Source organism: Vibrio sp. T9 (assembly GCF_003123985.1).
In the GTDB taxonomy this organism is placed as follows: Bacteria; Pseudomonadota; Gammaproteobacteria; order Enterobacterales; family Vibrionaceae; genus Vibrio; species Vibrio diabolicus.
This window is the reverse complement of the sequence record NZ_NIGY01000001.1, coordinates 745,151-802,821: the sequence shown is the minus strand read 5'-3', so window position 1 is coordinate 802,821 and position 57,671 is coordinate 745,151. Positions and strand designations below refer to the sequence as shown.

49 protein-coding genes, 3 tRNA genes and 1 pseudogene (2 of these 53 running past the window's edge) are annotated in these 57,671 nt (G+C 45.0%); 35 read left to right on the top strand and 18 right to left on the bottom strand.

What is annotated here, in order from left to right:
* Positions 1–420, bottom strand: partial view of a lysophospholipid acyltransferase family protein gene (locus tag CBX98_RS03660; RefSeq protein WP_172605919.1) — the 5' portion only. It extends 348 nt beyond the left edge of the window; only the first 420 of its 768 coding nucleotides appear in the window; the start codon lies at positions 418–420; its stop codon lies beyond the left edge, outside the window.
* The gene (locus CBX98_RS03655; protein WP_109168596.1) at positions 417–1,145 is read right to left on the bottom strand and encodes a beta-ketoacyl synthase chain length factor; all 729 of its coding nucleotides are present in this window, start codon (positions 1,143–1,145) and stop codon (positions 417–419) included. Before CBX98_RS03655 ends, CBX98_RS03660 begins: the two co-directional genes overlap by 4 nt.
* 77 nt (positions 1,146–1,222) lie before the next feature.
* Between CBX98_RS03655 and CBX98_RS03650 the strand changes: the two genes are divergently transcribed.
* The 4 genes from CBX98_RS03650 to CBX98_RS03635 all read left to right on the top strand — a co-directional run bounded on the left by CBX98_RS03650 (position 1,223) and on the right by CBX98_RS03635 (position 4,929).
* Positions 1,223–1,621 carry a hypothetical protein gene (locus CBX98_RS03650; protein ID WP_005390458.1) on the top strand — a complete coding sequence of 133 codons (399 nt, stop codon included), beginning with the start codon at positions 1,223–1,225 and terminating at the stop codon, positions 1,619–1,621.
* Between the two features lie 27 nt (positions 1,622–1,648).
* A complete protein-coding gene (locus CBX98_RS03645; RefSeq protein ID WP_172605917.1) occupies positions 1,649–2,716 on the top strand; it encodes a methyltransferase in 1,068 nt (355 codons plus the stop codon).
* 7 nt (positions 2,717–2,723) lie between these two features.
* Positions 2,724–3,968 carry an NAD(P)/FAD-dependent oxidoreductase gene (locus CBX98_RS03640; protein WP_109168594.1) on the top strand — a complete coding sequence of 415 codons (1,245 nt, stop codon included), beginning with the start codon at positions 2,724–2,726 and terminating at the stop codon, positions 3,966–3,968.
* Positions 3,969–4,188: 220 nt separating this feature from the next.
* Positions 4,189–4,929: a transglycosylase SLT domain-containing protein gene (locus tag CBX98_RS03635; protein WP_109168593.1), complete on the top strand. Its 741-nt coding sequence runs from the start codon at positions 4,189–4,191 to the stop codon at positions 4,927–4,929.
* A gap of 9 nt (positions 4,930–4,938) precedes the next feature.
* On the opposite strand, the gene CBX98_RS03630 is transcribed toward CBX98_RS03635, so the two are convergent.
* Complete coding sequence (locus CBX98_RS03630) at positions 4,939–6,243, bottom strand: hemolysin family protein (protein WP_172605916.1); 1,305 nt, start codon at positions 6,241–6,243, stop codon at positions 4,939–4,941.
* A 176-nt stretch (positions 6,244–6,419) separates the two neighbouring features.
* Between CBX98_RS03630 and CBX98_RS03625 the strand changes: the two genes are divergently transcribed.
* The 9 genes from CBX98_RS03625 to CBX98_RS03585 all read left to right on the top strand — a co-directional run bounded on the left by CBX98_RS03625 (position 6,420) and on the right by CBX98_RS03585 (position 19,202).
* Entirely contained in the window at positions 6,420–7,628 is a 1,209-nt protein-coding gene (locus CBX98_RS03625; RefSeq protein WP_046874220.1) for a DEAD/DEAH box helicase, read from the top strand.
* Between the two features lie 253 nt (positions 7,629–7,881).
* A complete protein-coding gene (locus CBX98_RS03620; RefSeq protein WP_109168592.1) occupies positions 7,882–8,544 on the top strand; it encodes a TrkA family potassium uptake protein in 663 nt (220 codons plus the stop codon).
* Positions 8,541–9,908 (top strand): TrkH family potassium uptake protein, encoded by a 1,368-nt coding sequence (locus CBX98_RS03615; protein ID WP_109168591.1) that lies wholly within the window; start codon positions 8,541–8,543, stop codon positions 9,906–9,908. The genes CBX98_RS03620 and CBX98_RS03615 overlap by 4 nt, the downstream gene beginning before the upstream one ends.
* Before the next feature lie 356 nt (positions 9,909–10,264).
* A complete protein-coding gene (locus CBX98_RS03610) occupies positions 10,265–13,249 on the top strand; it encodes a M6 family metalloprotease domain-containing protein (RefSeq protein WP_172605915.1) in 2,985 nt (994 codons plus the stop codon).
* A gap of 173 nt (positions 13,250–13,422) precedes the next feature.
* The gene (locus CBX98_RS03605; RefSeq protein ID WP_109168590.1) at positions 13,423–14,235 is read left to right on the top strand and encodes a sugar transporter; all 813 of its coding nucleotides are present in this window, start codon (positions 13,423–13,425) and stop codon (positions 14,233–14,235) included.
* A gap of 176 nt (positions 14,236–14,411) precedes the next feature.
* A complete protein-coding gene (locus CBX98_RS03600) occupies positions 14,412–15,881 on the top strand; it encodes a protein adenylyltransferase SelO (RefSeq protein WP_109168589.1) in 1,470 nt (489 codons plus the stop codon).
* Between the two features lie 212 nt (positions 15,882–16,093).
* Positions 16,094–17,092: a TRAP transporter substrate-binding protein gene (locus CBX98_RS03595; protein WP_005390503.1), complete on the top strand. Its 999-nt coding sequence runs from the start codon at positions 16,094–16,096 to the stop codon at positions 17,090–17,092.
* Between the two features lie 70 nt (positions 17,093–17,162).
* Positions 17,163–17,837, top strand: a complete 675-nt coding sequence (locus CBX98_RS03590; RefSeq protein ID WP_005390505.1) for a TRAP transporter small permease — start codon at positions 17,163–17,165, stop codon at positions 17,835–17,837.
* A 3-nt stretch (positions 17,838–17,840) separates the two neighbouring features.
* Complete coding sequence (locus CBX98_RS03585; protein ID WP_005390510.1) at positions 17,841–19,202, top strand: TRAP transporter large permease; 1,362 nt, start codon at positions 17,841–17,843, stop codon at positions 19,200–19,202.
* Positions 19,203–19,244: 42 nt separating this feature from the next.
* Here the strand turns inward: CBX98_RS03585 and CBX98_RS26550 are convergent, their stop codons facing one another.
* The 3 genes from CBX98_RS26550 to CBX98_RS03570 all read right to left on the bottom strand — a co-directional run bounded on the left by CBX98_RS26550 (position 19,245) and on the right by CBX98_RS03570 (position 22,653).
* Positions 19,245–19,427 carry a hypothetical protein gene (locus CBX98_RS26550; protein ID WP_031780150.1) on the bottom strand — a complete coding sequence of 61 codons (183 nt, stop codon included), beginning with the start codon at positions 19,425–19,427 and terminating at the stop codon, positions 19,245–19,247.
* Between the two features lie 78 nt (positions 19,428–19,505).
* Positions 19,506–20,843: a sigma-54 dependent transcriptional regulator gene (locus tag CBX98_RS03575; protein WP_005390512.1), complete on the bottom strand. Its 1,338-nt coding sequence runs from the start codon at positions 20,841–20,843 to the stop codon at positions 19,506–19,508.
* Between the two features lie 4 nt (positions 20,844–20,847).
* Positions 20,848–22,653, bottom strand: coding sequence for an ATP-binding protein (locus CBX98_RS03570; RefSeq protein WP_109168588.1), 1,806 nt, complete (start codon positions 22,651–22,653; stop codon positions 20,848–20,850).
* 40 nt (positions 22,654–22,693) lie between these two features.
* On the opposite strand from CBX98_RS03570, the pseudogene CBX98_RS26545 reads away from it, so the two are divergent.
* The 8 genes and pseudogenes from CBX98_RS26545 (at position 22,694) to CBX98_RS03530 (ending at position 32,086) form a co-directional block, all read left to right on the top strand.
* Positions 22,694–22,906, top strand: a pseudogene (locus CBX98_RS26545) (hypothetical protein).
* 273 nt (positions 22,907–23,179) lie between these two features.
* Positions 23,180–24,487, top strand: a complete 1,308-nt coding sequence (tig, locus tag CBX98_RS03560; protein WP_109168587.1) for a trigger factor — start codon at positions 23,180–23,182, stop codon at positions 24,485–24,487.
* Positions 24,488–24,592: 105 nt separating this feature from the next.
* Positions 24,593–25,219 carry an ATP-dependent Clp endopeptidase proteolytic subunit ClpP gene (clpP, locus tag CBX98_RS03555; protein WP_005382347.1) on the top strand — a complete coding sequence of 209 codons (627 nt, stop codon included), beginning with the start codon at positions 24,593–24,595 and terminating at the stop codon, positions 25,217–25,219.
* 70 nt (positions 25,220–25,289) lie between these two features.
* A complete protein-coding gene (gene clpX / locus CBX98_RS03550; protein ID WP_005390528.1) occupies positions 25,290–26,570 on the top strand; it encodes an ATP-dependent protease ATP-binding subunit ClpX in 1,281 nt (426 codons plus the stop codon).
* A 129-nt stretch (positions 26,571–26,699) separates the two neighbouring features.
* On the top strand, positions 26,700–29,051 hold the full coding sequence (gene lon / locus CBX98_RS03545; protein WP_005390529.1) for an endopeptidase La: 2,352 nt from the start codon (positions 26,700–26,702) through the stop codon (positions 29,049–29,051).
* A gap of 191 nt (positions 29,052–29,242) precedes the next feature.
* On the top strand, positions 29,243–29,515 hold the full coding sequence (locus CBX98_RS03540) for an HU family DNA-binding protein (RefSeq protein ID WP_005382341.1): 273 nt from the start codon (positions 29,243–29,245) through the stop codon (positions 29,513–29,515).
* 201 nt (positions 29,516–29,716) lie between these two features.
* Positions 29,717–31,576, top strand: coding sequence for a peptidylprolyl isomerase (gene ppiD, locus CBX98_RS03535; RefSeq protein WP_109168586.1), 1,860 nt, complete (start codon positions 29,717–29,719; stop codon positions 31,574–31,576).
* 225 nt (positions 31,577–31,801) lie between these two features.
* Positions 31,802–32,086 carry a ComEA family DNA-binding protein gene (locus CBX98_RS03530; RefSeq protein WP_031780151.1) on the top strand — a complete coding sequence of 95 codons (285 nt, stop codon included), beginning with the start codon at positions 31,802–31,804 and terminating at the stop codon, positions 32,084–32,086.
* A gap of 98 nt (positions 32,087–32,184) precedes the next feature.
* Here the strand turns inward: CBX98_RS03530 and rrtA are convergent, their stop codons facing one another.
* Positions 32,185–32,736: a rhombosortase gene (rrtA, locus tag CBX98_RS03525; RefSeq protein ID WP_172605914.1), complete on the bottom strand. Its 552-nt coding sequence runs from the start codon at positions 32,734–32,736 to the stop codon at positions 32,185–32,187.
* A gap of 3 nt (positions 32,737–32,739) precedes the next feature.
* On the opposite strand from rrtA, the gene CBX98_RS03520 reads away from it, so the two are divergent.
* The gene (locus tag CBX98_RS03520; RefSeq protein WP_005390535.1) at positions 32,740–33,354 is read left to right on the top strand and encodes a DTW domain-containing protein; all 615 of its coding nucleotides are present in this window, start codon (positions 32,740–32,742) and stop codon (positions 33,352–33,354) included.
* A 6-nt stretch (positions 33,355–33,360) separates the two neighbouring features.
* Here the strand turns inward: CBX98_RS03520 and CBX98_RS03515 are convergent, their stop codons facing one another.
* The 3 genes from CBX98_RS03515 to CBX98_RS03505 form a co-directional block, all read right to left on the bottom strand.
* Complete coding sequence (locus tag CBX98_RS03515) at positions 33,361–34,683, bottom strand: anti-phage deoxyguanosine triphosphatase (RefSeq protein ID WP_048626158.1); 1,323 nt, start codon at positions 34,681–34,683, stop codon at positions 33,361–33,363.
* A 15-nt stretch (positions 34,684–34,698) separates the two neighbouring features.
* Positions 34,699–35,283 (bottom strand): 5'-deoxynucleotidase, encoded by a 585-nt coding sequence (gene yfbR, locus CBX98_RS03510; protein WP_170892960.1) that lies wholly within the window; start codon positions 35,281–35,283, stop codon positions 34,699–34,701.
* A 90-nt stretch (positions 35,284–35,373) separates the two neighbouring features.
* On the bottom strand, positions 35,374–36,588 hold the full coding sequence (locus CBX98_RS03505) for a pyridoxal phosphate-dependent aminotransferase (protein WP_005390543.1): 1,215 nt from the start codon (positions 36,586–36,588) through the stop codon (positions 35,374–35,376).
* Between the two features lie 217 nt (positions 36,589–36,805).
* Between CBX98_RS03505 and CBX98_RS03500 the strand changes: the two genes are divergently transcribed.
* The 7 genes from CBX98_RS03500 to CBX98_RS03470 all read left to right on the top strand — a co-directional run bounded on the left by CBX98_RS03500 (position 36,806) and on the right by CBX98_RS03470 (position 44,318).
* Positions 36,806–38,113, top strand: coding sequence for an isochorismate synthase (locus CBX98_RS03500; protein WP_047009476.1), 1,308 nt, complete (start codon positions 36,806–36,808; stop codon positions 38,111–38,113).
* Positions 38,110–39,828 carry a 2-succinyl-5-enolpyruvyl-6-hydroxy-3-cyclohexene-1-carboxylic-acid synthase gene (gene menD / locus CBX98_RS03495; RefSeq protein ID WP_109168585.1) on the top strand — a complete coding sequence of 573 codons (1,719 nt, stop codon included), beginning with the start codon at positions 38,110–38,112 and terminating at the stop codon, positions 39,826–39,828. Before CBX98_RS03500 ends, menD begins: the two co-directional genes overlap by 4 nt.
* Complete coding sequence (gene menH / locus CBX98_RS03490; RefSeq protein ID WP_109168584.1) at positions 39,815–40,642, top strand: 2-succinyl-6-hydroxy-2,4-cyclohexadiene-1-carboxylate synthase; 828 nt, start codon at positions 39,815–39,817, stop codon at positions 40,640–40,642. The genes menD and menH overlap by 14 nt, the downstream gene beginning before the upstream one ends.
* Positions 40,635–41,501: a 1,4-dihydroxy-2-naphthoyl-CoA synthase gene (menB, locus tag CBX98_RS03485; protein ID WP_109168583.1), complete on the top strand. Its 867-nt coding sequence runs from the start codon at positions 40,635–40,637 to the stop codon at positions 41,499–41,501. The genes menH and menB overlap by 8 nt, the downstream gene beginning before the upstream one ends.
* Before the next feature lie 126 nt (positions 41,502–41,627).
* A complete protein-coding gene (gene menC, locus CBX98_RS03480) occupies positions 41,628–42,617 on the top strand; it encodes an o-succinylbenzoate synthase (RefSeq protein ID WP_109168582.1) in 990 nt (329 codons plus the stop codon).
* The gene (gene menE, locus CBX98_RS03475) at positions 42,602–44,029 is read left to right on the top strand and encodes an o-succinylbenzoate--CoA ligase (RefSeq protein ID WP_109168581.1); all 1,428 of its coding nucleotides are present in this window, start codon (positions 42,602–42,604) and stop codon (positions 44,027–44,029) included. Before menC ends, menE begins: the two co-directional genes overlap by 16 nt.
* Positions 44,030–44,129: 100 nt before the next feature.
* Positions 44,130–44,318 carry a hypothetical protein gene (locus tag CBX98_RS03470; protein WP_005390556.1) on the top strand — a complete coding sequence of 63 codons (189 nt, stop codon included), beginning with the start codon at positions 44,130–44,132 and terminating at the stop codon, positions 44,316–44,318.
* Here CBX98_RS03470 and CBX98_RS03465 read toward each other — a convergent pair.
* The 3 genes from CBX98_RS03465 to CBX98_RS03455 form a co-directional block, all read right to left on the bottom strand.
* Positions 44,308–45,243: a putative sulfate exporter family transporter gene (locus CBX98_RS03465; protein ID WP_104971434.1), complete on the bottom strand. Its 936-nt coding sequence runs from the start codon at positions 45,241–45,243 to the stop codon at positions 44,308–44,310. The two genes, CBX98_RS03470 and CBX98_RS03465, sit on opposite strands and share 11 nt — an antisense overlap.
* Positions 45,244–45,359: 116 nt before the next feature.
* Positions 45,360–47,234 carry an MFS transporter gene (locus tag CBX98_RS03460; protein WP_109168580.1) on the bottom strand — a complete coding sequence of 625 codons (1,875 nt, stop codon included), beginning with the start codon at positions 47,232–47,234 and terminating at the stop codon, positions 45,360–45,362.
* Positions 47,235–47,247: 13 nt separating this feature from the next.
* Complete coding sequence (locus tag CBX98_RS03455; RefSeq protein WP_006743255.1) at positions 47,248–47,838, bottom strand: TetR-like C-terminal domain-containing protein; 591 nt, start codon at positions 47,836–47,838, stop codon at positions 47,248–47,250.
* A gap of 378 nt (positions 47,839–48,216) precedes the next feature.
* Here CBX98_RS03455 and CBX98_RS03450 point away from each other — a divergent pair, with 378 nt between their 5' ends.
* Positions 48,217–49,089 carry a Tim44 domain-containing protein gene (locus tag CBX98_RS03450; RefSeq protein WP_046874203.1) on the top strand — a complete coding sequence of 291 codons (873 nt, stop codon included), beginning with the start codon at positions 48,217–48,219 and terminating at the stop codon, positions 49,087–49,089.
* Between the two features lie 431 nt (positions 49,090–49,520).
* On the opposite strand, the gene CBX98_RS03445 is transcribed toward CBX98_RS03450, so the two are convergent.
* The 3 genes from CBX98_RS03445 to CBX98_RS03435 all read right to left on the bottom strand — a co-directional run bounded on the left by CBX98_RS03445 (position 49,521) and on the right by CBX98_RS03435 (position 49,943).
* Positions 49,521–49,605, bottom strand: a tRNA-Tyr gene (locus CBX98_RS03445).
* A gap of 84 nt (positions 49,606–49,689) precedes the next feature.
* Positions 49,690–49,774: transfer RNA gene (locus CBX98_RS03440), tRNA-Tyr, on the bottom strand.
* Positions 49,775–49,858: 84 nt separating this feature from the next.
* Positions 49,859–49,943 (bottom strand) — tRNA-Tyr (locus tag CBX98_RS03435).
* A 284-nt stretch (positions 49,944–50,227) separates the two neighbouring features.
* Between CBX98_RS03435 and CBX98_RS03430 the strand changes: the two genes are divergently transcribed.
* From CBX98_RS03430 to CBX98_RS03420, 3 genes are all read left to right on the top strand, one after another.
* A complete protein-coding gene (locus CBX98_RS03430; protein WP_012842013.1) occupies positions 50,228–51,337 on the top strand; it encodes an efflux RND transporter periplasmic adaptor subunit in 1,110 nt (369 codons plus the stop codon).
* Entirely contained in the window at positions 51,337–54,450 is a 3,114-nt protein-coding gene (gene vmeF / locus CBX98_RS03425) for a multidrug efflux RND transporter permease subunit VmeF (protein WP_109168579.1), read from the top strand. Before CBX98_RS03430 ends, vmeF begins: the two co-directional genes overlap by 1 nt.
* 219 nt (positions 54,451–54,669) lie before the next feature.
* Positions 54,670–54,867, top strand: a complete 198-nt coding sequence (locus CBX98_RS03420; RefSeq protein ID WP_005390570.1) for a type II secretion system protein — start codon at positions 54,670–54,672, stop codon at positions 54,865–54,867.
* 90 nt (positions 54,868–54,957) lie between these two features.
* Here the strand turns inward: CBX98_RS03420 and CBX98_RS03415 are convergent, their stop codons facing one another.
* On the bottom strand, positions 54,958–55,533 hold the full coding sequence (locus CBX98_RS03415) for a porin family protein (protein WP_005390572.1): 576 nt from the start codon (positions 55,531–55,533) through the stop codon (positions 54,958–54,960).
* A gap of 208 nt (positions 55,534–55,741) precedes the next feature.
* On the opposite strand from CBX98_RS03415, the gene CBX98_RS03410 reads away from it, so the two are divergent.
* Entirely contained in the window at positions 55,742–56,059 is a 318-nt protein-coding gene (locus tag CBX98_RS03410; protein ID WP_021449582.1) for a DUF1244 domain-containing protein, read from the top strand.
* 63 nt (positions 56,060–56,122) lie between these two features.
* On the opposite strand, the gene CBX98_RS03405 is transcribed toward CBX98_RS03410, so the two are convergent.
* The gene (locus CBX98_RS03405; protein ID WP_109168578.1) at positions 56,123–57,217 is read right to left on the bottom strand and encodes a PLP-dependent cysteine synthase family protein; all 1,095 of its coding nucleotides are present in this window, start codon (positions 57,215–57,217) and stop codon (positions 56,123–56,125) included.
* Positions 57,218–57,355: 138 nt separating this feature from the next.
* On the opposite strand from CBX98_RS03405, the gene CBX98_RS03400 reads away from it, so the two are divergent.
* Positions 57,356–57,671: the 5' portion of an Lrp/AsnC family transcriptional regulator gene (locus CBX98_RS03400; protein ID WP_005390577.1), read on the top strand. Its footprint extends 149 nt past the window's final position; only the first 316 of its 465 coding nucleotides appear in the window; its start codon is at positions 57,356–57,358; its stop codon lies off the right edge, out of view.

Sequence of the window (57,671 nt, the reverse complement as noted above, 5' to 3'; positions counted from 1 at the left end):
TAAATCATCCGGCGCTTCATTGGGAATATATCCGGCTGCTTTTACGATGTGCTTCATAAAAGGATTCGACCATATTGCCGATTTTACTAAACAGTCGCAGCGATTTAATTGTGAAGCAATGAGAACGTAATCGATCAAACTAGGATGGTTGGCAACAATTAAACAATTACGATCTTGTTGAAGAATATCGGCACCAATAATTTCGTAATCGATTGCTCCACTTAACTTCATCAATTTACAAAAGGTGTTGAATGAATATCGAATGGCACCTTGAACTTTATATTCACGTTCCGTTTGATCCGAAACGAAAATACGAATGGTCGGAATAACAATGAAGCTCAGTGTTAAACCACCTAACCCAAATACTGAAAAACAAAAGCCGGTTGCTAGCACACGCCAATACTGATTTAAGCGACTCATTGCTTGTGCCATTCCCAAATTTGTTGCGGAGCGTGAATAGTCCACTGATTTTCATCTAACAAGTAGTGTTGCAAAAATGCTAGGCCTTGTGGCAACGGATGGTTTGAGCATTTTGTACTGATGCCGCTTTGCACCGTGAAGCCATCTCCATGAGAAAGTATCAAGCCAAGTCCAAACCCTTGGTATTGTTGGTTTTCATACTCTAAATAAGAGTCAGGCATAGGCTCATCAAAATCAACAAGCAGGACTTTTTTGTCAGGATTGTCGGACAAAAACAGCCATGCTTCTAATATTGCACTTTGGAATGTGTTTTCTGCCGCAGCGATAGAAGTGAGAGGGATGGGCTGTTTGGTTGCAATAGTGGCAAGCCCTGCGGCGGTATTATGCACTGACTGAGAAAAAGCCATCGGAGACGCTTCTTCACCGTTAATAATATCTTTAACTAACGCAACACTGCGATGCAATTCGCCATGACGACTCGAAAATACGAGGTAATCAACCTGATGTTGATTAAGCAGTTCGATTGCCGTTTGCACTGCCAGTTTGCTAAGTGGACTCATTCTTCTGCGCATCATCGCAGGAATATCTGCAACATTGATTTTGCCATCTTCTGGCCATGTTATCTCTGTTGCCCATTGTTTCCATTCATTGGATTCGGATAAACCGAATGAATTCGCTGTCCACGCATCAATATTGAACGAAATGTTGATCTTCGAGTTTGGCATATTGGGTTAAATTGTTTATTTTACAGCTCGATACAAACTGGGCTTTACCCAAAGTCATAATAAAAAAGGAAATTATCATGTCGCGTTTTAAGCTGTATGTCTCGTTATTATTAACTTTGCTTCTTGTCGGTTGTGGACGAGTACAACCTGTAATGAATGTGGAGGATACTCCAGTTGCTTATGATCTTCAAAATAAACAAGTAAAAATGGCCATTGTGCAATCGGCAACCAACCGAGGTTGGACGATTGAAGAAGTAAGCCCAGGTGTTCTTATTGCAAAAATTCACGTTCGTAAACACTTTGCAGAAGTAAAAATTCCATATAACAACAAATATTACTCAATTATTTATCTCAACTCAGTAAATCTAAAAGCCAGTGATGGCAAAATCCATCGCAATTACAATCGTTGGATAAACAACTTGAATGTTGATATTCAACGAGCTATTGCATTGTTAGGCTCTCAGTCTAAACAATAAAAATATTAATTGCAGTTAGGTTTTTCCGTGTTAAATCAAAATAATGACCCTTTTAATGCTTTTGAAGCAAAAACAGAAGCTCAGAAGTTATCTTTTGCACCAATCGTGTTCCAGACCGCCAGAACGCTCCGAGATTTAGGTATTTTAGCCGCGCTAGACAGCGCCGGTTCACAAGGCATGAGTGCCACGGACATTGCCGAGAAAACGGGCGTGTCAGAATATGGTGTCAAAGTATTGTTGGATATGGCGATTAGCGCACATATTGTTTTATGGGAAAGACCTAACTATTCGCTTGCGAACCTTGGTTTTTACCTTCTTCACGATGGTATGACGAACGCAAACATGGACTTTACGGCTGATGTCTGTTACGCCGCGATGATGCATCTGACGGAAGCGATTCAAGAAGGTAAGCCTTCTGGTTTGAAAGAGTTGGGCAATTGGGAGACGATTTATCAAGGTCTGTCGACGCTGCCAGACCAAGCCAAACAGAGTTGGTTTAAGTTCGATCACTTCTATTCGGATCGCTCGTTTCCATTACTGCTTAAAGACGTGTTTGCAAGCAAGCCAAAGCACCTCGTGGATATTGGCGGAAATACCGGGAAATGGGCTATTCAGTGTTGTAAGCATGATCCTGATGTTGAAGTTACCATTGTCGATTTGCCGCAGCAATTAGAAGTGGCGATGTCAAATGTCTCTGAAAACCAGTTCGCCGAGCGTGTACGTCCATACCCTGCCAACATGCTTGATAAAGCACAAACATTGCCTGAGCATGCTGACGTATGGTGGATGAGCCAGTTCTTGGATTGCTTTTCACCAATTGAGATCCTAAATATCCTTAAAAAAGTCAAAGCCCAGTTAACGAAGGGAGATACTATTTACGTATTGGAGCTATTTTGGGATGCCCAAAAATACGCGGGTGCTTCTTATAGCCTTAATGCAACCTCTCTCTACTTTACCTGTTTAGCCAACGGCAATAGTCGTTTTTATCGCAGTGATGATTTCTTAGAAATTGTCGAAGCGGCAGGTTTATCTGTCGTCGAAAGAACCGACAACATTGGCCTTGGTCACACCTTATTAAAACTACAAGCAAACTAAATTCAGAATGAAAACAGAGCTCAAGCAAGTTGTCGTCGTAGGAGCGGGCCCATCTGGCTCCACCGTTTCTGCGTTATTAAAATCGCGTGGCATAGATGTCGTTGTCATAGAAAAAGCCACCTTTCCACGTTTCTCTATCGGAGAAAGCCTGCTTCCTGCATGTATGGAAGTTGTCGAGCAAGCCGGAATGACAAATGCGGTAAAGCAGTTTGGCTTCCAATATAAAGATGGCGCTGCATTTCGTCGCAATGGTGTTTACACCCAGTTCGATTTTACGGACAAATATACCCCAGGGCCGGGTACGACGTTTCAGGTGCAACGTGCCAGTTTTGATAAAGTGCTCGCCGACAGTGCCGCAGAGCAGGGCGTCGATATTCGTTATCAACATGAGCTAGTTAGCTTGGCGTTTGAAGGCAAAAAATCTCGCTTAGAAGTTGTTGGGCCGGATAAACAGACCTATCAAATCGAAGCTGATTTTGTTTTGGATGCGAGTGGTTTTGGCCGTGTTTTGCCACGCTTGTTGGATCTTGAAGAGCCTTCTTGTCTTCCTCCAAGAAAAGCGATATTTACTCACATTGAAGATCGTATCTCTCCACAAGAGCCAGAGTACGATCGTAATAAAATTCTGATTTCCGTGCATCCTGAAAATCACGATGTGTGGTACTGGCTAATTCCATTCTCGAATGGTACATGTTCGTTTGGTGTGGTGGGTGAGCCTGAGTTTTTCGAGCAATACCCAGAAGATAAGCTTGTAGCTTTGCAGCAGTTGGCGAATGAAGAACCGGGGTTGGCTTCTTTGTTGCGAAATGCGAATTACCCAAATCCAGCAGGCGAGTTGGGTGGCTATTCAGCAAACGTCAAACGCTTAGCGACTGAAAACTACGCACTGCTTGGTAATGCCGGCGAGTTTCTTGATCCTGTATTTTCATCTGGCGTTACTATTGCTATGAAGTCAGCGGAATTTGCGGCCGATTGCGTAGCTCGTCAATTAAATGGTGAAGTGGTTGACTGGCAAGAAGAGTATTCGGAACGCTTGATGGTGGGGGTAAACACATTCCGCACTTATGTGGAGGGGTGGTACAGCGGCACATTGCAAGATGTGATCTTCTATCAAAACCCGAATCCACGTATTAAGCAGATGATTAGCGCGATTTTGGCTGGATACGCTTGGGATACAAACAACCCTTACGTAAAGCAAAGCGAACAACGTTTGTCGACGCTCGCTGAGCTGGTTCGAGAAGCGGAACTGTAAGAGTATAAATTCTCTTAGCTGAGAATGCGTAAACCTAGGTCTTACCGAGAAATTGGTAAGACCTTTTTTAATCTCGGCAACACCTTTTTATTTGTACTTCGAGCTTACTGGAGACATCTTGACCACTTGTTTCGAGGTGTATCGAATTTGAGAAAATTTATAGTGATTATGATCACATACATACTCATTGTTGCTGATATTTATATTAAACGTGTAGGAAATGGATTACATTTTGGGAGTGTTCCCTAAATCCGGCTTCGTTGTGAAAACGGTTTATAAGCAACTGTATAAATTAGTAAAGTTCCAAAAACTGCACCAAAAAAAAAATAAGTTTCTTGCCAAATCAATTCGCTTGGTGAGTTCGAACAATCGACTGCGCCAAACACTTCCTTTACTTTCTCGAATTGTCAAAGAACACGACGCGCCAACGGTCTCTTCGGTTGTTGATCCCGAGAACGCGGTGGCGTGGGGAGGCAAAGTTTCTCCAGAGTTCAAATGCAAAGTCATCCGTATTAGTGAAGAGCTGGAGATCAACCCTAATCATCTGATGGCCTGCATGGCATTTGAAACCGCTGAAACCTTCAGTCCAAGCATCAAAAATGGTTCAGGAAGTGGGGCGACAGGGTTAATTCAATTTATGCCCTCTACCGCTGAGTCATTAGGAGTGAGTACGAAAACTCTTGCGAGGATGAGCGCGGTTGAGCAACTTGACTATGTAAAAGCCTATTACTGGCCATATCGCCATAAAATCAATAGCTTGGAAGATGCGTATATGGCAATTCTCTATCCTGCTGCGATTGGCAAACCGTCTTCTTTCGTTTTGTTCAAGCAAGGCTCGATTGCATACCGACAAAATGCGGGTATCGATCGTCACAATACAGGAAAAATCACGCTTAATGATGTTTCCTATAAAGTACGGAAAAAACTAGAGAAAGGTTTACAGCCCAATTTGATGGGATAGGGCCGCGCTTTATTCCACTTCGCTATTGTTAGTTGGTGTATCGATGTCTTTGGTGACTCTGACTTGCATAATGCGATGTTTTTTAACGAGGAGTATGTCAAATCGCCAACCTTGGTAGTGAATGTGCTCCCCAACATTTGGGACTCGACCATAAAGCCATGTCAAAAGCCCATTTAATGTTTGAAAGCCTTCTCGCTCTTCGCCTTCTATGCTGCTCAGTTCGAGTTTGTTCTTGAGCTCATTGAGCGGGATCAACGCGTCCATCAACCAACTGCCATCTTTTTGTTGTTTGGCCCACACTTGCTGTGGCGCCATGCCCAGTTCTCCAGCAATTGACTTTAACAAGTCGTAAAGGGTTACTAGGCCTTGTACATCACCATACTCATCGACAATAAAGACCATTTCCGCACTGGTTTGTTGCATGTAGTTAAGGAGAGGTAACCCTTTCATGGACTCGGGTACAAAACGCGGACGCTTGAGCTGTTTAGCCAGTTTACTGATAGACAATTCGTCATATTCATCGAGCAGGACTTTGGATGAAATGGTGCCAATAATATTGTCCAAACTACCCTTACAGACTGGCCATACGGAGTGTTGGGTTTGGCGAAGGTCAGTAAGGATGACATCAATAGGTTGGTTGGCATCTAGGTAATGGATATCGCACCGTGGTGTCATTAACGATAATGCTAAACGATCGTTAAGGTGGAGTAAGTTGCGAATCATCAATTGCTCTTGTGGCTCAATCGCACCGGACTCAGAGCCTTCGCTAACAATAGCAAAAATATCCTCCTCGGTAACAATCTCACCGTTGCTGTCGTTTTGGCGCAATAATCGGAGAAAAGTATCGGTTGAAAACGTCAATAAGAAGACAAAAGGAGTGGTGAGCTTGGCGAGCCAGTGGATCGGATAAGCTACGATAATAGCGATGGTTTCTGCGTTGTTTTGTGCAAAGCGCTTGGGAACGAGTTCTCCCACCACAATCGCGAAGTAGGTGATCATGAGCACGACGCTCGTCGTTGAAAGTACCGTTGCTATCTCTCTTTCTAGCCCTTGGGTTACTAACCAATTTTCGAATGGTACTGAAAGCGTTGCTTCACCAAAAATACCACTTAATAGCCCGATGACGGTAATGCCTATTTGGATCGTGGAAAGAAACTGAGTCGGATTGTTTTTAAGTTCGAGCGCTAAAGCGGCAGAGGTGTTGTGTTCTGCAATTAATTTTAGCCTTCCGCTTTTGGCTGCGACTAGAGCGATCTCTGACATAGCAAACGCGCCATTGAGTGCGATTAATCCAACCAGCAGTAATACGTCCATAACGTTTCCCAGTAATGTACACGTTAGCAGCATAACTAGATTCACGCGCAAGAAATGTGATGTTGCGAGTAAATCATGCAGCGCTCTATTATCGGGCTCTACGCGCATGAATCCTTCTGTTACTTCACTGGGATTCTGATACACTACGCGCCCATTTCCTCTGTTGAGACGTTTCTATGCCATTTTCTAAGCTTGGTTTAAGCGCATCGATTACTGATGCAGTAAAAGCGCTAGGTTATGAAAAACCGACCTCTATCCAGCAAAAAGCCATTCCAATCGTACTGCGTGGTAGCAACTTAATTGCCGCAGCACAAACGGGGACAGGTAAAACGGCCAGTTTTGTTCTACCAATCTTAGAAAAGCTTAGTCAAGGCGAAACGCAACGTAAAAAACGTGCTCGCGCTATTATTCTTACGCCCACACGCGAACTTGCGCTTCAGGTTCATCAAAGCATTGAAGCTTATGGTAAAAACTTACCGCTGCGCTCAATGGCGATGTTTGGTGGTGTGGATTATGCGCCACAAAAACAAGCTTTGATCGAGGGTGTCGATATTGTGGTAAGTACGCCGGGACGTTTGATTGACCTGTATGGTCAACGCGCTATTCACTTTGATGAAGTGGAAATGCTAGTGCTTGATGAAGCGGACAAAATGTTGGACATGGGATTCATCGATGCGATCGATAAGATCGTTGATTGCATGCCAGAACATGTTCAAAGTCTGCTGTTCTCGGCAACGCTATCTAATCCTGTTCGTGATTTGGCGAAAAACGCGATTATTGATCCTGAAGAGATCACGATTGCAAAACACAGTGCATCTAAGTCGAACATCAAGCAGTGGATCACCACCGTCGATAAGGACATGAAGTCGTCGCTGTTAAGTCACATGCTCAAAGAAAACGACTGGTCACAAGTACTGGTATTTATTGAAACCAAGCATGGTGCTGCCAAGCTTGTTAGCCAACTTGAAAAGCGCGGCATTGTGGCTGAAGCGTTTCACAGTGGCCGTAATCAGCGTGTTCGCCAAGAATTAATAGAAAAGTTCAAAGCCGGTGAAATCCAGTACCTAGTCGCAACTGGTGTTGCAGCGCGCGGTATTGATATCGATAACTTGCCCGTTGTTATTAACTACGACTTACCGTATCCAGCAGATGAATATGTACACCGTATTGGTCGTACTGGTCGTGCTGGCGCACAAGGTGAAGCGATCTCATTAGTCTCAAAAGATGACTTTAAAAACCTTTGTATGATCGAGAGCCGTTTAGGGCACTTGCTAGAGCGAGTGGAAATTGACGGCTTTGCACCAAGAAAGCCAGTGCCGATTTCTATTTTAAATTACGTACCTAAGAACAAGCGTAAACCGCACGATAAGCGCGAATCAAAATAGCCTGTTTTATCTCTACGATCCAAAAGCCGCAACAATGCGGCTTTTTGCGTTTTAGGGAGATTCACTCATGGGTTGACAGTGTTGGCTTTTATGCCGTAATGAGTAAAAAAGTTAATTTATGTCATACGCTTAACACTCAAAGTGAGTCAGCTTTCGTAAAGCTTTTGTCAATTCTCTGTCCTCAGGTTTGCACAAGGTTAGGAATGGGCGCAGACTTTTTTGCTTGCTAGTGAATGCATAAGATGAGGCATAAATGAAAACAGGTGATAAGCAATTCGCCGTTATTGGTCTTGGCCGATTTGGTTTGGCAGTGTGTAAAGAGCTACAAGATTCAGGAGCTCAAGTTTTAGCGGTTGATATCAACGAAGACAGAGTTAAAGAAGCTGCCAGTTTTGTTAGTCAGGCAATTGTGGCTAATTGTACTCACGAAGAGACGGTTGCTGAGCTTAAGCTTGATGATTACGACATGGTGATGATTGCTATCGGAGCGGACGTTAACGCTAGTATTCTCGCCACACTGATCGCCAAAGAAGCGGGAGTGAAGTCAGTATGGGTTAAAGCCAACGATCGATTTCAAGCGCGTGTCCTGCAAAAGATTGGTGCGGACCACATTATCATGCCTGAACGTGACATGGGGATACGTGTCGCGCGTAAAATGCTCGATAAACGGGTTCTTGAGTTCCACCTTTTAGGTAGTGGCTTAGCCATGACGGAGTTTGTGATTGGATCTCGTTGGATGGGTAAGACATTAAGTGACCTCGCACTGTGCAAAGTCGACGGTGTGCAAGTACTCGGGTTTAAACGGGGCCCAGAAATTACCAAGGCGCCAGACCTTAATACCAAGCTGGAAATTGGCGATCTCATTATTGTGGTTGGCCCGCAAGATGCGCTAGCAAATAAATTAAAATCACTATGACGCAGTTTCATCAAAAAGGCGTTTTTTACGCGCCAGATGGTAAACGAGAAAAAGCAAAGGGTAACGAGCCGCGGATTATATTGCTGAGTTTTCTCGGTGTGTTGCTGCCTTCTGCCGTGCTGTTAACCTTGCCAGTTTTTTCTGTTACAGGCCTTTCGATAACGGACGCTTTGTTTACCGCAACATCCGCCATAAGTGTGACAGGGCTTGGTGTTGTCGATACCGGGCAGCACTTTACGTTAGCCGGAAAAATCTTGCTGATGTTTTTAATGCAAATCGGTGGGTTGGGACAGATGACGTTGTCGGCGGTTTTACTCTATATGTTTGGTGTGCGTTTAAGCTTACGCCAGCAGGCGTTAGCGAAAGAAGCGCTAGGGCAAGACCGACAGGTCAATTTAAACCGACTGGTGAAGCGGATTGTGATTTTTGCGCTTGTCGCGGAATCTATTGGGTTTATTTTCCTTTCCGTTCGTTGGGTTCCTGAAGTGGGCTGGCAAACTGGCATGTTTTACGCGTTATTTCATGCGATTTCTGCGTTTAACAACGCAGGGTTTGCTCTGTTTTCAGACAGTATGATGAGCTTTGTGAATGACCCGCTGGTCATCTTTACCCTAGCCGGGTTATTCATTTTTGGTGGGCTTGGTTTTACTGTTGTCGGAGACATCTGGCTGAACTGGCGTAAAGGTTTCCACTTTTTGCATCTTCATACCAAAATCATGCTTATCGCGACTCCGATATTGCTCTTTGTTGGGACGGTGATGTTTTGGTTACTCGAGCGGAGTAATCCAAATACAATGGAATCGTTACCTTTGGCTGGTCAATGGTTGGCGGCATTCTTCCAATCCGCTAGTGCTCGGACGGCCGGGTTCAACAGTGTCGACTTGGCGCAGTTTACCCAGCCAGCTTTATTGATCATGATTGTTCTGATGTTGATTGGTGCTGGGTCCACCTCAACGGGGGGCGGCATTAAGGTTTCCACATTTGCCGTTGCGTTCATGGCTACGTGGACCTTTTTGCGCCAAAAGAAACATGTGGTTATGTTTAAACGAACCGTAAACTGGCAAACCGTGACTAAGTCACTTGCCATTATCGTTGTGAGCGGCGCCATTCTGACAAGCGCGATGTTTTTATTGATGCTCACAGAGAAGGCAAGCTTTGATAAGGTCATGTTTGAAACCATTTCCGCATTTGCGACGGTAGGACTTACCGCTGGTTTGACGGCAGAGCTTTCTGAGCCTGGCAAGTACATTATGATCGTGGTGATGATCATTGGTCGTATCGGGCCACTCACGCTTGCCTACATGTTAGCCCGCCCTGAACCTACCTTAATCAAGTACCCTGAAGACGCCGTTCTTACAGGTTAAAGTAGCGTTTATCTGCACCCCACCGACCATAACGAGCACTGATTAATAGCAGTGCTCGTACATTTATAAAATATGTGGGACGTTGCCCAATTTTATCTACAAAGTCGCAGAAGTTTATTTCTTCTTCCTTTTGTTTCGATACTATTCATTCACTCAATTTATACCCTCGGAAGCCACACTTACAAAAGTATTTGGGCATCCGACGCTTTTGTAACGTGATGCTAAATAATATTGTGTTATCTGAGCGAATTGATACCAGCCTTAGTCGTTAGCCACTCAACCTCATTCTATGTTTATGGGCTATTGTGTACTGACTGTGCTTGGTATTAAACGAATCGAAAAGATGGAGCCGTACTTTGAAATTCAACACACTCGCCTTGACTATGCTAACTGCGCTTCTTGCAGGTAAGAGCATGGCAACTACTCCGCCATCACCAGTTTGGCATACTATTGCGTTGAGCGATGGTACCTCTAGTGAGGCAATTTTACGCGGCACTGCCGATTTCCACTGGTTTGAAGATAAACAAGGTAATGCCTTGGTTCATGAAGATGGCATTTGGTTTTTTGCACAGATTCAGCGCGAGTCAGACATCCCAACGTTGCGCTCGACGGGTGTTGCTAAAACTCAATCGAGTGATGCGCCTGAATCGGCGAAGTTTCGCCCGGATCTACAAGTTAAGCCGCAGTTATCTTCTCTAAAAACCATTGAACCGATGGCGCGCCAAAATCTGTTGCGTTCGGCGCAAGGTTATCAGGCGATGAGTAGCTCATCGGTGAAGCAACAACCACTGTTGGTTGTGCAAGTCTCCTTTGATGACCAAGCAATGGTGCATGACTTCGAACAACGTGTGTTTAATACCGATGGTCAAAGCGTTGTCGATTATTTTGATAAAAACTCTCAAGGGAAATTCAAAGTTGTCCCTGCGATTGAGAGTTATGGTACCGCGAATGATGGTGTGATCAATGTGACCGTGGCGCAAAGCCACCCAAATTGCCACTCTAGCTCAACAGACAAGACTTGCACTGCCAAGTTGAATACGGTCTTCACCGAAGCATATCAAAAACTGGATCCGTACTTTAATCTTTCGGCTTACGACAGCAATCAAAATGGTACCGTAGAACCGTCAGAACTCTCAGTTATGTTTATTTTTGCGGGTGGCGACCGTTCAACCGGATTCCTTGATCGTCCTTCTATTTGGCCTCATAAATTCTCTCACGACGATGTGACACTAGATGGCAAAAAAATTGCCGATTACTGTGTGTTTGCTGACTACCAAGTTGATCATCAAGCGACGTTAGGCGTGATCGTACATGAGCTTGGCCATTTAATGCTTGGCTTGCCGGATTTGTACGCAAGGAACAGTGATGCCTCGATCGGTTCTTGGGGCGTGATGGGTGGTGGTTCATGGGCACAGAAACCGGGAGACTCATACGCAGGAGACACGCCAGTGAACATGAGCGCCTGGAGTAAACACGCCGCTGGTTTCGTTGTACCAACGATCACTCATGAAAGCCCGATGCCTATTTCCGTGAATAACGACGATGTCAAACTGGTGTATCTCGACCCGTACTTGAAAGAGTTTGGCCCACGCGTTTATTTGGAAAACCGTACCTTTAGCGGTTACGACCGATCATTGGCGGCAGAAGGCATACTAGCGACGTCGGTTAATGTCCAGAATCGCTTTAACGATGTTGGCGCGATGCAGGTTCAAATCATGCAGGCCGATGGTCTGAATGAGTTAGAACGTGATGGAAGCAGTGATGCCGGCGATTTGTATCCTAATGGTGGCAATGTCATTTCAGATACATCGACCCCGGGTCTGAGAGCGATCGCCGGGTTTGATACTGGGGTTCGTATTTCCAACATTGCCAGCAATACCAACGGCGGCAGTTTTTCTCTTGAGCATATAAACGAGCCAAATAAATCGGCATGGTTGAACTCTCTTCACCAAGGTTATGTGTACGCAAGTGGCAGTAACACCCTGGCGGTATCATTGGATTTGAATGCTGAGACAAAGCTTGATGGTCTTCAACTTTACGCGCAAAGCAATAGCGCTCAAAGTGACATGACTTATCGAGTATGGCGATTCCCATTCTCAGGTAACGTGGGCTACCGATTAATATTGGATCAGAACAATGCTGAACTTTTACAGCAAGGTAGCTTCCAAAAGCCATCCCGAATTTTATTCCCTCAACCTAGCCAATTAAGTGCAGGTCAGCACCTGTTAGTAGTGGAATTAGAAGGCGGTGAATTTGAATCGAACTTTGACTTTGGCCGCTTACTAAAAACTGAAAAATCATCCCTGCCTGTAATGTGGACTGGTAATTACAATGAGATAGGTACGTTTGGTTTAGAGCAAGCCGGGTTCTCTTATGTTCCGTTTGCAGCACTCTTGAATGTGGAGGCGAATAACATTGTTGAAGCGAAAGCTGACTCACTGCAAACCGATAAGAATACGCCAATCGATCTGAACTTGATGGACAATGATTTCATGGCCATAGGATATCAGTTCAATGTGGACATTGTGCAGAAGCCTGAGCACGGCACCATTTCTGGCAACCAATACCAACCTGAAGCTAACTTCGTTGGTTTGGACAGCTTCCAATATCGTTTGCTGTCTACGGACGGCGTGTATTCGTCTTCGGTTGTGAGCGTGCAGGTCGAAGTACTTGGTAGTAATGAAGCACCAAAAGCGCTCATCGATGTGGATAGCCAAAAGATTACTGCTGGACAGAAAGTAACATTGTCGGCGGCAAACAGCACAGATGCGGATGGCGATGTGTTGAACTACCGATGGGAGCAATTGGCTGGTACTTCAGTTTCTATCGGAAATTCGACCAGTGCTACGGCAAGCTTTACAGTGCCTCAAGGTATAAAAGCGGGTGAGGTTCTGACATTCCGTCTAACCGTTACTGATCCAAGTAATGAAACCTCCAGTGCTACCGTCAATTTAACCATGCAAAACGCAGCGCCAGTCACGTTAGCAGATACGGCGACCGTTGCCGTTGGTGAAAGCATTGTGATTGATGCTGCTGGCAATGATTCGGATGTGAATGGCGATAAACTGGTTGTAGAAAGCGTACAGAACCTAACGGGCGTGGGAAGTGCGAGTGTAGAAAATGGCAAAATTCGTTTTCAAGCTCCGGATAGTGCGGTTGATAACATCAAGCTGCAATATACGGTTTCAGATGGCAACGGTGCTACCGCAATAGGTGAAGTGACCGTGACGGTTGTCGCTTCTTTGAAAACAACGACATTCAAGAACTCTGAAGGTAGTGGCAGTGTTTCTTATTGGGCTCTGATGTTACTTGTTGCATTGGGCTGGCGACGCCGCGTCTAAAACGATATCGAATTACCGTATAAGCCACTCACATTGAGTGGCTTATTTTTGTACCCGTTTTGCTTCCTAGTACCTCTCATTATCTTATGAGATGTGTTTCTCATTATTTTTAAAGCGATTTTTCTATTCAGCGGGTACCCTATGGGCAGATTTTTATAAATTAAGGATGTTGTATGTCAACCGAGGACTTTTCTGTTTCGGCAATATGCCGAGAAGCAGCAGTTATGGTCAGAAGGAACCTACTCGCAATTGTCATTGCTTGTATTCCATTGATCATCGTGCACTCAATTTTTGTGTTTATGTATCCTGAAATGACGGGGCAAGATCAAGCGAACGCTCAAGAAGGAAACATCGCGGGATTTTATTTCGTCACAATCATTTCATACCCACTTGTTGCCGCGATGGCGGCTGTGCGTGTACACCGAATTTATTTGGTTGGCGATTACATGCACTCAGCATTGGATGTATTTCGCTTGTCAGCCAGAGAATTCCGTTTCATTGGCTGGTGGATATTATTTGGGTTGATGATGATGCTCGTCATTGGTATCCCAATCTTTGTGTTGTCGTTTCTCTATATTGCAGAAAGTGGTGAACCCGATTTTGTTGCCATGGCGTTTATCACAACGGTTGCAAGTATTCCGGGCTATTGGGTGATGGCGCGCTGGTCGTTCGTGTTGCCAGCGACCGCAATGGATCATCAGCCGCGCAGCTTGCGTCGTTCGTGGAACCAAAGCAGACCATACAACAAACAAGTATTCATTTTGATGGGCTTAATTCCATTGGGCGCGGGATTGCTCAGTCAGCTTATCTTTAGTCACTTTACTAACCTCTTCATGCTGAGTCTTGTGGGTGTTGCCTATGGTATTTTCGGTGCGTACCAGTTGGCTTTGTTATCGTTGAGCTATAAAACGGTCGTGGATATTGAACGCGCTCGTTTTGATACACCATCAGAGCCACCAAAAACGGGTGAAGAGTTTTCCGCTTAATCATTTGATCGCTTTTACATACCACTTCCGTTTGTGAGGTGGTATGCAGCGGGTTAATACCTTCCTACCACCTTCGCGTTATTCACGCAAAATACCCATGCCCATTTCATGGCTGAATGACAGTGACGTTCACACGTATACTGACAGCAGTACTTCTTTTTATTAAGGAACTCCACATGTCCATTTGGCAACGGGTCAGTTTCACCCATCGCTTTAGTCAATTACCGTCAGCTTTCTATACTTTGGTCGGGCCGCAACCCTTGGATAATACTCGTTGGGTCGCTTGGAATGGTGAGTTTGCGCAGCAGTTTGGTTTACCAGCAGAGCAAAACGATGAGCTATTGGCTGTTTTTTCTGGGCAAAGCGAATTCGAACCGTTTCGTCCTTTGGCGATGAAATACGCAGGACATCAGTTTGGCGTTTACAACCCAGACTTGGGCGATGGACGTGGATTGCTGTTGGCGGAAATTGAGCATCAAGATGGCACTTGGTTTGATATTCACCTTAAAGGCGCGGGGCTAACCCCCTACTCGCGAATGGGGGACGGCAGGGCGGTGTTGCGCTCAACCATTCGTGAGTATCTATGTAGTGAAGCCATGGCAGGGCTTGGGATCCCGACGACTCGTGCTCTTGGCATGATGGTCAGTGACACGCCGGTTTATCGCGAGAAAACAGAATTCGGCGCAATGTTGATTCGTATGGCGGAGACCCATGTGCGTTTTGGCCATTTCGAGCATTTTTTCTATACCAATCAATTGGCAGAGCAGAAGTTGCTGGCGGACAAAGTGATCGAGTGGCACTTTGCTGATTGTGCGTCGGCCGAGAAGCCATACGCTGCAATGTTTGGTGAAATTGTTCAGAAAACAGCGGACATGATTGCTTATTGGCAAGCGTATGGGTTTGCTCATGGGGTAATGAACACCGACAACATGTCGATCCTTGGTCAAACGTTTGATTACGGCCCGTTTGGTTTTCTTGATGATTATGAGCCGGGATATATTTGTAATCATTCCGACTACCAAGGTCGTTATGCATTTGACCAACAGCCAAGAATTGCGCTTTGGAACCTATCAGCACTCGCGCATGCGCTATCGCCACTCGTTGATCGAGAAGATTTAGAAGCGTCGTTGAGTCAATTTGAAGTCCGGTTGAGTCAGCAGTTCAGCCGCCTAATGCGTGAGAAGTTGGGTTTAAAAACCAAGATCGCGGAAGATGGACGTTTATTTGAAGCAATGTTTGAGCTCCTTCACCAAAATAACACGGATTACACTCGCTTCTTTAGAACGCTTTCAAATCTTGATACTGATTCTTCTCAAGCCGTAATCGACTTGTTTCTTGACCGAGAAGCTGCGCGAGCTTGGCTTGATCTGTACTTAGCTCGATGTGAACTAGAGGTTGATGAACTAGGGGATCTGATTTCAGCCGAACAACGTTGCGAACAGATGCGTCAAGCCAATCCCAAATACATCTTGCGTAACTACTTGGCTCAGTTGGCGATTGATAAAGCGGAAGAAGGGGACTTTAGCGAATTACACCGATTGGCCGAACTGTTAAAGCGCCCATTTGATGAGCAGCCCGAGTTTGATGATTACGCGAAATTGCCACCAGAATGGGGGAAGAAAATGGAGATAAGCTGTTCTTCATAAATGGGTCATTTCCCACCCATTTGAATCTTTTTCTTGGGTGGAATTCACTCGTTATACTCTGTGTTCATGTTAATGGGCTTTGTTAATTTATTGAAATGCATATGAATTTTAACATGGTCCATTAATTGCTCTTTGTTGAACATCCGTACCCATCGCCTAATACCTAGTTATTCATGGACGGGATGGGATGTGATTCAACAAGGAGAATAATAATGTTTAAGCCTCTAACTCTACTATCTGTCTCTGCGCTTGCTGTAACGAGCTTTAACGCTGCCGCGAATTGTGACCCAGGTGAAACGGTCATCAAGTTCAGCCATGTAACGAACGCGGACAAACACCCAAAAGGTATTGCGGCTTCGTTACTTGAAAAACGCGTTAACGAAGAGATGAACGGTAAAGTCTGTATGCAGGTGTTTCCGAACTCAACGCTTTACGATGATGATAAGGTGTTGGAAGCACTACTAAATGGTGATGTTCAACTCGCTGCACCTTCTCTTTCTAAGTTTGAGAAATTCACCAAAAAGTACCGCCTTTTCGATCTGCCTTTCTTATTCGACGATGTCGACGCTGTTGACCGCTTCCAAAACTCTGAAGCCGGTGAAAAGCTGAAAAACTCAATGAAACGACGTGGCCTACAAGGTATTGCGTTTTGGCATAATGGCATGAAGCAAATGTCAGCCAACAAGCCGCTCATTTCTCCAGCCGATGCTGAAGGGCTTAAGTTCCGTGTTCAAGCTTCTGACGTTCTCGTTGCTCAGTTTGAACAGCTAGGCGCAAACCCGCAAAAAATGTCATTCAAAGAAGTGTACGGTGGCCTGCAAACTAAGGTTATTGATGGTCAAGAAAATACTTGGTCAAACATCTACGGCAAAAAGTTCTTCGAAGTTCAAGATGGCATTACGGAAACGAACCACGGGATTCTGGATTACCTAGTAGTGACGTCAAACGACTTCTGGAAAAACTTACCAGACGATCAGCGCGAGCAGCTAAACACAATCATCCAAGAGGTGACAGCGCAGCGTAATGCTGAGTCGACCAAAGTGAACCTTGCGAACAAAAACAACATCATCGAAGCTGGTGGTGTGGTTCGCACGTTAACGCCAGAACAGCGCCAAGAATGGGTCACTGCACTTCAGCCAGTATGGAAGAAGTTTGAAAAAGACATTGGTTCTGACCTAATCGAAGCCGCTTTGGCTTCTAACCAAAAATAATAACGCCTAGCACGCTTAGCCCTCTCGATTAGAGGGGGCTCTTTTCCCCTACAGACGACGTGATGTAATTATGGAACAGACTTTTTTTGCCAAGGCTGGACGAATCACCGATGCCATTGAAGAGACTTTGATTGCTTTCTTCCTAGGTGCCATGACCTTGTTAACCTTTGCCAATGTCATCTTTCGTTATGTCTTTAACGACAATATTCTTTGGGCGCTTGAGCTCACCGTCTTTATGTTCGCATGGATGGTGTTGGTCGGCGCTTCTTACGGTGTGAAAAAACACTTTCATATTGGTGTTGATGTGATTATCAACATAGTGCCAGAGGGCAAACGAAAAGCCTTGGCGTTATTCGCTGCAATATGCTGTTTAGCCTTCTCTATTTTGCTTTTAATTGGCTCTTGGAACTACTGGTATCCGTTCGCCACAGACCGAGCGTGGTATGAAACGGATGATATTCCAATGCCGGAAATGCTTCAGTTTATGGCGGATTGGTTAAACGAGGGAGAGCGTTACGAAAAGCTGCCACGTTTTATTCCTTATTTCGCTTTGCCACTTGGTATGGCGTTGCTAACGCTGAGATTTGCTCAGGCAACATGGCAAATTGCTACCGGAAAGCTCGACCGACTGATTGCAGGGCATGAAGCGGAAGAAGAGCTAGAGGCGCTTCAAGAAGAGATGAGTGATGCCGGTGATCTTATGGCTCCAAAGGCCTCAGACAATTCTAAGAGCAAGGAGCAATAAGCCATGGATATCTTATTTCTATTTTTGATGGTAATTGGCTTCATGCTCGTCGGCGTGCCAATCGCAGTTTCTCTGGGTCTTTCCAGTATTCTTTTCCTTTTGATTCATTCGGATGCGTCTTTGGCGTCTGTTGCTCAAACGTTGTTTAATGCATTTGCTGGACACTACACTCTATTAGCAATTCCATTCTTCATTTTAGCTTCAAGCTTTATGTCGACAGGTGGTGTAGCGAAACGGATCATTCGTTTCGCGATTGCGATTGTAGGCTGGTTCCGTGGTGGTTTAGCGATGGCTTCGGTTGTCGCGTGTATGATGTTTGCCGCGCTGTCAGGTTCATCTCCAGCAACGGTTGTTGCCATAGGTAGTATCGTTATCGCAGGTATGATCAAAAACGGTTACTCAAAAGAGTTTGCGGCCGGCGTAATTTGTAACGCAGGTACGCTAGGGATTTTGATTCCGCCGTCTATCGTTATGGTGGTTTACGCTGCCGCGACCGATGTATCAGTTGGACGTATGTTCCTCGGTGGTGTGATTCCCGGTTTGCTAGCGGGTGTCATGTTGATGATAGCGATCTATATTGCTGCCCGTATTAAGAACCTGCCAAAACAACCATTTGTCGGTTGGAAAGAGACGTTTGATGCAGCTAAGGATGCAAGCTGGGGCTTGTTGCTGGTGGTGATCATTCTCGGTGGTATTTATGGCGGTATTTTCACCCCAACAGAAGCCGCTGCAGTTGCTGCTGTGTACTCGTTCTTTATTGCCAACTTTGTATACAAAGACATGGGGCCATTTGCTGATAAGCAAAATACTAAGCCTGCATTAGTCAAAATTTTTCACACCTTCGTTCATAAAGACACCAAACACACGCTGTATGAAGCGGGTAAACTCACCATCATGCTGCTTTTCATTATTGCCAATGCGTTAATTTTGAAGCACGTTCTCACGGAAGAGCGCATCCCGCAAATGATCACAGAGTCAATGATGTCAGCTGGTTTAGGACCAATCACCTTCTTGATTGTGGTGAACGTATTGCTGTTGATTGGTGGTCAATTTATGGAGCCATCAGGCTTATTGATCATTGTTGCACCACTGGTGTTCCCAATTGCGATAGCACTTGGGATCGATCCAATTCACTTAGGTATTATGATGGTGGTAAATATGGAGATAGGTATGATAACACCACCTGTTGGGCTTAACTTGTTTGTTACTGCAGGTGTCGCCAAAATGTCGATGATGAATGTAGTAAAAGCCGCACTGCCATGGGTGGCGGTGATGTTCCTATTCCTCATTATTGTAACGTACGTGCCATGGGTGTCGACTTGGTTACCAACCACCTTGATGGGGCCAGAAATCATCACTAAATAATGGCACCAGATATTTGAAGAAAAACAAAAGAGGTGTGATGATTCACACCTCTTCGTCTATGGGTTTGTAGCTAGGCCTACGAGGGTCTGGTTGGACTCGCCGCTCGTAGCTTCGCCACTTCTTTTTATTCTTGCGCCGCTCCTCGCCTGAACGTCTCTCTTCTTGATATTGCCCGTCTACCATCACGGTATCTGTAATGATCGGTATTCTCACTTTCTCGTTCATATCCGTAACAACCATGATGAATCAGTTATTAAAAATTATGATTCAAGTTGGATATAATACCAATCCTTGGGAATCGTTTTATTTATAGAGCTCTTTATCTATTTGATAGCGTTGCATTTTGTCATACAGAGTTTTTCGAGGCACATTCAATTGCGCCATTGTCTGTTTAATGCTGCCGTTATTTTCTAGTAATGCACCTTCAATGGCTGCTCTCTCGAACTCTGCAACTTGTTCTGCAAGACTTGAAGAAGGCTTGGCAACCGGAGTCGATTCTCCTAACTGAATTAATTTACCCAATAGCACGAAACGTTCAGCTGCATTTCTTAGTTCGCGAACATTGCCTGGCCAGTCATGGTTCATCAGTTGGGCGAGGTCGTGGGATGACAAGCTAGGAGAGCTTTTACCGTAACGTGAAGCCGCTACCAATAGGAAATGATGGAAGAGGGCAGGGATGTCTTCTTTCCGTTCACGCAGTGGCGGGAGATCTAAGGTAACCACATTCAGTCGATAGTAAAGATCTTGGCGAAAGGTTCCCTCTTCAGCAGCACGTTTCAAATCGACTTTGGTGGCGGCAATCACTCGAATATCTAAGGGCAAGAGTTCATTCGAGCCGACACGCTCAATCACACGCTCTTGCAGTACTCTCAGTAAACGGATTTGGGCTTGGATTGGCATTGACTCGATTTCATCCAAGAAAAGTGTACCGCCTTGAGCAAATTCAAACTTACCGATACGGCGGCTTTCTGCGCCAGTAAATGCGCCTTTTTCATGCCCGTAGAGTTCGCTCTCAATCAAATTCTCTGGTACTGCACCACAATTTACTGCGACAAAGTTTTGGTTCCGTCGAGAGCTTTGCTCATGCAAAGAACGGGCGATTAACTCTTTACCTGTACCAGTTTCGCCAAACAATAAGATATCTGCATCAGTATCGGCGATGTGAGCAATGGTTTCGCGTAACATTTGAATGCTAGACGTTTCTCCGATAACACGAGGTCCGAGCGTTTTACTTGCCTTGAGAGACAGGCGTAACTTCTCGTTTTCAACCGTTAATTGGCGCTTCTCAATGGCGCGCTTGACGGTTTCAACTAGGTGCTCAGGTGGGAATGGCTTTTCGATAAAATCATACGCTCCTTGGTGTAACGCATTAACCGCCATTGAGATATCGCCATGACCAGTAATCATAATCACGGGAAGATGGGTGTCTTTTCGCACAAGGGTATTCAGTAAATCCATCCCTGAAATACCGGGTAAGCAAATATCGGTAATCACCACTCCTGGCTCGGCTCCCTGCTTAATGGCGAGTAAGGCAGATTCAGCGTCTGGAAAGAATGTGGCATCGATATCTGCCAATTCAAACGTTTGTTCTATTGCCAGTCTAAGATCGGCTTCATCATCAATAAAAAACACCTGACACATGATCTCATCCTTTTGATTGTTCTGTGTTGTTAGGAGCGATAGGTAAACACAATGAAAATCGAGCTCCGCCTTGTTCTCGATTTTGGGCACATAATCTTCCGTTCATACTGGCTAAGATTTGTTGAGAGATGGAGAGCCCTAAACCTAACCCATTTTGTTTGGTAGTTAGGAAAGGCTCACATAAGTCCGAAAGTGAGAAACCTCCAAGCCCTGGACCATTGTCATCTACATGAATCCAAACCAAACCGGCATGTTCGTCTTGCTCTACGGATAACTGTACTTGTTTGTCTTGTTGCTCTTTGAGAGCCTCTATCGCATTGGTCAGCAAATTAACCAACACTTGTTCAAGTTGAATGATATTGATCTGAACTTCAACATCGTGCTCTGGTACCTGCGTTTCTAGCGTGACACGTGCAGATTTAAGTGCGGGTTTCATCAGCTCTTTGACTGAGGCAATTACTGGAAACAAACGAGATTGAGCTAGCTCGTTTCCACTGGTTTTTTTAGCGAAAGAACGAAGCTGCTGACTGATGTTTGCCATACGATCAGTGAGGGCTGAGATGCGAGTTAGATTATCTTCCACTCGCTCATATTTTTCTTTTTGGAGGAACAGCTTGCCGTTTTCAGCAAAGCTGCGAATGGCCGCAAGTGGATTATTCAGTTCATGACTGATACTGGCTGACATTTGCCCTAATACTGCTAGTTTCGCAGCTTGAACGAGTTCGTCTTGCGTTAGGCGAAGTGTTTGTTCGGTTTCTATTCTCTGGGCGATTTCTGCTTGCAATTCTGCGGTGCGAGCCATGACTTGATATTCAAGTTTTTGATTGGCCTCTTGTTGAATTCTCTCAAGTTGTAAGTGGCGTTGTTGACGGTGATAGATGAGCTGGCCAATTAAAAACAACACGGTGAATGCAAGAGTAAGTACAAAAATGTAACCCATTGTGAGCCAGACGATAGACTGCTTAGGAGATAGTACACGGATGGTCAGCTTGAGCTCTGGTAGGGGCAACGAAGAGACCACCAAGGTCCCTTTGTTATATGGGTAACCTTGTTTTAGCTCAGAATGCGTTTCCTCCACATTGCCCACCAATCCTAGAGTTTCAATTGGCTCATCAAGGTATTGTCGGCTTGCCCAAACTTGTTTTCTTTCATTCTCAGTCAGTGGTTGTAAGCTTTTGAGTAGCCAATCACTTCGGCTGCTCATGAAAACAATCCCGTGCGGATCGCTCGCGACGAACACACTATTTGGCTGCTGCCAGTTGTCTTCTATCTTACTCAAGTCCATCTTAACCACGACCACACCAAGGACGCCGCCCGCGTATATGATCGGATAAGAATAGTAGTAGCCACGCTTACCCGAAGTCGAACCAAGCGCGTAGTATTGGCTTCGTTCCCCAACGATTGCTTGTTTGAAATAAGGGCGGAACGCAAAATTTCGTCCAATAAAAGATCGCTCTTTACGCCAGTTGCTGGCCGCGACCGTCGTACCCCATTGATCGATTAAATAGGTATCTGCCGCTTCAATCACGTCATTAACGGATTCTAAATACCGATTGGTGAGTTCCAGTTGGGCACTGTTATTTGGATGCAGTAACGCTTGATGGAGAGGGTCATCTTTGGCCAGAAGGTTAGGGATATGGGCGTATTTATCGAGTTTGTTTTTAATATGACTAGAAAATTGCTCAAGTTGGGACTGGTGTTTATCAAGCAATGATTGATAACTAGTCTGCCAAACCCAATGACCACCTATGATTGCGCAAAGGAAATAGAAGGCAAAAAAAGTCAGCAGAATCCGGTTTTTTTGCGACATCCTTGCACTCCTTAAACCTTTCCTTTGGTCACGTAAGAAAATGTTAATAGTTTGTAGGGAGGATTAGGGATTTAGTTTTCAACTCTGTGGAGTAAAACAAGAGCAAGATCTCTTTTTAGGCTTTTCGATAAAAAAACCGGTCGATTCTCTTGAAAAAGTCGCTATTGTCCCCATTCTAGATATGCTGACGATACTTAGACGCTGTTTGAATCGCATTTTTGAAGAAAAAATGGGTCAGCATTCGAGAATTTAGCGCAGACAATGTCCACATAGTGGCTATTGGCTCGACAGGGTTGCGACAGATCGCTAGAATGTCGCGTCTAAAAATTCTGTCCTGAGGCTAATAGGAGATACCTTTGGTAATTTTATCGAAGATATCACTGATTAGTCCGGTACTGACAAACAGTATCGATACTCGATTTAAATTAGGTGTTCGGACAGAACACTACACAAGGATGAAGCGTAAGCTCCGCTGAGTTTCGCTCATACGCTCGGAAAACCGAGCCACTTTAGAGGTTTATATATAATGCAAGTTACTGTTGAAACGCTAGAGGGCCTAGAGCGCCGTCTAAACATTATTGTTCCAGCTGCAAACATCGAAGACGCTGTAACAGCTGAACTACGCAACATCGCTAAAAACCGTCGTTTCGATGGTTTCCGTAAGGGTAAAGTGCCTCTAAAAATGGTTGCTAAGATGTACGGCAAAGCAGTACGTCAAGACGTTCTTGGTGAAGTAATGCAACGCCACTTCATCGAAGCTATCGTTAAAGAGAAAATCAACCCAGCTGGCGCTCCAACTTTCGCTCCTGTAGAAAACAAAGAAGGTTCAGACCTAGTTTTCACTGCAACTTTTGAAGTTTACCCAGAAGTTGAGCTTAAAGGCCTAGAAAACATCACTGTTGAAAAACCGCTAACTGAAGTTAAAGACGCAGACGTAGAAGAGATGATCGATACTCTACGTAAGCAACAAGCTACTTGGGTTGAAGTTGAAGAAGCAGCAGAAGATGGCAAACGCGTAAGCATTGACTTCGTTGGTTCTATCGACGGTGAAGAATTCGAGGGCGGTAAAGCTGAGAACTTCCCACTAGAAATGGGCGCTGGTCGCATGATTCCTGGTTTCGAAGACGGTATCGCAGGTAAAACTGCAGGTATGGAATTCGACATCGATGTGACTTTCCCAGAAGATTACCACGCTGAAAACCTAAAAGGTAAAGCAGCTAAGTTCGCAATCAAAGTGAACAAAGTTGAAGCTCGTGAACTACCAGAACTAAACGACGAGTTCGTTGCTAAGTTCGGTGTTGTTGAAGGCGGTGTTGAAGCACTTAAAGCTGAAGTTCGTAAAAACATGGAACGCGAGCTTAAGCAAGCTGTTAAGAACCGCATCAAAGAGCAAGCGATTGACGGTCTAGTTGAGCAAAACGACATCAACGTACCATCAGCGCTTATCGAGCAAGAAATCCAAGTTCTACGTCAACAAGCTGCACAACGCTTCGGTGGTAACCCAGAAGCTGCTGCTCAGCTTCCACGTGAGCTGTTCGAAGAGCAAGCTAAACGTCGCGTAGTAGTTGGTCTTCTACTAGGTGAAGTAATCAAGTCTGAAGAGCTAAAAGCGGACGACGAGAAAGTTAAAGCTCTAATTGAAGAAATGGCTACTGCATACGAAGATCCATCAGAAGTTATTGCTTACTACGAGCAAAACGAAGAAATGATGAACAACATGCGCAATGTAGCTCTAGAAGAGCAAGCAATCGACGCGATCATCGCTAAAGCACAGGTTTCTGAGAAAGAAGTAGGCTTCAACGAGCTACTTAACCAACAACAACCTGCTGCTTAATAAGCAATATCTTGCGTAGAAGGTTGACTTAACGTTAACTATTCTGCTAACAATGGTCCGTATGATAGTCATCATCCGGGCCATTTATTTTAGGGACATAAGAATATGAGCTACCAAGAAAAAAATGCAATGTCGCCAATTATGGACGCGCTAGTACCAATGGTGGTTGAACAAACTTCCCGCGGCGAACGCTCTTACGACATCTACTCACGTCTGCTGAAAGAGCGCGTGATTTTTTTAACGGGTCAAGTGGAAGACCACATGGCAAACCTTGTCGTGGCTCAGCTACTTTTCCTAGAATCTGAAAATCCAGATAAAGATATTTTCCTATACATCAACTCGCCAGGTGGCAGTGTAACAGCTGGTATGTCTATCTACGATACCATGCAGTTTATTAAGCCAAATGTGAGCACTGTATGTATGGGTCAAGCATGTTCAATGGGTGCCTTCCTGTTAGCGGGTGGTGCGCCAGGTAAGCGTTACGTACTGCCTAACTCTCGTGTAATGATCCACCAACCATTGGGTGGTTTCCAGGGTCAAGCTTCTGATATCCAAATCCATGCTCAGGAAATCCTGACCATTAAGCAGAAGCTAAACAAGTTGTTAGCAGAACATACTGGCCAACCTCTTGAAGTCATTGAGCGCGATACTGATCGTGATAACTTCATGTCATCAGAGCAGGCTGTGGAATACGGTATCGTGGATGCAGTGTTAAGCCACCGCGGCGAGTAATTAGCCAGCGCATTTTGGCAAAAATTGATATACACTCATTCATGAAGAGTAAAGGCTAAGAGGTTAGCGAATGACAGATAAAAGCAAAGAAAGTGGCAGCGGTAAATTGCTGTACTGTTCTTTCTGCGGCAAAAGTCAGCACGAAGTTCGCAAGCTAATCGCAGGTCCGTCAGTGTACATTTGCGACGAGTGTGTCGACTTATGTAACGATATTATTCGCGAAGAAATCAAGGATGTTCTCCCTAAGAAAGAATCTGAAGCGTTACCAACGCCAAAACAGATCCGTGAACACCTTGATGACTATGTGATCGGGCAAGATTACGCGAAAAAAGTGCTCGCAGTTGCGGTATATAACCACTACAAGCGTTTACGCAATGGTGATACAACGAGTGAAGGTGTGGAGCTTGGTAAAAGTAACATCCTTCTAATTGGCCCAACAGGTAGCGGTAAAACACTACTTGCTGAGACATTAGCTCGATTCTTGGATGTGCCATTTACAATGGCAGACGCAACCACACTAACCGAGGCTGGTTATGTGGGTGAAGACGTTGAAAACATCATCCAAAAGCTTCTGCAAAAATGTGATTACGATGTAGCTAAAGCTGAACGCGGCATCGTTTACATTGATGAAATTGATAAAATTTCACGCAAAGCTGAAAACCCATCTATTACGCGTGACGTATCTGGTGAAGGTGTTCAGCAGGCGCTACTAAAACTTATCGAAGGTACGGTTGCATCGGTTCCACCTCAAGGTGGTCGTAAGCACCCTCAGCAAGAATTCCTACAAGTGGACACGTCGAAGATCCTGTTCATCTGTGGTGGTGCATTTGCTGGCCTAGATAAGGTGATTGAGCAGCGTGTTGCAACAGGTACAGGTATTGGCTTCGGTGCTGAAGTTCGTTCTAAAAACGAATCGAAGACCGTGGGTGAGCTATTTACTCAGGTTGAGCCTGAGGATTTAGTGAAGTACGGACTCATTCCAGAATTCATTGGTCGTCTTCCTGTGACAACAACATTGACTGAGCTTGATGAAGAAGCGTTGATTCAGATCCTATGTGAACCGAAGAACGCATTAACCAAGCAATACGCAGCATTGTTTGAGCTTGAAAACGCCGAACTTGAGTTCCGAGAAGATGCGCTGCGCGCTATCGCTAAGAAAGCAATGGAGCGTAAAACAGGTGCTCGTGGTTTACGCTCGATCCTTGAAGGCGTATTACTGGAAACCATGTACGAACTGCCATCTGCGACAGACGTAAGTAAGGTCGTGATTGATGAGTCCGTCATCAATGGTGAGTCAGAGCCATTGCTTATTTATAGCAACTCAGACAATCAGGCCGCTGGAGCAGAATAAATTCAGCCGTAATGAAAAAGGAGGTAAGTAATTACCTCCTTTTTTTATTTCTCTTATTGAATCCAAACAATTAGCCCCCATATAAATCGATAAGTAATACGTAAACGTGAAAGCGGAAGAGAGAATTATATGAACTTGGAACGTTCCGAGCGTATCGAGATCCCGGTACTACCTCTACGTGACGTAGTGGTCTACCCGCACATGGTTATTCCATTGTTTGTTGGTCGTGAGAAATCGATTAGCTGTTTAGAAACGGCGATGGAAACCAACAAACAAGTTCTTCTTGTGGCACAAAAGCAAGCTGATACTGACGAGCCTACGGTTGACGACCTATTTGAAGTAGGTACGGTAGCCACCATTCTCCAGCTACTGAAGCTTCCGGATGGCACAGTAAAAGTACTGGTTGAAGGCCAGCAACGTGCGAAAATTAATCACTTTAAAGAGAGTGACTTCTTCCTAGCGGAAGCGGAATTTGTTGTTACGCCAGAATTGGATGAGCGTGAGCAAGAAGTGATTGTTCGCAGTGCGATTAATCAGTTTGAAGGCTTCATTAAGCTAAACAAGAAGATTCCACCAGAAGTTTTAACCTCACTCAACGGTATCGACGAAGCAGCACGCTTAGCGGATACCATTGCAGCTCATATGCCGTTGAAGCTGGTGGATAAGCAGCAAGTACTTGAAATTGTTGATGTCACTGAGCGTCTGGAATTCCTAATGGGCCAGATGGAATCAGAGATCGATTTGCTGCAAGTTGAAAAACGCATTCGTGGTCGCGTTAAAAAGCAAATGGAAAAATCTCAGCGTGAGTACTATCTGAATGAGCAAATGAAAGCGATTCAGAAAGAACTTGGTGAGATGGAAGACGCACCAGACGAGTTCGAAACGCTGCAGAAGAAGATTGACGAATCAAAAATGCCTCAAGAGGCACGTGAAAAGACTGAGCAAGAGCTTCAAAAGCTTAAGATGATGTCTCCGATGTCTGCCGAAGCAACAGTGGTTCGTAGCTACATCGATTGGATGGTCAGCGTGCCTTGGGCTAAACGCTCAAAAGTTAAGAAAAATTTAGCGAAAGCAGAAGAGATTCTTAATGAAGACCACTACGGTCTAGAGCGCGTAAAAGAGCGTATTCTTGAATACTTGGCGGTTCAAAACCGAATCAATAAGTTAAAAGGTCCAATCCTTTGTCTTGTTGGTCCTCCAGGTGTGGGTAAAACGTCTCTTGGTCGTTCAATTGCTTCTGCTACAGGTCGTAAGTACGTTCGTATGGCGCTGGGTGGTGTACGTGATGAAGCAGAAATCCGCGGTCACCGTCGTACTTACATTGGCTCATTGCCAGGTAAATTAATCCAGAAGATGTCGAAAGTTGGCGTGAAGAACCCATTGTTCTTATTGGACGAAATCGACAAAATGTCTTCAGATATGCGCGGCGATCCGGCATCAGCGCTACTAGAAGTACTTGATCCTGAACAGAATAACTCGTTCAACGATCACTACTTAGAAGTGGATTACGACCTTTCTGACGTTATGTTCGTTGCAACCTCGAACTCGATGAACATTCCAGGTCCATTGTTAGACCGTATGGAAGTTATTCGTTTATCTGGTTACACCGAAGACGAGAAGCTGAACATTGCAAAACGTCACCTTGTTGATAAGCAAGTGAAGCGCAATGGTCTAAAACCGGATGAAATCATCATTGAAGACTCTGCGATTATTGGCATCATCCGTTACTACACTCGTGAAGCGGGTGTTCGTAACTTAGAGCGTGAGATTTCTAAGATCTGCCGTAAAGCCGTGAAGAACATCTTGTTGGATAAAGACATCAAGTCAGTAACGGTAACGATGGACAACCTAAAAGAGTACTTGGGTGTTCAACGTTTCGATTACGGTAAAGCGGATGAAAGTAACCGAATTGGTCAAGTGACAGGTCTAGCTTGGACAGAAGTGGGTGGTGATCTGCTAACGATTGAAACTCAATCCATGCCAGGTAAAGGTAAGCTGACGCAAACGGGCTCTCTTGGTGACGTGATGCAAGAGTCTATTCAAGCCGCAATGACAGTAGTTCGCTCTCGTGCAGAAAAACTGGGTATCAATACTGACTTCTACGAGAAGAAAGATATTCACGTGCACGTACCGGAAGGCGCGACGCCAAAAGATGGCCCAAGTGCGGGTACTGCAATGTGTACTGCCTTGGTTTCTGCTCTGACAGGTAACCCTGTGAAAGCAGAGGTAGCGATGACGGGTGAAATAACTCTGCGTGGTGAAGTCCTACCTATCGGTGGCCTAAAAGAGAAGTTACTTGCGGCACACCGTGGCGGCATTAAGACTGTGCTAATTCCAAAAGACAACGAGCGTGATTTGGAAGAGATTCCTGATAATGTTATCGCTGATCTGGAAGTCATCCCTGTACAGTGGATTGATGAAGTACTGAAAGTCGCACTAGAGCGAGACCCGACGGGCGTTGAGTTTGAGTCTCAAAAATAGTGATGTGCAGCAAAAATAAGTAAAAGTTTACGCTGATAAGTCTAAAAAGGCTTGTCAGCGTTTTTTTTGGGCGCTAAGTTAGTTTCGATAGCTGCCAGCCCTTGACGAATAAGGGATGGAGCATATTTTCTTAACAATGGAACGAAAGTCATCACAAAAATAATCACAGATGACACAAAGGGGAAATTACAGTGAATAAAACTCAGTTAGTAGAACAAATCGCAGAAAATGCAGACATTTCTAAAGCGTCAGCGGGTCGTGCTCTAGATGCATTCATCGAAGCAGTAAGCGGCACTCTTCAGTCTGGTGATCAAGTTGCTCTAGTTGGCTTTGGTACATTCAGCGTTCGTACTCGTGCTGCACGTACTGGTCGTAACCCAAAAACTGGTGAAGAAATCCAAATCGCAGAAGCAAAAGTACCAGCTTTTAAAGCTGGTAAAGCACTGAAAGACGCTTGTAACTAATCACAGCGTTAATTCTGTAACCGGCTATTTGCTTAACTTTTGCTCAAACAATAAGTTTCGAACAAAAATTTACAAACTTCGAGCCGAACTTTCTTAAATTATGCGCATCATACTGATGCGCATTTCTTTTTCTGATATTATTGCGCCATTATTTCTATTAGATAGAAGCAGTAGGCTTCAATTGTGGAGAGCAGTTAAATTATGATGGATCGACTACGCGAAGGCGTGAATAGCATCGCGGTCAAAATTATCCTTGGGCTTATCATCCTGTCTTTCGTATTTGCAGGTGTGGGTAGCTACATCGTTAGTGGTAACAACAACTCTGCAGCGAAAGTCGGTAACACTGAGATTCCTCGTGGTGAGTTCGAGATGGCATACCAAAATGAGCGTAACCGTATGCAAGCTCAGTTGGGTGACTACTTCTCTCAAATGCTGGCTGACCCTGCATATGTTGAATCTTTCCGCAAATCCGTTTTAGATCGAATGATCAATGACGTGTTGCTTGACCAACAAGCAGAAGCTTTAGGTCTGCGAATCAGCGACACCCAAGTTCGCAGCATGATTCTAGACATGCCTCAATTCCAATCTAATGGTCAGTTCGATCAAGAGATCTATCAAGCTTCTCTGCGTCGTGCAGGCTTTTCGCCAGACTCTTTTGCTGAGTACATGCGTCGTGAATTGGTTCGTGAACAACTGCTGAATGCACTACAAAACAGTGAATTTATTCTGCCAGGTGAAGTACAGGCAGAAGGTAAGCTGTTCACTCAAACTCGTGATATTCGCACGATTAAAATCGACTTAGCAGAGTTTGCGAAAAATATTGAATTGACTGACGAAGAAATTCAACAGTACTACAAAGCAAACCCTGACAACTTTACTCGCCCAGAGCAGGTTAAAGTCGCGTATATCGAACTGTCTGCTGAAGCGCTAAAGGAACAAGTTAATGTTTCTGATGCTGAGGTGAAAAAGTACTACGAAGAGCACTTAAACAAATACTCTTCAGAAGAGCAGCGTCGTGTCGCTCATATTCTTGTAGAAGGGGACGATGAAGCAAAAGCGCAGGCTATCCTAGATGAGCTAAATGCGGGTGCAGATTTTGCGACGCTTGCTCAAGAGAAATCTGACGATTTTGGCAGCGCTGAAAACGGTGGTGACTTAGGTTGGATAGAGCGTGATGTGATGGACCCTGCTTTTGAAGAAGCGGCATTCGCGTTGAAGAATCCAGGCGATACGTCGGGTCTAGTAAAGTCGGACTTTGGTTACCATATTATCAAGCTTGAAGAGCTAAAAGACTCTGTGGCGAAGCCATTTGAAGAAGTAGCCGCTGAAATCAAGCAAGAAATGGTTGACCAACAAGCGGTTGATCAATTCTACGAGCTACAAAGTGAGCTTGAGCGCGTAGCGTTTGAATACCCAGACTCATTGTATGACGCTTCTCAAGCGGTTAACCAAGAAGTGAAGACAACGGACTTTATTTCTCAAGTTGACGCACCTGAAGTGCTTCGTAACCCTGCGGTAATGCAAGCTATCCTTAGCCCAGAAGTAAAAGAAGATGGCTTAAACTCTGAAGCTATCGAAGTTGCACCTGAGCATATTATTGTTGTTCGTGTTGAAGATGCACGTGATGAGACGGTTCTTCCACTAGAAGAAGTGAAAGATCAGGTTATTGCAGAGCTTTCTCGCGTTAAGGGTGAGCAAGATGCGATGGAACTTGGTACACAGGTTGTTGCTGCATTGAAAGAAGGTAAGACAGATGTGCTTACTGAAAACAACCTTGCATTTGGTGAACAAGAGACAGTAGATCGCCGTTCTCCGTTGGCAACAACGGTATTCGCGATGGCAAAACCAGTCGATGGTAAGCCAGTATATGGTCAGTCTAAAGATCTTGAAGGTAACATTGTTATCATCGAGCTTGATGCTGTAAATGCTGAGCTAGATAGTGAGTTAGAAGAGCAAGTTGCGATGCAAATGCAGCGTGCATCTTCTCAGCAAGACCTATCATCTGTGTTAGCAGTACTGCGCGCAAACACTGACATTGAGTACTTTATTGTGAGCAACTAAGCACAATTAGTGTAATTTGCATGTTAACTAAAACGGACCGCATAAGCGGTCCGTTTTATTTTTGTCTTTATTAACTTCAATCATCAATAAGCATTACTTAAATTAGTGCGCGTTTAAGTGATACCAGTCATTGCGAATATCGGGTCATCTAGGTTTGTTAACTGGATAGTGACTTGCTACTGGTGACTGGTTTTAGCCTACTATTTTGGAGATTGTATGTTCAATATGAAATGGATTTTGACATTGTGCTTATTTGTTTTTGCGCCTTTTAGCATGGCTGCGGATTCAGCCACTGACAAATATGAAGGAATTGAAATTACCGTAAATATCAACACGGCCTCTGCTGAAGAAATAGCGACCATGTTGAAAGGTATTGGTGAGAAGAAAGCGCAGAGTATCGTGGACTACCGCGAGGAGCATGGCCCTTTTAAAACGGCAGCAGATTTGAAGAGCGTAAAAGGCATTGGTGAAGCGACAGTTAAGAAAAACGAAGACCGCATTTTACTGTAGCTTGATGTATTTCAGATATTGAGTCTGAATTCAGAACAATATCTGTTTCCCTATTACTGCTTTCCCGAACCAACCCCTCTTTCGTGGTTCGGGATTTTTTATCCGAATAAACGACGGCGAAAACCTTTTTCCATTAGAGCCATTGTTAACCCACCGAACGCACCAAATAAATGAGCATCAATAGCAACGTTTGCGCCGATAAGCGCAGCAGTGCTGCTGGATGGACCATAGATCTGCTCCCATGCTACTTTGGCAATAAGCCCTCCGACCAACAACAGGCTGCTTCTTCTGCCTTCAAAGACTTCTCTGAGTGCCCAGAATCCAAATAGACCGTGTAGTACGCCAGATAATCCCACGTACACCGACATATTGGTAAACAAATTCATTGCGCCAACAAATGCACACAAGAGTGAGAAAACGATAAGGAAGTTGCGAGTGCTTGGACGAAAAATAAAAGTAATGATCCACAATCCTGCCAGGTTCATCCCTAAGTGCGCAAAGTTGGTATGTGTGAGATTTCCTGTTACGATTCGCCACCATTCGCCATGGCGTATATTGTAGCTGTGCCACTCGGTTAGGCTTGCCATTGGCTCGAATTGAAGTATCAAACAGATCACGCTGATAATACTCAGCAAGGTATAAAGGTTCACTCTATGTCTCGTTATTGTTCTCGTTGTGGAAAATCGCAAAAAGCGTGTATTTGCCAATGGATTGTACCGTTGGCAAGCGAGGTAGAACTTATCATTCTTCAGCACACGAGTGAAGAACATCGTCCGCTTGGTACGGCACGGATTCTCAATTTGAGTTTAGATAACTGTATTTGTCTGATAGGAGAGGACTTTTCTGGTGATGATGTCTTAAATCACTTGTTGGCGGATGAATCATATCAACATTTTGTTCTTTACCCATCGGAACAGTCACGATGCATCTCTGAAATTAATCAAGCGAGCCGTAGTGTATCTAAGAAAATACGTTTGATTTTGCTCGATGGGACGTGGAAAAAAGCGTACAAAATGTGGCAGCTTTCTAGCAATTTACATCCACTCCCAACCGTGCAATTACCGAAGCAATTACAAGGGCATTACACCATTCGTAAAGCGCCCTCTGAGAATAGCTTATCGACAGTCGAGGCAGGTTATCATTCGCTTCGCTTGCTTGAACCCGAGAGAGACTTTACACCGCTTATGCATGCCTTTGAAAAGATGATCGAATTCCAAATCGCCCAGATGCCGCCGGGCGTATTTGAAAAGAATTACTTGAAAGGTTGAGCGTTACTAAAGAACGATGGAAGAGAATAGCTGACGGTGAAGCTTTTGCGCGTGTCCATCGGTCATAGCAGAAATGTAATCGGCGATGACTCTCATCTTATTGCTCTCGCTTTTCGCTTGGCACCACAGTTCTTTTGTATGAACAGGCAGCAAGCGCTCTGGGTCCGCTGTTAACGCTTCAAAAATATCCATAATAATTTGCTGACCCTTATACTCAACGATCTGGACCTGCGGGACTTGGATAACGAAGGTGCTGACAAAGTGCTTGAGTACGTCAAGTGCACGTGCCATTTGTGGCTCTAAACACGCATTCCAAGACAGTAATGGATTACTGAAAGACTCATCCACCGCCTTAATTGAAATGCTGGTCAGCAGGGCGTTAACCATACCACCGATGGCATCTTTCCGCTCATGATGCTTACCGCTAAATAGCATCTGTCCGATGGAATCGATATGAGCTTCAAACCACGGGTCGCCACAGTCCGCTAATTGACTTGCTGCGCCTTCTTGCCATTGCTGGCGTGTCACCATACCAAGTACGATTGCATCTTCTAAATCATGAACGCCGTAGGCGATATCATCCGCTAGCTCCATGATTGAGCAATCGAGTGATTTAAAGCGCGTTTTACTGTGCTCAAACTCCGATTCTGGTTTTGAGCGCATTAGGCTAAGCAATGCCTTGTCGTTGTCAGAAAGCGGCGCAATTACCCAATCAAATAAGTCTTTGTCACAATCATAAATGCCCTTCGCTGGGCTCCAATCTTTGGCTTTTAGTTTGCGTTGATGCTCGGCTGGTTGAGGCAACTTGACGGAGCGTGTTTGACTAATAAGGGCAGGGTACTTGATCAAACCAAGCAGTGTGCGGCGTGATAAATTCATTCCGAAATGCTCAGTATAAGGCTCTAACTTAGTGACGATACGAAAGGTTTGGGCGTTTCCCTCGAAACCGCCATGTTCGCGCATTACGTAGTTTAGAGCGACTTCTCCCCCATGACCGTATGGAGGATGCCCGATGTCGTGCGCCAAACATAATGAATCAATTAAGCTGTCTGATGGCAATAGATCACGGAACTCTGGTTGTTTTTTCTTCAACTGGGCGACGATACCGGTCCCGAGTTGCGACGCTTCTAAGGAGTGTGTTAACCGGCTGCGGTGAAAGTCTTCCAAGCTATTGCCGTGTACTTGGGTTTTTGCTTGTAAGCGTCGAAATGCAGCCGAGTGAAGAATGCGCGCTCGGTCTCTTTGGTACGGGCTTCGATGGTCGTCACGACGTATTTTATGCTCATCATCATGGCGCTCTTGCCATTGCGGGTGTAATTCAAACGACACGATTATCTCCGTAAGCTAACTGATTTCATCTAACGATAATTCGAAACTTGGGGCAAAGGTATTGAGGAAGTAATCCATTTCAGGCGTTCTACGTTCTTGCAAAGTGATGTCTAAGCGTTTTTTTGCCAGAGCGAACTCATGATTGCCTGCGCTTAGTTCTTCGAGACATTTTAAATAGGCACAGATGGAGTCGGCTTGCTTGACGATTTTTGCGTCCTCTCCGTGTGCAGAGTGGGAAAGAAGGTAGGGGGCAAAATCATCTTGGAACTCTTCCGGTAACATTGAAAGCAATTTTTGTTCCGCTGCCGATTCTATCTTCTTATATTCTTTGGCAATTTCAGGGTTGTAATACTTCACTGGGGTTGGAAGGTCTCCCGTTAATACTTCGCTAGAGTCATGGTACATAGCAAGAATCGCGATGCGTTCTGGATTAAGGTTGCCGCCGAACTTTTTGTTTTTAATTAGGGCAAGGGCATGAGCGACAAAAGCAACTTGTAAGCTATGCTCTGAAACGTTTTCTGGTGAGACGGACCGCATTAAAGGCCAGCGTTGGATCAGCTTCATTCGAGCCAGGTGAGCGAAAAAATGGCTTTCTTTCATGGCTTTCTCCGTTTCTGGTGTAAAAAAGGAACTCACTAGGAGTTCCTCTAAGCATATGAGAGATCAGCACTAATTACTACCAGTGATTCATTACTGGCTGTAGGTTGATAGGAATCGCTCAAAACGTCCAATGGCGATTTCTAGATCTTCAACGTGCGGCAGTGTCACGATGCGGAAATGGTCTGGTTTCGGCCAGTTGAAGCCGGAACCTTGCACCAGTAAGACCTTCTCTTGTTTTAAGAAATCTAAAACCATCTGCTGATCGTTCTTGATGTTGTACATTTTTGTGTCGATTTTCGGGAAGAGGTACATCGCACCCTTAGGTTTGACACAAGAAACACCAGGAATCTGATTGATCAGTTCATACGCTCTATTGCGCTGCTCTAATAAGCGTCCGCCAGGTAAAATCAGTTCATTGATACTCTGGTATCCACCTAGCGCAGTTTGAATCGCATGTTGCATTGGTACGTTTGCACATAAACGCATCGATGAAAGCAACTCCAAGCCATTCACGTACCCTTGAGCTAGATGTTTAGGCCCCGTTAGGAACATCCAGCCACCACGGAAACCGCAAACACGGTAGGCTTTTGAAAGGCCATTGAATGTCATGACTAGCACGTCTTCAGTGAGTGTTGCGACTGAGGTATGTGTTGCACCGTCGTACAACACTTTGTCGTAGATCTCATCTGCGAAAATGATCAGTTTGTGCTGGCGCGCGATTTCAATCACTTCAAGTAGGAAATCACGGCTATATACCGCACCTGTCGGATTGTTCGGGTTGATCAGAACAATGCCACGTGTCTTTGGTGTGATTTTCTTTTTGATGTCTTCAAGGTCTGGGTACCAGTCTGCACCTTCATCACATAGGTAATGAACCGGCTTACCGCCTGATAGTGCAACTGAAGCTGTCCACAACGGGTAATCAGGTGCTGGAATCAGCATTTCGTCGCCATTATTTAACAGCGCTTGCATTGCCATCACGATCAGCTCAGACACGCCGTTACCCACATACACATCTTCGACATCTAGCGAGCGGATACCTTTACGTTGATAGTGTTGGACCACGGCTTTACGAGCAGAGTAAATGCCTTTGGAATCACAATAGCCTTGAGAAGTCGGCAGATTACGAATCACGTCGACTAAAATTTCATCAGGGGCGTCAAAACCAAATGGGGCAGGGTTACCAATGTTTAGCTTTAGGATTTTATGCCCTTCTTCCTCCATGCGCTTAGCATGTTTGAGTACAGGACCCCTAATGTCGTAGCAGACATTATCGAGTTTTGACGACATCCCGATATTTTGCATTGTATAATTCCTAAAAATTCGTTAATTTCTTTATTAAAATACAATAATTTGTTTTTTATTAGAATATATATCTGTAAATTATCTGTTTGCTGGTTAAGTTTTGCTCGTTTGCTATCACAGGATTTTGCAAAAGATCGCATACGACCTTGATTTGCTTTGGGTCTAAACTTAGAGTAGCCGTCAGTTACCATTTATCCTCACATACTACGAGGTTGATTTGTCACAGTTCCATCAAGCCGTAAAGAGAATTATCGAGCGAGTTCAGCAAGCGGAAGGCAATCAAACACGTCTGGTCGAGCCCCTGAGCGAGAAACCTAATTTCTCATTTATTGATTGGCTTGATGCACAACCACTTTTCCCTAAATTCTACTGGCAGTCCCGCGATACTCGTGAAGAGGTCGTTGCATTAGGGCAATTACACGCCTTTGTTGAGCCAGGCCCTGCTTATACCATTCTAGGTGAAGGGCAACGAGTCTGGGGCGGACGCTCTTTTGACGGCCAGCATGAGAAGAATCGTCGCTGTATGCCTTCTTTCTTCTTTTTGCCTCAAATTGAGTTAATTCGTTTTGACCAACAATGGTCTCTCGCAGTTAATATTTCAGAAGACAAAGCGCGAACCCTAGCAGGACTGAATAAACTGGTTTGTGAGGTCGCGACCTTAGCTCCGATTTCTTCTCACATCCGCTCTATTGTTCATACGCCAAGTCAGCCTCAATGGAATGAGTTAGTTCATAAAGTTTTGACTGGTATAAAGAATGATGATTTTAAGAAAGTGGTATTGGCGCGTCGCTCTACCGTGCAGCTTGATAACACATTAAGCGCTGCACAATTGCTGAAAGCGAGTTACTTAAACAACCATCATAGTTTCCATTTCATGCTGAGCTTAGACAGCAAACACAGCTTTATGGGCTCTACGCCAGAACGTTTGTATTCTCGCGTAGGGCACGAACTTCATACCGAAGCGTTAGCAGGCACGATTGGTAGAGGGGACAATGCCACTCACGATATGGAGTTGGCGAATTGGTTATCCCAAGATGAAAAGAACCTCAATGAAAACCAATATGTAGTTGATGACATTATTGATCGCCTATCACCGCATTCCGAAGCGGTTGAAGTGGAGGCCGAGGCAAGTTTGGTTAGGCTACGAAAAGTGCAACACCTCAAGCGAAATATTCACGCGAGCCTAAAGACGGGAATAAACGGTGTTCAGTTGTTATCGGCGCTTCAGCCGACGGCGGCGGTTGCTGGCTTACCTCGACAAGAATCCATGCAGTTTATTCTTGATAATGAGCCCTTTGCACGCGGCTGGTACGCGGGGTCAATGGGTTACATAAGCCATGAACGAGCAGAGTTTTGTGTCGCGATCAGAAGCGCGCTTGTGCTCGGTGACCAAGTACAACTGTTTGCGGGCGCAGGTATTGTGCCAGGCTCTGTGGCAGAGCATGAGTGGGCGGAACTTGATAAGAAAATGTCGACGTTGCTTACGCTGATTTCTGATCACCCCCCGTTGGGAGTCGCATCATGAATCATGACCAAGCGGTGCTCAATCGAATTTGGTCAGAAACCATATTGATTGAGCTTCAGCGATTTGGCGTTAAGCATGTTTGTATCGCTCCTGGCTCTCGTTCTACTCCTTTAACTTTAGAGGCGGCAGAACAGTCCAATTTTTCTATTCATACTCACTTTGATGAGCGTGGTCTCGGCTTTATGGCTCTTGGCTTAGCGAAAGCTACTCAAGAGCCAGTGGCAATCATCGTTACCTCTGGTACGGCAGTGGCGAACTTATTACCAGCCGTTGCGGAGGCTAGGCTTACTGGTGAAAAGCTGGTGCTGCTCACTGCGGATCGTCCGATGGAGCTCGTTGGCTGTGGCGCAAACCAAGCGATTAACCAGTTGGGTATTTTTTCACATCATGTCTCGGCCAGCTTGAATTTACCAAGCCCAACTTTAACAACATCGCTTAATTGGTTGCTGACCTCTGTTGACGAAGTGATGTTTACTCAGCAGCTGCAAGGCAGTGCTGTTCATATTAACTGTGCATTTCCAGAACCTTTGTATTCCAACGGTGCAAAAGCGGATTATCAAACCTACTTAGACTCGGTAGCCGGATGGCGAAAAGGAAGTGGTAGTTATACCCAGCGTTTTAGCCACTTGTCACAGGCGAAAATCCCGTCTTGTGCGGATAAAAAAGGCTTGGTTGTGATTGGCAGCTTACCGCTTGAACAAGCGAAGTCGGCGCAGGCATTTGCACAAAAGATGGGATGGCCGGTACTTGCAGACCCGCAAAGTGGTCTCAGTTCGGATTGGGCGCATTACGATGTATGGCTTCAACTTCCCGAGCTCGCAAACGAGCTTGAATCTTGTGAACTTATTATCCAATTTGGTAGCCGAATCATCTCCAAACGTTTGAACCAGTGGATTGATAAACAAGTTTCGCAAAATCAACAAAGTAAAGACGTTCAATACTGGTATATCTCGCCGCGTATGGACCGTAATAACCAAAATCATCTGGCGCAAATGCACTGGGTTGAGCTTCCTCAAACTTGGGTTTCTCGCATTAGCTTTGAGAAGCCAATATTTGCTGGGTGGGCTGATAGGTTAGCGAATGGAGTTAAGCGAGTTCATCAACGTATCGAAGAAGCTTTCCTATCTGATTCAGCGTCTGCCATTGACGAAATTGCGTTGGCAGCAGACATCAACGAGCGCACTAAAAACGCTGATGTCTTTTTGGGTAACAGTTTGTTTGTTCGACTTGTCGATATGTACGGCAAACTTGATGATGTAGAAGTGTTCACTAACCGAGGCGCGTCAGGAATTGATGGTTTGTTTGCTACCGCATCAGGTGTGCAGCGAGCAAGAGGTAATCTGTTACTGATGTATATTGGTGACACATCAGCACTGTATGATCTCAATTCACTAGCGCTGTTTTCTCACAATAAATTGCCGACGGTACTTGTGGTCACAAACAATGATGGTGGCGCAATTTTCGATATGTTACCGGTGCCTCAGGAGCATCGCACTGCGTACTACCAAATGCCCCACGGTTATCAGTTTGAACATGCAGCCAAACAGTTTGGTTTAAAGTATGAGAAGCCAACTACGTTAGAAATGTATCAAGCAATGGTTGCCGAGCACCTGTCGAGCGGTCAAGGCACACTGCTGGTGGAAGTTCAAACCCCACCAAGTCAAGCCGCAGAGTTGATAAAGGCATTTAATAAGAGCCTGCATGCTTCACTCTGAGCGTCTCTCTTCAACTGAAAAACACCAAAGTGGTGATCTTCCCACTCTGGTGTTTTTGCATGGCTTTTTAGGAAGTGGTGCTGATTGGCAAGCTTGTTTGGATGAGCTGACTCGGTTTGAACGAATTGTTATAGACCTTCCTGGTCATGGTCGTAGCCAGTTTACAAAGTGCAACGATCTCGATGATTGCTGCAAACTTCTTAATTCCACACTATCTTTATTATTTCCTCCGCAACAACCACTTATTTTGATTGGTTACTCGATGGGCGGCCGTATTGCGATGCATGGTATTGCCAATCAATGCTTCTCAGATCTCAATATTGTGGGCGCAATTGTTGAAGGGGGAAACTTCGGGCTTCAAACTGAGTCAGAGAAACAGGTGAGATTGGAGAATGATGCTCGCTGGGCAAAGCGTTTCAAAACTGAACCACTTGAACGTGTTTTGAACGATTGGTATCAGCAAGCGGTGTTTTCTTCACTAAACCATGAGCAAAGACAAACATTAATTGCGAAGCGAAGTGATAATCTTGGCTCGGCGGTCTCGAGCATGCTGATGGCAACATCGTTAGCCAAGCAGGCGTATTTGTTGCCCACACTGAAAAAGCAGAATATACCGATGTATTACTTGTGTGGTGCGAAAGACCAAAAATTTAGCCAACTGGCACAACGTAGCGGGTTGGCGTATCGACAAGTTGAAGGCGCAGGACATAACGTTCATCAAGAGCAGCCCCAACAATTTGCGATGCATATTAAGCAAATAATTCAATCTCACTTTGGTGAGAGTAACGAGAACAATGGGAATCACCATGGCTAAAACAGTAGGCATTTCTGAAGAAGAACTTTACGCTCCGGTTCAATGGAAAGATTGCGGCGAGAAATACGAGGATATTCACTACCATAAATCTGAAGATGGTATCGCGAAAATTACCATTGCACGCCCACAAGTGCGTAATGCATTCCGCCCTCAAACAGTAAAAGAGATGATTGATGCGTTAGCAGATGCGCGTTACGACTCTGGTGTTGGCGTGATCATTCTGACAGGTCTAGGTGAAGACGCATTCTGTTCTGGCGGCGACCAGAAGATCCGTGGCGACTACGGCGGCTATAAAGACGAGCAAGGTACACACCACCTAAACGTATTGGACTTCCAACGCGATATTCGAACTTGTCCAAAACCTGTGATCGCATCAGTTGCCGGCTGGGCTGTTGGCGGCGGTCATGTACTGCACATGATGTGTGACCTAACAATTGCAGCGGACAACGCGCAGTTTGGTCAAACGGGCCCTAAAGTGGGTTCATTTGATGGTGGTTGGGGCGCGTCTTACATGGCTCGTATCGTAGGCCAGAAGAAAGCACGCGAAATCTGGTTCCTATGTCGTTTCTATAACGCGCAAGAAGCGTTAGACATTGGCTTGGTCAACACGGTTGTGCCGCTAGAAGAGCTAGAGAAAGAAACCGTGCGTTGGTGTCGTGAAGTTCTTCAGCATAGTCCAATGGCGCTACGCTGCCTGAAAGCTGCCTTGAATGCGGACTGTGATGGTCAAGCAGGCCTTCAAGAGCTTGCGGGTAACGCAACGATGATGTTCTACATGACCGATGAAGGCCAAGAAGGTCGTAACGCATTCAACGAGAAACGTCGCCCAGACTTCGACAAATTCCCTCGTAACCCATAATCCGTATAAAAAGAGGAGTGTTTTAGCTCCTCTGTTCCATTTTTCCTGAGCGCCTCGCCCTCTGGGAGGCTGGTGAGATTGCTCGCCAGAACGCTCAAATATACGGCATTACATAGGACTCGAATTATGCGTGAAGCGAAAATTTATCGTTATATCTTGCCCATGGATAGTGGTGTCATCCTGCGAGACAATAAGCTAACTGACCGTGTTGGTTATGTTGTTGTGCTTTCTGAAGGTGACCAAATAGGGCTTGGAGAAGTCTCTCCTCTTCCTGGTTTTAGTTTAGAGAGCACCGAAGATGCTGGTATTCAGCTACAGGAACAAGCGGAGCGTTGGGTTGCTGGATTGGATGTGGATTACGCCAACATGTATCCATCGGTCGCGTTTGGTTTATCGATGGCACAGTTAGAGTTAGCTGGTGGCTTACCCCAACAAGGTAAGTATCAAACAGCGCCGCTGTGTACTGGTGACCCAGACGAGCTCATTCCAAAGCTGAACGAAATGGAAGGCGAGAAAGTCGCGAAAGTAAAAGTCGGGCTTTATGAGCCAATTCGCGATGGCATGCTTGTGAATCTTTTTCTTGAATCTATCCCTCAATTAACGCTTCGACTTGATGCAAACCGCGCTTGGACACCAGAAAAAGCGCAGCAGTTTGCTAAATACATTACTCCGTCTCTGCGTCAGCGCATTACCTTTTTGGAAGAGCCGTGCCGCTCTCCTGGCGATAGTCTCTCTTTTGCTATCAATACTGGTATTGCGATTGCTTGGGATGAAACGTTGCAAGATGCGGTTCGTCGAGAGGATTTCCGTCTTGAAGATCTAACTGGTGTGAAAACGATCATCATCAAACCCACACTCATTGGTTCGGTGGATTTTTGTATTACACTGATAGAGAAGGCGAAGTCACTGGGGATGAAAGCGGTTATTAGCTCGAGCATTGAATCCAGTCTCGGTTTAACGCAATTAGCGCGCTTTGCCCAATGGCAGCTGCCTGATGAAGTTCCAGGTTTGGATACGATTGGCCTATTCAAAGCTCAGTTAGAGCAAGGCTGGCCTAAGTGTGAACTTCCCGTTCTTCCTCTGAAAGATCAGGAGATTGTGTGGCATTCTGCATAGACAATGTTGCGAAGGCACCGTGGAAATATTGGGCTCAAACGAGCCCTTTTTCTATTGCACTCAAGACACCAACAGAAACATTAAACTGGCAACAATTCTCAGTACGTATTGACCAATACGCTCACTATTTGAATGACTTGGGCGTAACGCGGGGAGATGTGCTGACTTTGGTAGGTAAAAACCAAGTCGAAACTCTGCTGTTTTATCTTGCTTCCAAGCAGTTAGGCGCACTTGCCGCGCTGACCATGGTACAACCACTCGATACGCTACAGAGTAAACTTGCGACCCTTTATAAACCTGAACAAACTCGGTTTATCTGGTTTGCTCAGGAGTGCGCTTCGACCTTTTCTGAACATGATATACAAAAACTCAAGGCAACATTGCTTTCACCGCCCTTAGTTTCACAACAAGAGCGTGATGCGGTGATTGAAGATGCCTATCACCATGACAGGCTCGCTTCAGTGGTATTTACGTCTGGCTCGACAGGGGAGCCTAAAGCTGTGGTTCATACACATCGACAACACCTTGCATCCGCAGAAGGCTTGTTGCAAGAGTTCATTTTCACTCAGCAAGATTCTTGGCTATTGTCGCTTCCGCTTTATCACGTCTCTGGATTGGCGATTGTATATCGTTGGCTATATGTCGGAGCGACATTGAAAATCGGTACAGGAAAACTTGTCGAAGATATTCAGGGCGTGTCACACGCCTCTTTGGTTGCAACGCAGCTCAAACGGCTATTGGATGATGATGCTCACTTGTCATTGACGCATGTGCTATTGGGCGGCAGCCACGTTGCTCACGAGTTGGCGTTGCGAGCAACAGGACGAGGGATTGAGGCGTGGTTAGGTTATGGGATGACGGAAGCAGCCTCTACCGTTACCGCAAAGAGAATTGACAGTACCAGTAATGCTGGACACGTATTGAATCATCGTAAGATAAAGTTGGTTGACCAACGCATTTTTGTCGGTGGTAAAACATTAGCGGCAGGGTATTTTCATCAAGGTCATGTTACTCCGTTTCTGGATGAGAAAGGTTGGTTCGATAGCAAGGATCTCGGTGAGTGGCAAGGTGACGAGTTAAAGATCATCGGCCGTGCCGACAATCAATTTATCTCTGGTGGTGAGAACATTCATTGTGAAGAGATTGAGGCAGCATTGAACCAAATTGATGGCGTGGTGCAGAGCATAGTGGTTCCAGTCGAAGATGCGGAATTTGGTCATCGCCCTGTTGCTGTGATTCAGACCAATGATTTGCGCAGCAAAGCGGAATATGACCTGCATTTGCAATCCAAATTAGAGAAGTTTAAATGGCCAGTGGAATACCATTTAATGCCACAAGTGCTACTAGAAAGTGGGATCAAAGTTTCTCGGAAGGCAGTGAAGGAGTGGCTATTGCCATCAATTCAGCATTAGTCAATTTTGCTATGTATTAGTCAGAAAGGGAATTTCGTATTCTTATAACTCTGAATCATAATTATGCTTCTTCGAAGAGAGAAAAGGCATAAGGTTCAGGATGGTAAAGCTAGTATTAATTGCGGCGGTAGCACTACAAATTGGTATTGCAATAAGCAGTGAAGGGCTCGCCCGCTCTCTTGCAGAGCTGACGGCCTTTTTGATCGCTATCGCATTGGTTGTTACATACAAAAACAGCAAACTTGAGCCGTCGTCGTCTCAACACGATGAGAAGACCACTAATATCTAAACAATAACCAACTTAGAGAAGTGGTTGAAATTAACACCCACAGAGTTACACCAAACAACAGTGGCTTAGCTCCAGCAGACCTCAGCTTCGAAATTGAAATGCTGCAACCAATCAGGAACAGACACACCACCAAAGCTTGTTTCGCTCCAACGAAAATACCGTGATAGACCATTTCAAATTGAGGGAAAAAGTCGCTAAACGCGATGGCTGCGCAGTACCAAAAAATGAAATAAGGAATAACTAACTTTTTCGTTCCATTCTCTTTCTGGTCTCTCGAAAAGATCACGGCACTGATCAGTGCGACAGGGATGATCCACAAAGCTCGTGCGAGTTTTAACGTTGTTGCTGTAGTTAGCGCTTCTTCACCGTAGGCTGAGGCAGCCCCAACAACAGAAGACGTGTCATGAATAGCAATCGCGGCCCATGTACCAAATGTGTGTTGATCTAGCCCTAAAGCATGCCCAACCACAGGAAACACGAATAGTGCGATGGAGTTTAGGACAAATACCGTTGCCAGTGCTAATCCAATCTGTTCGTCTTTTGCTTTAATCGCTGGTGCTACAGCGGCAATTGCACTACCACCACAAATTGCTGTACCTGACGAGATTAAGTATGCGGTTACTCGCTCCAACTTAATTATTCTGGCAATGATAGTGCCTATGATCAGTGTGCCCGCAATCGTGGCGATAATCAGACCGATACCATCCGACGTGACAGAGAGTGCTTGCTCAAAGTTGATGCCAAAGCCTAAACCAATAATCGAGTAGGACAGCAGCTTTTTAGTAAAAGAAGCAATGGGCAGTTCTGAAGGCACAAAACCAAAACTTGCGAGTAGAAAACCAATAACTAGGGCAATAGGAGAGGAGACAAAAGGGGTTAAGCAAACGAGTAACGCCAATCCAAACAAGAGGTAGTTTCTATTCAAGGTTTTTATTCGCTGTTGTGAATGAAAGCGCGAGTATATCGCACTGAGTGTGGTCAGTTTGTCTTAATGATTTGAACACATGTTCAGTTATTCTAAACATGTGTTCAAATGTATTTTTATCGCCAGTCGCCTCTAAGTTGATGCACTCTATCGAACATCGTTTTTGCCGTTGCTTCATTTGGTGGAACCGGCTGTCCGGCTTCAATTTCTAGCTTTGACCAAAATCGAGTCGGTAAGCCACAACATGCGCGGCCTTTCGCGCGGCTGAAATAGCTTCCCCATAAGCCTTTGAGTGCCACGGGTATGACAGGTACTGGGCTGCGACGCAGAATAATATCAATGCCACGCATGAATTCATTCATTTCACCGTCTGAGGTTAATTTCCCTTCTGGGAAAATACAGACGATATGTCCTTCGCTTAATGCGGTTTCTACATCATTAAATGCACGCCTGATGGAGTTTCTGTTACTCGCTGAAATCGGAATTACCCCAGTTCTGCGTAAAAAGCGTCTTAGTGGCGGTAGGTTGGCGTAATCTTCCTCCATCACAAAACGAATCAACCTTGGGCATACTGCGCTAAGTAGCAAGGCGTCCATATAGCTCACGTGATTACATACGATCAACGCACCGCCTTGTTCTGGCAAGTTATGTAGGTTTTTATGTTTCACTCGATAAATAGTATGAGTTAGCATCCAAACCACAAAACGGACAACGAATATCGGTATTTGCAAAAAAATGTAAGCGGCGACCAAGAAATTCAAAATGGCTAACAATGCAAACAATTGAGGAATTGTCATCTTGATTACACTTAGGCACACAATACCTAAGACAGCACTGCCGACCATAAACAGAGAGTTAAAGATATTGAGCCCTGCGATGACTTGCGCGCGCTCGGCTTCCTTTGCTCTATGTTGCATTAATGCGTAAAGCGGTACGATAAATAACCCACCCGAAGCACCAATCATCAATAGGTAGAAAAATAATGGCCAAAAAGGCTCATATCTAAAGAAGTCTACAAAGTTATGGAAGATAGGTAGGTCACTTGGAATGGAGGTTGCCATCAAGTACCCAAATACCGTAATTCCAAGTGCGCCAATAGGCACAATACCGACTTCGATACGATGATTCGAGATCCAATTGCAAAGTAGCGACCCTAGCGCGATACCAATGGAAAACAGAGCAAGCAAGAAAGACACCGCACTCTCGGTGCCATTTAAGTAAATCTTGGTGAAATTCGGGAACTGGGTTAGATAGGCGGCGCCTAAAAACCAGAACCAGCTTATCGCCATAATACATTGAAAAACAACACGATCTGATTTTGCGATGGATAGCGTGTGTTTAGTTTGTTTGTACGGTTGCCAACGAAAAGAAAGATTAGGTGCGCTGGCGGCTGCAAAGGGTATTGATCGGCTCGACAAATATCCCAACAATGCAAAGAGTACGACACAAAATGCGGCAAGGTATTTTGCGTTGTCTGCTGAGGCGATAATTCCAGCACCTAGGGTACCAATAAGGATGGCGATAAAGGTACCAGCTTCAACAAGGGCGTTGCCTGGCACTAACTCTTTCGCGTTTAATTTTTGGGGCAAAAGGGCATATTTAACCGGTCCAAAGAATGCTGACTGTGTGCCCATTAAGAACAGTAGCAGCAAAAGCACACCATAACTTTCGGTTATAAAACCAATGGCGCCCAAAAGCATGATGGCGATTTCAAACAGCTTTACCTTGCGAATAAACCATGATTTTTCATATTTATCGGCTAATACGCCAGCTGAAGCGGAGAATAGAAAGAACGGTAGAATGAACAAGCCAGCCGCTAAATTGATGAACAAGTTGCTCGAAATAGGTAGTGCGCTGGATCCCGCGAAGGCGACAAACAGCAGCAAAACGTTTTTAAAAATATTGTCGTTGAAAGCGCCAAAAAACTGAGTGATGAAATAGGGTAGGAACTTTCTTTGCGTAAGTAAGGACGGCTGTCTGTCGGACGACATGGATAATCCTTTGTTACCAGTTTGTGAGGTAGTTAGAAAGCAGGTTACTGATTAATTCTTTACCATCAATGGGTTCACTAGAGAAAAATTTATCATCAACACTGAGTAAAGTAATGCCGTGTACGCCAGACCAAAGCACTCGACTCGCTTGAATCACTTCGGACTCGGTACGATGTGGTGCGATTTGAGCCAATAGTGACTCCAGCATTCCTGTCATCCCGTCGATACGTTTGGCATGCCATTCTGGAAGCTCTGCACCATTCATGTTGTGCTCGAAGACTAACTGCCAACGGTAAGGGTGCTTTTGAGCGAAATCGTGGTAGCAATAAGCCAGTTCAAATAGAGCTTGATGAGCGTCTTTACTGCTATTGGTCGCCTTCAGTGCTTCTTGGGAGAGTTCGTCTAAAGTTTGCGCGACTACGTGTAAAAGTAACAGGTTATAGTTGCCAAAAATGTTGACTAATGTGCTTGGCACGTAACCAATCATGTTAGCGATTTTACGAAGACTGAGTTCGTGGTAAGAATTCTCATCTAAAAAGTTTTTGACTGTTGTTAACGTCAAATTTACTAACTCTTCTCTGGTGTGATCGTTTCTGCGCGCCATACTCTCAAACTGCTTTATTGAACATCGTTCAATATGATAGTCAGCTACCTATTAACCGTCAACAAGGCAATATACTCAAGTGACGTCAAGGTGTAGGATTCTGAGCTGTGTCACTGATTCTAATTCAAGTAAAACATCCCCGAGTAGTAGCGAGTTCATTCCAAGCATTTCTAAACGAACCAAGTATCTCGAAGTTAACCGAGAGCAGTCTGTATCTTTGGCAATATTCTGATACATGTCAGCTTCTGTAAGCTGTTTTCATCAACAGGCATACAGAGTATGATGACGTAACAATCATCTTTGGCGTGCTACTGTTTGAAACAATCGTTGTTTCGTCTGATAGAGCACAATCTTAGATAGCTAACTTTAAGGATAACGATGAAACGTTTATTTTCTATTGTTGCTCTGTTGATGTTTACCGTTGCTGTAACGCCTATCGCGGAAGCGAAGAAGTTTGGTGGCAGTAAGTCTTTCGGTAAGAGCTACAAAACAGCGCCAGCACCAAAACAACAGCAACAAAACACCAATACGGTCGGCAAAGATCAGACGGCGAAGTCTTCAAGTAAAAAAGGCTTAATGGGTGGTCTGCTAGGCGGACTTCTTGCTGGTGGTCTACTTGCTGCATTCTTTGGCGGTGCTTTTGAAGGTATCCAGTTTATGGATATCTTAATTATTGGTTTGATTGCCTTTGTCATCTTTAAATTAATGCGCGGTATGCTAGGTGCGAAGCAGGGCAGTATGAACCAGCATCGCCAGCAACCTGCATTTGGTGGTAACGCATCTAAGTTTGAGCAACCAAACATGCAAAACTTTGAGCAACAGCCAAACACAAATAATGGTGGCTTTGGTGGTTTCGGCGCTCAAACGGACGTACCACATAACTACCCACCGGGCTTTGACCAAGCAGCGTTCATTAACGGCTCTCGTGAACACTACCGAATCCTGCAAGGAGCGTGGAATCACAATCAACTGGAAACCATTGAAGAATATGTTTCTCCAAGCTTGTTTGAAGATCTGAAAGCAGAGCGCGCGAAGCTCGACGGTGAGCAGCATACTGATGTAATGTACGTTGATGCAGAGATCGTCCGTGCCGATTACGATGCAAATAAAGCACAGCTTAGCCTGCAGTTTAGCGGTCGTTACCGTGACACAGTAGAAGGTGTTGAAGAAGAAATCGAAGATATCTGGCACCTAGAGCGTGACCTGACTGTGCCTAATGCACCATGGTTAATCGTTGGTATTCAAGGCTAGTCACCTTTAAACCAATTTAGTCACTAATAAAAATCCCGCACCCCCTGCGGGATTTTTTGTATCTGTCGTTTGTATTTACGAAAGGTGTTTTTATAAAACCTGCCAGATGGAGACTTCATCATGGCTCGCGCTTAACTCTGCCGAATATCTTTTTGCTAGTCAGTCCTCAAGTGTTTTACTGAATGTTTTTAGCATTCACATTATGGTCATTGCGATAAAACAAGGACAAAGTGCTAGTTCATTGTTTGTATTACAACGACCAGATCCGAACTTTGGCCATCGGAGATTCGCTTCGGCCCAGTTGTTAAAGTAGGATCCAAACAGAGGTAGAATAGCGAAGAAGTTGGGTTAAATAAGGAAGGGCTTGTTACTTTACTTTATCAAGAGTCCGAAACGAAAAAAGCCAGCTCAATAAGCTGGCTTTTTCAATATGGTGGAGGGGGACGGATTCGAACCATCGAAGGCAGTGCCGGCAGATTTACAGTCTGCTCCCTTTGGCCACTCGGGAACCCCTCCAGGGTGTTTTATACTTAAAAGATAGTTTCCCAACCTAGCTTCCAAGTTGTTCTTATGTTTAAAGGAAAAACACAAGAAAGAATATGGTGGAGGGGGACGGATTCGAACCATCGAAGGCAGTGCCGGCAGATTTACAGTCTGCTCCCTTTGGCCACTCGGGAACCCCTCCAGGGTGTTTTATACTTAAAAGATAGTTTCCCAACCTAGCTTCCAAGTTGTTCTTATGTTTAAAGGAAAAACACAAGAAAGAATATGGTGGAGGGGGACGGATTCGAACCATCGAAGGCAGTGCCGGCAGATTTACAGTCTGCTCCCTTTGGCCACTCGGGAACCCCTCCAGAGGATTTTTATACTTAGCAAGATGTTTTCCCAACTCATCTCCCAAGTGCGGAGCGCATCATAGCAAACTCGCTCAGGCTGTAAAGCGTTTTTCTTGCGTTTTTACGTTGAATGCTGTCTTTTTGGGCAAAGATGGTAGAAAGTCAGCGTTTTGTGTGTCCTTTGAACAGAAGAGAAACGCTCTTTTTACTTGAATTTACACTACTTGACGTTAAACCACGTATCTACTGATAAAATGTAAGCAGTTTAATGACATAAGTTTATTCGTTTAGAAGTCAATATCATGAGCATGAAAGCCACGTTATCGTTATCTGTTTTAACGCTTTCTATATTAATGAGTTCTCCATCAGCTTTCGCAGCTATGCGAGGCTCAGCAGTTACCGTCGTAACTGAGCAAGTAGAAACGCACGAGATCAATCAATCCTTATCGCTTATCGGTAAATTAGAAGCGGCGGAGTCTGTGGTTGTTGCATCGGAAGTCGCCGGCAAAGTGAATCAAATCGCTGTTAAAGCGAATCAAAATGTCCAACAAGGTCAGCTGTTAATCAAGTTGGATGATGATAAGGCTCAAGCCGCTTTGATTGAGGCAAAGGCGTACCTTAAAGATGAACAACGTAAGCTAAAAGAGTTTCAACGTTTGGTTAAGCGAAATGCTATCACCCAAACTGAGATCGACGCACAAAAAGCAAGCGTTGAAATCGCACAAGCAAGGCTGGACGCCGCTCAAGCAAATTTGGCCGATCTTCATATTACGGCTCCATTCTCTGGCACTGTTGGTTTCATTGACTTTAGTCGCGGTAAAATGGTTAGCGCGGGTACAGAGCTGTTGACCTTGGATGACCTTTCCGTCATGGAGCTGGATTTACAAGTACCGGAGCGCTATTTATCGATGCTTTCTATTGGTATGGAAGTCATTGCCAAAACCAGTGCATGGGGTGAACAGACGTTTACTGGTCAAGTCACAGGCATTGATACGCGGATTAGCTCAGAAACGCTGAACCTGCGTGTGCGTATTGAGTTTGAGAACCCTGAAAACCGCTTAAAGCCGGGCATGTTAATGAATGCATCATTGGCCTTCCCTGCGATTGAAGCGCCAATTATCCCGGTTCAAGCACTAGAATACTCTGGCACCAAGCGTTACGTATACGTCATCGATGACAACAATAAAGCGACTCGACAAGAAGTCATTCTCGGTGCTCGTGTCGATAACGAAGTCGTTATTGAATCAGGCGTTGAAGTTGGCGACAAAATTGTTGTACAGGGCATCGTTAATATGCGAGATGGTGTTGAAGTTAAGGAAATTGTCGCACCAGGAAAGTCAGAAACAGCTAACGCAACTGGTAATCAAGGTGTTCAAAGCACGCAAGACGAAGCGGCTAAGGAAGCAAACTAATGTTACTTTCTGACGTTTCTGTAAAACGCCCAGTCGCAGCGTTGGTATTGAGTATGCTGCTGTGTGTATTTGGTTTTGTATCCTTTACGAAACTAGCGGTGCGAGAAATGCCGGACATTGAAAGTCCGGTCGTTTCCATCAGTACGCGTTACGAGGGCGCTTCCGCGACGATCATCGAGAGTCAAATTACTTCTGTATTAGAAGATCAGCTTTCAGGTATCAGCGGAATCGATGAGATCAGTTCGACGACGCGAAACAGCAGTTCGCGTATCACGATCACTTTTGAGCTAGGTTACGATCTCAATACGGGTGTTAGTGATGTTCGCGACGCGGTGGCTCGCGCTCAACGTTCGCTACCTGATGAAGCGGACGATCCAATTGTCTACAAGAATAACGGTTCAGGTCAGGCCTCCCTCTATATTAACCTCAGCTCTGCAGAGATGGACCGCACTCAATTGACGGATTATGCAGAACGTGTACTGATGGATCGCTTTAGCTTGATCTCTGGGGTGAGCTCCATTGATCTCTCTGGTGGTTTGTACAAGGTGATGTACGTGAAGCTTAAGCCAGAGCTGATGGCGGGGCGCTCAGTCACGGCTTCGGACATTACATCGGCACTGCGAAGTGAAAACTTAGAAAGTCCGGGTGGTGAAGTTCGCAATGACTCGACAGTCATGTCGGTACGGACAGCGCGTAGCTATAACACGCCGGAAGATTTTGAGTACCTCGTAATTAAAAGAGCGAGCGACAACACGCCTATCTATTTGAAAGATGTCGCTGATGTTTTTATCGGTGCAGAGAACGAAAACTCGACCTTTAAAAGCGATGGCGTCGTCAATGTTAGTTTGGGGGTTGTTCCTCAGTCTGATGCGAACCCGTTAGAAGTAGCAAAATTAGTTCGAGCTGAAGTTGATAACATCCAGAAGTTCTTGCCGGAAGGAACGCGGCTTGCTATCGACTACGATGCGACGGTGTTTATCGAGCGCTCGATAGAAGAGGTGTATAGCACGCTATTTATTACGGGCGGTTTGGTCATTTTGGTGTTGTACATCTTCATTGGTCAAGCTCGTGCAACCTTGATCCCAGCTGTTACGGTTCCGGTATCGCTGATTTCTTCGTTCATTGCCGCTTATTACTTTGGCTTTTCTATCAACTTAATCACCTTGATGGCGTTGATCCTGTCTATCGGCTTGGTAGTGGATGACGCGATTGTGGTTGTTGAAAACATCTTCCACCATATCGAACGTGGTGAATCGCCTTTGCTTGCGGCCTATAAAGGTACGCGGGAAGTAGGCTTTGCCGTTATCGCGACAACGCTAGTGCTGGTGATGGTATTCCTGCCGATTTCTTTTATGGATGGCATGGTAGGTCTGCTATTTACTGAGTTTTCTGTCTTGTTGGCGATGTCAGTAATTTTCTCGTCTTTGATCGCCCTAACATTAACTCCTGTATTGGGTAGTCAGATTTTGAAGGCGAATGTAAAACCAAATCGATTTAATCAAGTGGTCGATCGCCTATTTAGTAAACTGGAGAGTGGTTACCGCTCATTATTGAAAGGCGCATTGAAAATGCGTTGGGCTGCACCGCTGGTGATTTTGGCGTGTTTGGGCGGCAGTTACTTCTTGATGAACCAAGTGCCAGCCCAGTTGACCCCTCAAGAAGATCGCGGCGTGATGTTTGCGTTTGTACGCGGGGCTGATGCTACGTCATACAATCGTATGTCAGCCAATATGGACATTGTTGAAGACCGATTGATGCCATTACTTGGGCAAGGGTATCTGAAGTCGTTTAGTATTCAAACGCCTGCATTTGGTGGACAGGCAGGCGATCAAACCGGCTTTGTTATCATGATTCTAGAAGACTGGAACGAGCGAGATGTAACAGCTCAGGAAGCGCTTAACAAAGTGCGTGGTGCACTGGCTGGCATACCTGATGTTCGAGTGTTCCCATTCATGCCTGGTTTCCAAGGTGGTTCGAGTGAGCCTGTTCAGTTTGTGTTAGGTGGCTCTGATTACGATGAACTTCTCGTCTGGGCTGAAATGTTGAAAAACAAAGCAGAAGAATCGCCAATGATGGAAGGCGCTGAGATCGATTACTCAGAGAAAACGCCAGAGCTATTGGTTACGGTCGACAGACAGCGTGCCGCAGAACTAGGGGTCAGTGTCAAAGACATTTCTGATACGCTAGAAATCATGCTTGGTGGTAAAAGTGAAACGACTTATGTTGAGCGTGGCGAAGAGTATGATGTGTATCTTCGTGGTGATGAAAACAGCTTTAATAATGCAGCGGATTTAAGCCAGATTTATCTGCGAACTAATAGTGGGCAGTTAGTGACGTTAGACGCGGTCACTAAAATTGAAGAAGTGGCAGCTTCTATTCGTCTATCTCACTACAACAAACAGAAATCCATCACTATTACGGCTAATCTGTCAGAAGGCTACACATTAGGAGACGCGCTGAATTACCTTGATCAACAAGCGATAGACAACTTACCAGGTGACATCTCGGTGAGTTATTCTGGCGAGTCAAAAGACTTTAAAGAGAACCAAGCGAGTGTTGCTGTCGTATTTGCGTTGGCATTGCTTGTGGCGTATCTCGTGTTGGCGGCTCAGTTTGAAAGCTTCGTGAACCCGTTAGTGGTGATGTTTACGGTGCCGATGGGCGTATTTGGTGGCTTCCTTGGCTTGGTTGTGATGGGGCAAGGCATGAACATTTACAGCCAGATCGGCATGATCATGTTGATCGGCATGGTGACGAAAAACGGCATTTTGATTGTTGAGTTTGCCAACCAGTTGCGAGACCGTGGTGTTGAATTCGAAAAAGCGGTTATTGATGCAGCTGCGCGACGTCTACGCCCGATCTTGATGACAGCATTTACCACGCTTGCTGGTGCCATCCCGCTGATCGTTTCGACAGGGGCAGGTTATGAGAGTCGTATTGCTGTGGGTACCGTGATCTTTTTCGGGATGGGATTTGCAACATTGGTGACCTTATTTGTCATCCCGGCTATGTATCGATTGATTTCGGCGAAAACACAGGCGCCAGGTCATGTAGAAGCAGAATTGAACAAAGCACTCAGCCACGATACAAAAGGCCGTATTGCTCATCCTTAGCCGCTGTACGTAAAGCTTTGATTGAAAACACCGAACAACTTTTGTTCGGTGTTTTTTTATATTGAGAGTGATTACTTATAGATCTAATGATTATTTTTGTTTATTATTTCGCCACTTCTTCGAGGAGCACAGGACTCGCTCATCGTATTGACTGAATGTCGGGTCTTGTTAGGTGTCATGCCGGGAAAGCAGCATATACCTATTATTTGAGGTGTTCTCTTGAAAAAAGTACGTGGTAGTTACATGGTAGAAATGGTTTTAGTTGCGGGTGTTATGGCGTTGTTAGCGACCACTGCACTTCCGACGTTAACGAATGCACTAAAAGATCGTCAAGATGGCATTTTACACTCTCTCGATGCCGGGCAACCAAGTAGCCATGTGAATCAAGAGACAACAGAAAAGTTCTCCGCTCAGTAACTGATGACACACCGTAGATTGTAAAACAAGCCGAGGTAAAAACCTCGGCTTGTTTGTATTTCAATTCTGGTAACTTGGTGCTATCTAATGTTAGAAGCGTTTCCCTAAGCTAACTTGCACACCTTCGTAGCTGTCGTAAAAATCTTCAAAGCCCATATCTGCGACATTATAGATGTACTCTGCGCGCAACCAGATGTCTTTGCTCATATCCCAATGGACACCAGCACCGATATTGAATAGTGCTCCTGAATCATCTGTGACTTTTTGTTGGTTTGGAACGTACATTTCTGCCTGAGTCCCTAACGCGGTCACGCGGCCGAACAAAGAAAGTGGTGTATCGCCAAGGTTATCACTGGTCAATACTGCTGACATACCCGCTTGGTAATAGTGCAAATCCAAATCTGTTTTCAGTGTGTCGTTTTTAAGTTCGTTTTGGGAATAGCGAAGCACACCTTCAAACGCAAGGTATTGATTAACATGATAGCCCCAACCAACAGTGATATGTGGTGTGGACCACTCATTGTCTCTGTCTGAGCCAAAATAGGGTGTATCAAAACCGACGTTACCAGTACCCAGATAAAAATAAGATTGATGAGTTTGTTCTTGAGCAGCAAAAGTCGGCACACTGATGGTCAAGGCAGACAATAATAGAATGGCGTTTTTCATAACTTGACGATAACCTTTGTAAAAGACCGTTGTAATGAGTTGTGTTAATATTAATTTAATCAATAAGATAGATGGCGTTTATCATATCAGCTTTTACGCAAAGGTAGTCATTTAGACTGGGAATTGTTGCGCTAAAGCAGACTTCCTAGGCTGGAGAACTTACTATTCGGTATGGTGACTAACGTCAATCAAATAAGAGAGAAGGAAAGTGGCTGAATTCAAATATAAAAATCTGACTCAAGAAGAACAAGATAAGTTAGACGCGGCGACATTTCGTCGTTTACTGGCGCATTTAGACGCAAATAAAGACGTGCAGAATATTGACCTTATGATCCTTGCGGGCTTTTGCCGCAACTGCTTTAGCAAGTGGTACAAAGCAGAAGCTGAAAATTTAGGTTTGGATTTAGATATTGATGACGCTCGCGAGCGTGTTTATGGCATGACTTACGATGAGTGGAAACAAAATCATCAACCAGCGGCGACGCCAGAACAATTGGCTGCGTTTGAAGCGCGTCAGAAGAAGTAATACTAATCACTAAAAAAACAGCCCGCAAATAAGCGGGCTGTTTTTTACATTCGAATTTGCATCTTAAGCGGTAATTGGACCGCAACATGCCGGCTCAACACAGCCTTTCGCTTGAATGACTTCAAGTTGCGCGAGGTAAGGTTGAATATCACCGATGTTCTCTTTTATCCATGCTAAGTCGTAATACGTATCTAAGTAACGCTCACCAGAGTCACATAAAAGTGTCACGATAGAGCCTGTTTCACCGCGTTGTTTCATTTCGCAGGCCAGTTGAAGCACACCGTAGAGGTTCGTCCCCGTTGATGCGCCTACTTTACGCCCAATCAGTTGAGAAACCCAATGTGCAGTTGCCACACTGGCAGCGTCTGGAATTTTGCGCATCTCGTCAATAACACCTGCAATAAAGCTTGGCTCGACACGTGGTCGACCGATGCCTTCAATTTTGCTGCCGGCCTCACCTTTTAATGAGTGATTACCTGACTGGAAAGCGTCGTAAAACACCGAGTTTTCAGGGTCTACGACACAAAGTTTGGTGTCGTATTTTTGGTAACGAATAAAACGGCCAATGGTTGCGGATGTACCACCAGTTCCTGGGCTCATTACTACCCAATTAGGAATTGGGTGATCTTCTAGTTCCATTTGGCTAAAGATAGAGTTCGCAATGTTGTTGTTGCCGCGCCAGTCAGTCGCACGTTCAGCATAAGTAAACTGATCCATGTAGTGACCATTTAACTCTTGAGCCAAGCGTCGAGACTCGTCATAAATCTGATCTGAGCGCTCTACAAGATGCGCTTTACCACCGTAAAACTCAATTTGTTCAATCTTTTTACGTGCGGTGGTTTTCGGCATAACAGCAATGAACGGTAAGCCAAGCAAGCGAGCAAAATACGCTTCTGAAACGGCAGTGCTGCCTGAGGACGCTTCAATCACTGTGGTTTCAGGACCAATCCATCCGTTACAAATCGCATAAAGAAACAACGAGCGTGCCAATCGGTGTTTCAGAGAGCCTGTTGGGTGCGTGCTCTCATCTTTTAGGTAGATATCGATACCATCAAGAGAAGGCAGTTCGAGTTTAAATAAATGAGTATCAGCAGAACGTTGAAAGTCTGCTTCAATTTTACGCACTGCATTGTTGATCCAGTTGTGGTCAGTACACATGGCGTCTCTCCTTGGAAATCGATAGATAAGCATTGGATGGGAATAATTTACCTATAATATGAGAGAAAAACTTTGCTATAGTTGCTGGTAATAGATGTTATGGTAGAAAAGTTTTCTACACTTAGTGGGTTTTATAGGATGAGTTTGGATCGAGTCGATAAACAGCTGCTTGCGTTGTTACAAACCGACAGCACCTTGTCATTAAATGAGTTAGCAGAGCAGGTAAATCTGACAACGACGCCATGTTGGAAGCGTTTGAAAAGGTTGGAAGAAGAAGGCTACATCGAAAAGCGCGTGGCGTTACTGAGTGCAGAAAAACTCGACCTGTCTTTTATCGCTTTTGTTCAGCTAAAAACCATCGATCACTCCGAAGATTGGTATCACCACTTTGTCACAACAGTGAGTGATTTCCCTGAGGTGATGGAGTTTTATCGTATGGCCGGCGAGTACGACT

Bases quoted from the DNA above. Each gene is read 5' to 3' on its own strand.
- CBX98_RS03655 (WP_109168596.1), bottom strand. From the start codon at position 1,145: ATGCCAAACTCGAAGATCAACATTTCGTTCAATATTGATGCGTGGACA.
- CBX98_RS03650 (WP_005390458.1), top strand. From the start codon at position 1,223: ATGTCGCGTTTTAAGCTGTATGTCTCGTTATTATTAACTTTGCTTCTT.
- CBX98_RS03640 (WP_109168594.1), top strand. From the start codon at position 2,724: ATGAAAACAGAGCTCAAGCAAGTTGTCGTCGTAGGAGCGGGCCCATCT.
- CBX98_RS03635 (WP_109168593.1), top strand. From the start codon at position 4,189: ATGGATTACATTTTGGGAGTGTTCCCTAAATCCGGCTTCGTTGTGAAA.
- CBX98_RS03630 (WP_172605916.1), bottom strand. From the start codon at position 6,243: ATGGACGTATTACTGCTGGTTGGATTAATCGCACTCAATGGCGCGTTT.
- CBX98_RS03625 (WP_046874220.1), top strand. From the start codon at position 6,420: ATGCCATTTTCTAAGCTTGGTTTAAGCGCATCGATTACTGATGCAGTA.
- CBX98_RS03620 (WP_109168592.1), top strand. From the start codon at position 7,882: ATGAAAACAGGTGATAAGCAATTCGCCGTTATTGGTCTTGGCCGATTT.
- CBX98_RS03615 (WP_109168591.1), top strand. From the start codon at position 8,541: ATGACGCAGTTTCATCAAAAAGGCGTTTTTTACGCGCCAGATGGTAAA.
- CBX98_RS03605 (WP_109168590.1), top strand. From the start codon at position 13,423: ATGTCAACCGAGGACTTTTCTGTTTCGGCAATATGCCGAGAAGCAGCA.
- CBX98_RS03600 (WP_109168589.1), top strand. From the start codon at position 14,412: ATGTCCATTTGGCAACGGGTCAGTTTCACCCATCGCTTTAGTCAATTA.
- CBX98_RS03595 (WP_005390503.1), top strand. From the start codon at position 16,094: ATGTTTAAGCCTCTAACTCTACTATCTGTCTCTGCGCTTGCTGTAACG.
- CBX98_RS03590 (WP_005390505.1), top strand. From the start codon at position 17,163: ATGGAACAGACTTTTTTTGCCAAGGCTGGACGAATCACCGATGCCATT.
- CBX98_RS03585 (WP_005390510.1), top strand. From the start codon at position 17,841: ATGGATATCTTATTTCTATTTTTGATGGTAATTGGCTTCATGCTCGTC.
- CBX98_RS26550 (WP_031780150.1), bottom strand. From the start codon at position 19,427: ATGAACGAGAAAGTGAGAATACCGATCATTACAGATACCGTGATGGTA.
- CBX98_RS03575 (WP_005390512.1), bottom strand. From the start codon at position 20,843: ATGTGTCAGGTGTTTTTTATTGATGATGAAGCCGATCTTAGACTGGCA.
- CBX98_RS03570 (WP_109168588.1), bottom strand. From the start codon at position 22,653: ATGTCGCAAAAAAACCGGATTCTGCTGACTTTTTTTGCCTTCTATTTC.
- tig (WP_109168587.1), top strand. From the start codon at position 23,180: ATGCAAGTTACTGTTGAAACGCTAGAGGGCCTAGAGCGCCGTCTAAAC.
- clpP (WP_005382347.1), top strand. From the start codon at position 24,593: ATGAGCTACCAAGAAAAAAATGCAATGTCGCCAATTATGGACGCGCTA.
- clpX (WP_005390528.1), top strand. From the start codon at position 25,290: ATGACAGATAAAAGCAAAGAAAGTGGCAGCGGTAAATTGCTGTACTGT.
- lon (WP_005390529.1), top strand. From the start codon at position 26,700: ATGAACTTGGAACGTTCCGAGCGTATCGAGATCCCGGTACTACCTCTA.
- ppiD (WP_109168586.1), top strand. From the start codon at position 29,717: ATGATGGATCGACTACGCGAAGGCGTGAATAGCATCGCGGTCAAAATT.
- CBX98_RS03530 (WP_031780151.1), top strand. From the start codon at position 31,802: ATGAAATGGATTTTGACATTGTGCTTATTTGTTTTTGCGCCTTTTAGC.
- CBX98_RS03520 (WP_005390535.1), top strand. From the start codon at position 32,740: ATGTCTCGTTATTGTTCTCGTTGTGGAAAATCGCAAAAAGCGTGTATT.
- yfbR (WP_170892960.1), bottom strand. From the start codon at position 35,283: ATGAAAGAAAGCCATTTTTTCGCTCACCTGGCTCGAATGAAGCTGATC.
- CBX98_RS03505 (WP_005390543.1), bottom strand. From the start codon at position 36,588: ATGCAAAATATCGGGATGTCGTCAAAACTCGATAATGTCTGCTACGAC.
- menD (WP_109168585.1), top strand. From the start codon at position 38,110: ATGAATCATGACCAAGCGGTGCTCAATCGAATTTGGTCAGAAACCATA.
- menH (WP_109168584.1), top strand. From the start codon at position 39,815: ATGCTTCACTCTGAGCGTCTCTCTTCAACTGAAAAACACCAAAGTGGT.
- menB (WP_109168583.1), top strand. From the start codon at position 40,635: ATGGCTAAAACAGTAGGCATTTCTGAAGAAGAACTTTACGCTCCGGTT.
- menC (WP_109168582.1), top strand. From the start codon at position 41,628: ATGCGTGAAGCGAAAATTTATCGTTATATCTTGCCCATGGATAGTGGT.
- CBX98_RS03470 (WP_005390556.1), top strand. From the start codon at position 44,130: ATGGTAAAGCTAGTATTAATTGCGGCGGTAGCACTACAAATTGGTATT.
- CBX98_RS03460 (WP_109168580.1), bottom strand. From the start codon at position 47,234: ATGTCGTCCGACAGACAGCCGTCCTTACTTACGCAAAGAAAGTTCCTA.
- CBX98_RS03455 (WP_006743255.1), bottom strand. From the start codon at position 47,838: ATGGCGCGCAGAAACGATCACACCAGAGAAGAGTTAGTAAATTTGACG.
- CBX98_RS03450 (WP_046874203.1), top strand. From the start codon at position 48,217: ATGAAACGTTTATTTTCTATTGTTGCTCTGTTGATGTTTACCGTTGCT.
- CBX98_RS03430 (WP_012842013.1), top strand. From the start codon at position 50,228: ATGAGCATGAAAGCCACGTTATCGTTATCTGTTTTAACGCTTTCTATA.
- vmeF (WP_109168579.1), top strand. From the start codon at position 51,337: ATGTTACTTTCTGACGTTTCTGTAAAACGCCCAGTCGCAGCGTTGGTA.
- CBX98_RS03415 (WP_005390572.1), bottom strand. From the start codon at position 55,533: ATGAAAAACGCCATTCTATTATTGTCTGCCTTGACCATCAGTGTGCCG.
- CBX98_RS03405 (WP_109168578.1), bottom strand. From the start codon at position 57,217: ATGTGTACTGACCACAACTGGATCAACAATGCAGTGCGTAAAATTGAA.